The 57,096-nt window shown below is 40.2% G+C and carries 61 protein-coding genes and 3 pseudogenes; 38 read left to right on the forward strand and 26 right to left on the reverse strand.

All coding sequences use genetic code 11. The features are described from left to right. Window positions 1–580: 580 nt before the first annotated feature. From SULKU_RS12875 to SULKU_RS12890, 4 genes are all read right to left on the reverse strand, one after another. Window positions 581–1,165, reverse strand: coding sequence for a hypothetical protein (locus SULKU_RS12875; RefSeq protein ID WP_013449819.1), 585 nt, complete (start codon window positions 1,163–1,165; stop codon window positions 581–583). Between the two features lie 181 nt (window positions 1,166–1,346). Further along, window positions 1,347–1,877, reverse strand: coding sequence for a hypothetical protein (locus SULKU_RS12880; RefSeq protein WP_013449820.1), 531 nt, complete (start codon window positions 1,875–1,877; stop codon window positions 1,347–1,349). 11 nt (window positions 1,878–1,888) lie between these two features. Continuing rightward, window positions 1,889–2,653 (reverse strand): complement resistance protein TraT, encoded by a 765-nt coding sequence (locus tag SULKU_RS12885; RefSeq protein ID WP_013449821.1) that lies wholly within the window; start codon window positions 2,651–2,653, stop codon window positions 1,889–1,891. Between the two features lie 291 nt (window positions 2,654–2,944). Then, window positions 2,945–3,250 carry a hypothetical protein gene (locus SULKU_RS12890; RefSeq protein ID WP_013449822.1) on the reverse strand — a complete coding sequence of 102 codons (306 nt, stop codon included), beginning with the start codon at window positions 3,248–3,250 and terminating at the stop codon, window positions 2,945–2,947. A gap of 135 nt (window positions 3,251–3,385) precedes the next feature. Between SULKU_RS12890 and SULKU_RS12895 the strand changes: the two genes are divergently transcribed. After that, window positions 3,386–3,631, forward strand: a complete 246-nt coding sequence (locus SULKU_RS12895; protein WP_013449823.1) for a helix-turn-helix domain-containing protein — start codon at window positions 3,386–3,388, stop codon at window positions 3,629–3,631. Window positions 3,632–3,667: 36 nt separating this feature from the next. Here SULKU_RS12895 and SULKU_RS14915 read toward each other — a convergent pair whose 3' ends face one another. From SULKU_RS14915 to SULKU_RS12910, 5 genes are read right to left on the reverse strand one after another with little or no spacing between them, the layout of a single operon-like run. After that, a complete protein-coding gene (locus SULKU_RS14915; protein WP_151174355.1) occupies window positions 3,668–3,847 on the reverse strand; it encodes a hypothetical protein in 180 nt (59 codons plus the stop codon). A gap of 15 nt (window positions 3,848–3,862) precedes the next feature. Further along, window positions 3,863–4,264 carry a hypothetical protein gene (locus SULKU_RS12900; RefSeq protein WP_151174356.1) on the reverse strand — a complete coding sequence of 134 codons (402 nt, stop codon included), beginning with the start codon at window positions 4,262–4,264 and terminating at the stop codon, window positions 3,863–3,865. Window positions 4,265–4,297: 33 nt separating this feature from the next. Continuing rightward, complete coding sequence (locus SULKU_RS14835; RefSeq protein ID WP_013449825.1) at window positions 4,298–4,546, reverse strand: WGR domain-containing protein; 249 nt, start codon at window positions 4,544–4,546, stop codon at window positions 4,298–4,300. Further along, window positions 4,531–4,830 (reverse strand): hypothetical protein, encoded by a 300-nt coding sequence (locus SULKU_RS12905; RefSeq protein ID WP_013449826.1) that lies wholly within the window; start codon window positions 4,828–4,830, stop codon window positions 4,531–4,533. The genes SULKU_RS14835 and SULKU_RS12905 overlap by 16 nt, the downstream gene beginning before the upstream one ends. Then, window positions 4,817–5,122, reverse strand: coding sequence for a hypothetical protein (locus tag SULKU_RS12910; protein ID WP_013449827.1), 306 nt, complete (start codon window positions 5,120–5,122; stop codon window positions 4,817–4,819). The genes SULKU_RS12905 and SULKU_RS12910 overlap by 14 nt, the downstream gene beginning before the upstream one ends. A gap of 716 nt (window positions 5,123–5,838) precedes the next feature. Between SULKU_RS12910 and SULKU_RS12915 the strand changes: the two genes are divergently transcribed. Further along, window positions 5,839–7,428 (forward strand): type II toxin-antitoxin system HipA family toxin, encoded by a 1,590-nt coding sequence (locus SULKU_RS12915; protein WP_013449828.1) that lies wholly within the window; start codon window positions 5,839–5,841, stop codon window positions 7,426–7,428. 594 nt (window positions 7,429–8,022) lie between these two features. Here the strand turns inward: SULKU_RS12915 and SULKU_RS12920 are convergent. Beyond that, on the reverse strand, window positions 8,023–8,784 hold the full coding sequence (locus tag SULKU_RS12920; protein ID WP_013449830.1) for a response regulator transcription factor: 762 nt from the start codon (window positions 8,782–8,784) through the stop codon (window positions 8,023–8,025). Then, window positions 8,781–10,055 (reverse strand): sensor histidine kinase, encoded by a 1,275-nt coding sequence (locus SULKU_RS12925; RefSeq protein ID WP_041667211.1) that lies wholly within the window; start codon window positions 10,053–10,055, stop codon window positions 8,781–8,783. The genes SULKU_RS12920 and SULKU_RS12925 overlap by 4 nt, the downstream gene beginning before the upstream one ends. 156 nt (window positions 10,056–10,211) lie before the next feature. On the opposite strand from SULKU_RS12925, the gene SULKU_RS12930 reads away from it, so the two are divergent. The 5 genes from SULKU_RS12930 (at window position 10,212) to SULKU_RS12950 (ending at window position 14,997) form a co-directional block, all read left to right on the forward strand. Beyond that, window positions 10,212–10,541, forward strand: coding sequence for a c-type cytochrome (locus SULKU_RS12930; RefSeq protein WP_013449832.1), 330 nt, complete (start codon window positions 10,212–10,214; stop codon window positions 10,539–10,541). A 9-nt stretch (window positions 10,542–10,550) separates the two neighbouring features. Beyond that, window positions 10,551–11,129, forward strand: a complete 579-nt coding sequence (locus SULKU_RS12935) for a twin-arginine translocation signal domain-containing protein (protein WP_013449833.1) — start codon at window positions 10,551–10,553, stop codon at window positions 11,127–11,129. 12 nt (window positions 11,130–11,141) lie between these two features. Then, a complete protein-coding gene (locus SULKU_RS12940) occupies window positions 11,142–12,689 on the forward strand; it encodes an FAD-binding oxidoreductase (protein ID WP_013449834.1) in 1,548 nt (515 codons plus the stop codon). Window positions 12,690–12,727: 38 nt separating this feature from the next. Continuing rightward, window positions 12,728–14,152 (forward strand): OprD family outer membrane porin, encoded by a 1,425-nt coding sequence (locus tag SULKU_RS12945; RefSeq protein WP_281047865.1) that lies wholly within the window; start codon window positions 12,728–12,730, stop codon window positions 14,150–14,152. 92 nt (window positions 14,153–14,244) lie between these two features. After that, the gene (locus SULKU_RS12950) at window positions 14,245–14,997 is read left to right on the forward strand and encodes a winged helix-turn-helix domain-containing protein (RefSeq protein ID WP_013449836.1); all 753 of its coding nucleotides are present in this window, start codon (window positions 14,245–14,247) and stop codon (window positions 14,995–14,997) included. Window positions 14,998–15,002: 5 nt separating this feature from the next. Here SULKU_RS12950 and SULKU_RS12955 read toward each other — a convergent pair whose 3' ends face one another. The 5 genes from SULKU_RS12955 to SULKU_RS12975 form a co-directional block, all read right to left on the reverse strand. After that, a complete protein-coding gene (locus SULKU_RS12955; protein ID WP_013449837.1) occupies window positions 15,003–15,533 on the reverse strand; it encodes an NAD(P)H-dependent oxidoreductase in 531 nt (176 codons plus the stop codon). A gap of 51 nt (window positions 15,534–15,584) precedes the next feature. Next, complete coding sequence (locus SULKU_RS12960) at window positions 15,585–16,385, reverse strand: nuclear transport factor 2 family protein (RefSeq protein ID WP_013449838.1); 801 nt, start codon at window positions 16,383–16,385, stop codon at window positions 15,585–15,587. Between the two features lie 25 nt (window positions 16,386–16,410). Further along, complete coding sequence (locus tag SULKU_RS12965) at window positions 16,411–17,247, reverse strand: YitT family protein (protein ID WP_013449839.1); 837 nt, start codon at window positions 17,245–17,247, stop codon at window positions 16,411–16,413. A 57-nt stretch (window positions 17,248–17,304) separates the two neighbouring features. Further along, window positions 17,305–18,750, reverse strand: coding sequence for an aldehyde dehydrogenase family protein (locus tag SULKU_RS12970; protein ID WP_013449840.1), 1,446 nt, complete (start codon window positions 18,748–18,750; stop codon window positions 17,305–17,307). A 90-nt stretch (window positions 18,751–18,840) separates the two neighbouring features. Next, window positions 18,841–19,182: a hypothetical protein gene (locus tag SULKU_RS12975; protein ID WP_013449841.1), complete on the reverse strand. Its 342-nt coding sequence runs from the start codon at window positions 19,180–19,182 to the stop codon at window positions 18,841–18,843. A 638-nt stretch (window positions 19,183–19,820) separates the two neighbouring features. On the opposite strand from SULKU_RS12975, the gene SULKU_RS12980 reads away from it, so the two are divergent. Both SULKU_RS12980 and SULKU_RS12985 read left to right on the forward strand, forming a co-directional pair. Then, window positions 19,821–20,036: a hypothetical protein gene (locus SULKU_RS12980; protein WP_013449842.1), complete on the forward strand. Its 216-nt coding sequence runs from the start codon at window positions 19,821–19,823 to the stop codon at window positions 20,034–20,036. Further along, a complete protein-coding gene (locus tag SULKU_RS12985) occupies window positions 20,037–20,315 on the forward strand; it encodes a DUF4282 domain-containing protein (RefSeq protein ID WP_013449843.1) in 279 nt (92 codons plus the stop codon). It begins immediately after the preceding gene. A gap of 108 nt (window positions 20,316–20,423) precedes the next feature. Here SULKU_RS12985 and SULKU_RS15210 read toward each other — a convergent pair whose 3' ends face one another. Both SULKU_RS15210 and SULKU_RS15215 read right to left on the reverse strand, forming a co-directional pair. Then, a complete protein-coding gene (locus SULKU_RS15210; protein WP_245535184.1) occupies window positions 20,424–20,690 on the reverse strand; it encodes a hypothetical protein in 267 nt (88 codons plus the stop codon). Window positions 20,691–20,790: 100 nt separating this feature from the next. Beyond that, the gene (locus SULKU_RS15215; RefSeq protein ID WP_245535185.1) at window positions 20,791–21,051 is read right to left on the reverse strand and encodes a radical SAM protein; all 261 of its coding nucleotides are present in this window, start codon (window positions 21,049–21,051) and stop codon (window positions 20,791–20,793) included. A gap of 1,037 nt (window positions 21,052–22,088) precedes the next feature. Here SULKU_RS15215 and SULKU_RS12995 point away from each other — a divergent pair. From SULKU_RS12995 to SULKU_RS14630, 3 genes are all read left to right on the forward strand, one after another. Continuing rightward, on the forward strand, window positions 22,089–24,323 hold the full coding sequence (locus tag SULKU_RS12995; RefSeq protein ID WP_013449844.1) for a replication initiation protein: 2,235 nt from the start codon (window positions 22,089–22,091) through the stop codon (window positions 24,321–24,323). Between the two features lie 150 nt (window positions 24,324–24,473). Further along, window positions 24,474–25,352, forward strand: coding sequence for a ParA family protein (locus SULKU_RS13000; RefSeq protein ID WP_013449845.1), 879 nt, complete (start codon window positions 24,474–24,476; stop codon window positions 25,350–25,352). Window position 25,353: 1 nt separating this feature from the next. Continuing rightward, on the forward strand, window positions 25,354–26,316 hold the full coding sequence (locus SULKU_RS14630; protein WP_013449846.1) for a ParB/RepB/Spo0J family partition protein: 963 nt from the start codon (window positions 25,354–25,356) through the stop codon (window positions 26,314–26,316). Window positions 26,317–26,340: 24 nt separating this feature from the next. Here the strand turns inward: SULKU_RS14630 and SULKU_RS15220 are convergent, their stop codons facing one another. Beyond that, window positions 26,341–27,045 carry a DinB/UmuC family translesion DNA polymerase gene (locus SULKU_RS15220; protein WP_049767019.1) on the reverse strand — a complete coding sequence of 235 codons (705 nt, stop codon included), beginning with the start codon at window positions 27,043–27,045 and terminating at the stop codon, window positions 26,341–26,343. A gap of 105 nt (window positions 27,046–27,150) precedes the next feature. Beyond that, window positions 27,151–27,509, reverse strand: a pseudogene (locus tag SULKU_RS15225) (Y-family DNA polymerase). Window positions 27,510–27,612: 103 nt separating this feature from the next. Here SULKU_RS15225 and SULKU_RS13015 point away from each other — a divergent pair. The 4 genes from SULKU_RS13015 (at window position 27,613) to SULKU_RS13030 (ending at window position 28,972) form a co-directional block, all read left to right on the forward strand. Further along, window positions 27,613–27,996, forward strand: coding sequence for a hypothetical protein (locus SULKU_RS13015; RefSeq protein ID WP_013449847.1), 384 nt, complete (start codon window positions 27,613–27,615; stop codon window positions 27,994–27,996). A gap of 103 nt (window positions 27,997–28,099) precedes the next feature. Further along, window positions 28,100–28,309: a hypothetical protein gene (locus SULKU_RS13020; protein ID WP_013449849.1), complete on the forward strand. Its 210-nt coding sequence runs from the start codon at window positions 28,100–28,102 to the stop codon at window positions 28,307–28,309. Between the two features lie 196 nt (window positions 28,310–28,505). Next, a complete protein-coding gene (locus tag SULKU_RS13025) occupies window positions 28,506–28,727 on the forward strand; it encodes a hypothetical protein (protein ID WP_013449850.1) in 222 nt (73 codons plus the stop codon). Between the two features lie 14 nt (window positions 28,728–28,741). Further along, complete coding sequence (locus SULKU_RS13030) at window positions 28,742–28,972, forward strand: hypothetical protein (RefSeq protein ID WP_013449851.1); 231 nt, start codon at window positions 28,742–28,744, stop codon at window positions 28,970–28,972. Between the two features lie 17 nt (window positions 28,973–28,989). Here the strand turns inward: SULKU_RS13030 and SULKU_RS15230 are convergent. After that, window positions 28,990–29,256, reverse strand: a pseudogene (locus SULKU_RS15230) (DUF3293 domain-containing protein); the annotation flags it as partial. Window positions 29,257–29,268: 12 nt separating this feature from the next. After that, window positions 29,269–29,394, reverse strand: coding sequence for a hypothetical protein (locus SULKU_RS15350; protein WP_281047864.1), 126 nt, complete (start codon window positions 29,392–29,394; stop codon window positions 29,269–29,271). Window positions 29,395–29,576: 182 nt separating this feature from the next. Here SULKU_RS15350 and SULKU_RS13035 point away from each other — a divergent pair. After that, window positions 29,577–30,322: pseudogene (locus SULKU_RS13035) on the forward strand (exodeoxyribonuclease III). A gap of 15 nt (window positions 30,323–30,337) precedes the next feature. On the opposite strand, the gene SULKU_RS13040 reads toward SULKU_RS13035, so the two are convergent. Then, window positions 30,338–30,943 carry a hypothetical protein gene (locus SULKU_RS13040; RefSeq protein WP_013449852.1) on the reverse strand — a complete coding sequence of 202 codons (606 nt, stop codon included), beginning with the start codon at window positions 30,941–30,943 and terminating at the stop codon, window positions 30,338–30,340. Window positions 30,944–31,207: 264 nt separating this feature from the next. On the opposite strand from SULKU_RS13040, the gene SULKU_RS13045 reads away from it, so the two are divergent. The 12 genes from SULKU_RS13045 (at window position 31,208) to SULKU_RS13100 (ending at window position 45,281) form a co-directional block, all read left to right on the forward strand. Then, window positions 31,208–31,897 (forward strand): NERD domain-containing protein, encoded by a 690-nt coding sequence (locus SULKU_RS13045; RefSeq protein ID WP_245535186.1) that lies wholly within the window; start codon window positions 31,208–31,210, stop codon window positions 31,895–31,897. Next, a complete protein-coding gene (locus SULKU_RS13050; protein ID WP_013449854.1) occupies window positions 31,894–34,914 on the forward strand; it encodes a sacsin N-terminal ATP-binding-like domain-containing protein in 3,021 nt (1,006 codons plus the stop codon). Before SULKU_RS13045 ends, SULKU_RS13050 begins: the two co-directional genes overlap by 4 nt. A 24-nt stretch (window positions 34,915–34,938) precedes the next feature. After that, window positions 34,939–36,822 carry a Qat anti-phage system ATPase QatA gene (qatA, locus tag SULKU_RS13055; protein WP_013449855.1) on the forward strand — a complete coding sequence of 628 codons (1,884 nt, stop codon included), beginning with the start codon at window positions 34,939–34,941 and terminating at the stop codon, window positions 36,820–36,822. Beyond that, window positions 36,822–37,649 carry a Qat anti-phage system associated protein QatB gene (gene qatB / locus SULKU_RS13060; protein ID WP_013449856.1) on the forward strand — a complete coding sequence of 276 codons (828 nt, stop codon included), beginning with the start codon at window positions 36,822–36,824 and terminating at the stop codon, window positions 37,647–37,649. Before qatA ends, qatB begins: the two co-directional genes overlap by 1 nt. Continuing rightward, the gene (gene qatC / locus SULKU_RS13065; RefSeq protein ID WP_013449857.1) at window positions 37,646–38,995 is read left to right on the forward strand and encodes a Qat anti-phage system QueC-like protein QatC; all 1,350 of its coding nucleotides are present in this window, start codon (window positions 37,646–37,648) and stop codon (window positions 38,993–38,995) included. The genes qatB and qatC overlap by 4 nt, the downstream gene beginning before the upstream one ends. 4 nt (window positions 38,996–38,999) lie before the next feature. Further along, complete coding sequence (gene qatD, locus SULKU_RS13070; RefSeq protein ID WP_013449858.1) at window positions 39,000–39,743, forward strand: Qat anti-phage system TatD family nuclease QatD; 744 nt, start codon at window positions 39,000–39,002, stop codon at window positions 39,741–39,743. A 268-nt stretch (window positions 39,744–40,011) separates the two neighbouring features. Next, window positions 40,012–40,458, forward strand: a complete 447-nt coding sequence (locus tag SULKU_RS13075; protein ID WP_013449859.1) for a c-type cytochrome — start codon at window positions 40,012–40,014, stop codon at window positions 40,456–40,458. Between the two features lie 8 nt (window positions 40,459–40,466). Next, window positions 40,467–41,849 carry a cbb3-type cytochrome c oxidase subunit I gene (locus SULKU_RS13080; protein ID WP_013449860.1) on the forward strand — a complete coding sequence of 461 codons (1,383 nt, stop codon included), beginning with the start codon at window positions 40,467–40,469 and terminating at the stop codon, window positions 41,847–41,849. Next, the gene (locus tag SULKU_RS13085; protein WP_013449861.1) at window positions 41,849–43,615 is read left to right on the forward strand and encodes a nitric oxide reductase activation protein NorD; all 1,767 of its coding nucleotides are present in this window, start codon (window positions 41,849–41,851) and stop codon (window positions 43,613–43,615) included. Before SULKU_RS13080 ends, SULKU_RS13085 begins: the two co-directional genes overlap by 1 nt. A 13-nt stretch (window positions 43,616–43,628) precedes the next feature. Beyond that, window positions 43,629–44,420, forward strand: coding sequence for a CbbQ/NirQ/NorQ/GpvN family protein (locus tag SULKU_RS13090; protein WP_013449862.1), 792 nt, complete (start codon window positions 43,629–43,631; stop codon window positions 44,418–44,420). Then, window positions 44,413–45,012, forward strand: coding sequence for a cytochrome c oxidase subunit 3 (locus SULKU_RS13095; RefSeq protein ID WP_013449863.1), 600 nt, complete (start codon window positions 44,413–44,415; stop codon window positions 45,010–45,012). The genes SULKU_RS13090 and SULKU_RS13095 overlap by 8 nt, the downstream gene beginning before the upstream one ends. An 8-nt stretch (window positions 45,013–45,020) precedes the next feature. Further along, window positions 45,021–45,281: a cytochrome C oxidase subunit IV family protein gene (locus SULKU_RS13100; protein ID WP_013449864.1), complete on the forward strand. Its 261-nt coding sequence runs from the start codon at window positions 45,021–45,023 to the stop codon at window positions 45,279–45,281. 6 nt (window positions 45,282–45,287) lie between these two features. Here the strand turns inward: SULKU_RS13100 and SULKU_RS13105 are convergent, their stop codons facing one another. Further along, a complete protein-coding gene (locus tag SULKU_RS13105; protein ID WP_013449865.1) occupies window positions 45,288–45,701 on the reverse strand; it encodes an RrF2 family transcriptional regulator in 414 nt (137 codons plus the stop codon). 250 nt (window positions 45,702–45,951) lie between these two features. On the opposite strand from SULKU_RS13105, the gene SULKU_RS13110 reads away from it, so the two are divergent. The 4 genes from SULKU_RS13110 to SULKU_RS13125 are packed head-to-tail and all read left to right on the forward strand — an operon-like array spanning window position 45,952 to window position 49,986. Beyond that, window positions 45,952–47,229 carry a TolC family protein gene (locus SULKU_RS13110; protein WP_013449866.1) on the forward strand — a complete coding sequence of 426 codons (1,278 nt, stop codon included), beginning with the start codon at window positions 45,952–45,954 and terminating at the stop codon, window positions 47,227–47,229. Next, window positions 47,213–48,157: an efflux RND transporter periplasmic adaptor subunit gene (locus tag SULKU_RS14645; RefSeq protein WP_013449867.1), complete on the forward strand. Its 945-nt coding sequence runs from the start codon at window positions 47,213–47,215 to the stop codon at window positions 48,155–48,157. Before SULKU_RS13110 ends, SULKU_RS14645 begins: the two co-directional genes overlap by 17 nt. Continuing rightward, window positions 48,154–49,290, forward strand: coding sequence for an ABC transporter permease (locus SULKU_RS13120; protein ID WP_013449868.1), 1,137 nt, complete (start codon window positions 48,154–48,156; stop codon window positions 49,288–49,290). The genes SULKU_RS14645 and SULKU_RS13120 overlap by 4 nt, the downstream gene beginning before the upstream one ends. After that, window positions 49,291–49,986, forward strand: a complete 696-nt coding sequence (locus tag SULKU_RS13125) for an ABC transporter ATP-binding protein (RefSeq protein WP_013449869.1) — start codon at window positions 49,291–49,293, stop codon at window positions 49,984–49,986. Window positions 49,987–50,006: 20 nt separating this feature from the next. On the opposite strand, the gene SULKU_RS13130 is transcribed toward SULKU_RS13125, so the two are convergent. Together SULKU_RS13130 and SULKU_RS13135 are read right to left on the reverse strand one after the other, a co-directional pair. Beyond that, the gene (locus SULKU_RS13130) at window positions 50,007–50,693 is read right to left on the reverse strand and encodes a superoxide dismutase (RefSeq protein WP_013449870.1); all 687 of its coding nucleotides are present in this window, start codon (window positions 50,691–50,693) and stop codon (window positions 50,007–50,009) included. A gap of 96 nt (window positions 50,694–50,789) precedes the next feature. Next, window positions 50,790–51,998, reverse strand: coding sequence for an NnrS family protein (locus SULKU_RS13135; RefSeq protein WP_013449871.1), 1,209 nt, complete (start codon window positions 51,996–51,998; stop codon window positions 50,790–50,792). A 148-nt stretch (window positions 51,999–52,146) separates the two neighbouring features. Here SULKU_RS13135 and SULKU_RS13140 point away from each other — a divergent pair, with 148 nt between their 5' ends. The 5 genes from SULKU_RS13140 (at window position 52,147) to SULKU_RS13155 (ending at window position 56,840) form a co-directional block, all read left to right on the forward strand. Then, entirely contained in the window at window positions 52,147–53,391 is a 1,245-nt protein-coding gene (locus tag SULKU_RS13140) for a hypothetical protein (protein WP_013449872.1), read from the forward strand. A 139-nt stretch (window positions 53,392–53,530) separates the two neighbouring features. Then, entirely contained in the window at window positions 53,531–55,645 is a 2,115-nt protein-coding gene (locus tag SULKU_RS13145; protein ID WP_013449873.1) for a ribonucleoside triphosphate reductase, read from the forward strand. Beyond that, the gene (nrdD, locus tag SULKU_RS15355; RefSeq protein ID WP_013449874.1) at window positions 55,642–55,818 is read left to right on the forward strand and encodes an anaerobic ribonucleoside-triphosphate reductase; all 177 of its coding nucleotides are present in this window, start codon (window positions 55,642–55,644) and stop codon (window positions 55,816–55,818) included. Before SULKU_RS13145 ends, nrdD begins: the two co-directional genes overlap by 4 nt. Beyond that, window positions 55,784–56,467, forward strand: coding sequence for an anaerobic ribonucleoside-triphosphate reductase activating protein (locus tag SULKU_RS13150; protein WP_013449875.1), 684 nt, complete (start codon window positions 55,784–55,786; stop codon window positions 56,465–56,467). Before nrdD ends, SULKU_RS13150 begins: the two co-directional genes overlap by 35 nt. 70 nt (window positions 56,468–56,537) lie before the next feature. Next, window positions 56,538–56,840, forward strand: a complete 303-nt coding sequence (locus SULKU_RS13155; RefSeq protein ID WP_013449876.1) for a c-type cytochrome — start codon at window positions 56,538–56,540, stop codon at window positions 56,838–56,840. The last annotated feature ends 256 nt before the right edge of the window (window positions 56,841–57,096 follow it).

The following is a 57,096-nucleotide window of genomic DNA, read 5'->3' on the forward strand; positions in this document are numbered from 1 at the left end:
TAATTGTCGTCAATTTTTAATCATACAGAAAAGATTTCACTTTATGTAATTTGATTAACATAAGATATATTATATTAACCAAATTATGATGAAATTGCTGATAAAAAGAAAGTTTTACCAAAACACAAAAACAGTATTTAAAACGCTCAAAACACTTTTCCTATGCCGTCCCCATGAGAAAAACTATTTTGAGCCAAATAAGACCATTTATGCAACGATTACGGCTATATAAAGATCAACTTTTCACACTCAACATAAGCTTCGTTCACCTTGAGTCTATCGAAGAGTAAAAACATTATAGTCTAACTCTCAAAATGGCCCAATTTTTTGGAAGTAGGTCACCAAGAAGTTACCAATTGGTCAATCACGTATATACCTCCTTGGCTCGACTTGCTTGCGCGCGCGTGATGTAATGATAATAACCATAGTCTAATAATCTAATATTAAATACCCTCTGTATGACATAAATATAATATACTAATGTCATATATATATTATATATAAGGGATTCGAAGAAAAACAGCAATAAATAAGAGCATCAGGCGGTCACAAAATCCGGCTCACGGCCATTAGCTCTAACCTACTCTGAATATTGAGCAATTCCAAAAATCACCTGTTCAAAACATTCACGATTCGAGATCGATTCAAGTAAATTATAGGTGCTATCCGAAACAATTTTCTTAACCTCAGAAGCCGAAAACGGAACCGCAGAAAAACGTCTCACATTATCACCATTTGCGATCGCAAGTATGTTATAAAACCGATCTTTAATCTCAACAACCTTAGTTGTTCTAACTCTTGAAATATCCAAAGTCTGTTGTCTAATCCGAACAATCCCATAATAATCATCGAGCAAAGAAGTAACCAAAAAAAGGCCATTTTTAATCACGGTTTTGCTTGGATTGTTCGTCAAAAAAAAGTCATCTTTTATCCCAACATTATCGTGATAATCATCAAGACAATTGACCAAAAAATTGTAATCAAAATTGAACACTTTACCCTTTCCAGAGTAAACAACCGGAGGAATAAAATCCTCTCTTTTATTTTCCAAAACGATTTTATTCAGACGTTTAACCATATACTCAATCCATTGGCCAACCTCTTGTCTTGATGAAAATGCTGAACCGATGTCAAGTGGCCCATAATATGTGAAGATTCTTGTCATATTTTTTCCCTAGTATTTTAATTTAGAACTTTTGTTCATACACGTAATATGTAGACTTATATTGATATTTGCTTTTTGTAACACAGAAAGAATAAATTGATCAAAGAAGTGAGGAGAAGATAAAAAAAAGGCGAAAAATATTTACCCAGCGACCTATGGTCGCCAGAATTAAGATAGTGGATTAGTGTGCTTCTTGATACATATCGTTTGTTTTAAAATATTCGACAACCAATTTTGCATCATACGATTGAATATTTTTAGGACGATCATTATCGTCGTACATTTTAATTCGCAAGATACCGCCGGCGGGGTATTGCAAACTCCCTTTTGCGATTTTGCACGGATTTTTTAAATACGCCAAAGATTCTACAAAAGAATTTGTAGCACATTTGTTCACATATTCTTCTGCTGTTCCAACACCTCCGGGGCCATCGTTGGCAATTTCAACCGGATCAAGAATAGAAAAATATTTCATCCCCGACTCAAGCGTTTTTTCTGCGGCAATCTGTAACGGGTAGTTGATCGCGTTGTTGAGCAATTTAGCATGATTGATAAGACCAAACTCTTTACCTTCACCTGCACCGATGATTGTTCCGACATGATTTTTTGGGTCAACGACCGCATGTGTTTTAAGATACTTCGGACCGCATCCGCTCATAAGCAGTGATGCTGCGATCAAAGTTAATGTACTCAGTAAACGTGTTTTATTCATAGGGCGTCCTTTTAAAATAAGCCGGCAATCGATTTGCCTAATGCTGTTTGTAATACAGGTTGAGCTTCTTCAAACTGTAAATTGACTTTATTTGCTGAACTTACAATGCGCGTTCGGTACGTTTTCCAATTGGTCTTTGTCCCTTGTACGACTTGAGACACGTTTGTCGATGTCCCCTGTTTGATATCAGAGTTTTGAGTCTGAACAACAGTCTCCCCATCCTGCGCGCGCTCGCGAATCTGCAAATCCGTTACCATGCAGTAGTAAACATCTTCCACCATAGCATCAGCTATAAACCCGGCCGCAGCACCGGCTAATCCTACGGCCGCAGCATTTTTACCGCTTCCGCCTCCCATAACATATCCCGCTGCTGCACCGGCAGCAGCACCTTGTATAGCACCATTCCCGAATCCGGCATTGAAAGCGCTTCGAATTTCATTAAGATTTGATTTCCCGATCTGAAGGACGTTTGCCTGAAGCATATAGCCTGCTTTGTTTGGATCGGTAACGATCGTATAACCGCGTGATTTTAATGCTGTCTCTACGCCGGAGCGCACCTCTATGTCTTTGTCGGATGTATTTTTTACATCAATAAAAATGGTTTTGTTTTCAGACGATGACGGCTCTAGAAAAACCGTTTCGGTCATTTTTGTTTGAACGTCAAGATTGCGCTTAGTAATAGCCGTATGCGCTGCTTGACAACCTGTAAATTGGATAGACGCCAAGCTTAGAGCGCTGACCATAAAGATCGTCTTTGCAATGGAATTTAATTGCATATACAAACTCCATCCTTTCTAAAATATTAGGAGTTTCCTCCAATCGGCTCATCGAAATGAGCCGTTGCAGAAAATTTTCAAGCTCACTGTACTGATCTCTACTTTCATTTTTCCGAATTATATTCAGCTATAAAACTTGGAAATTCCGAAGGCAGATACGATCTAAAATCCAGCACTTTCTTTTTAAAATCTCCACCGGAATAATAAAGATTAACGACACTGTCACAATCAGATTTACCGACATGTACCGTCCTGCTTATTCCGGAAAGATAACTGCTGATAAGTTTAAAGTTATTTCGCAATTACCTTAAATGTCATTACGCCATCATCGGATTTAACGATTGAGAAATAATTATAGAACATGCCTATATAGTACACGTGAGTTGATACAAGCTTGTATTTTGGGGTCCAAACGTCACTAGATGCATATTCATTTCCGAAACTAAAAAATAGTATATTGTGATAGGTGTCCATAGAAGGAAAATTTAATGTGTCCGAAAAATCACTAAGTTCTAATTTTCCTGGATTAGTTAAAACTGCAACTAGCCCTACGACAGCAAAAATAACTTTCATCCGTTTTGATATTTCAATTTTCATATCATTTATCCTTTAAATTTAAAAATTGATAGCGAAGATTGTAGCTTCGCGTCACTTTATACTCACTTAATAGTGATTGTTTGTGAGCGATTGATTTCATTAGAATCAACCATCTAATAGTGAGTGGCGGTTGATATGTCCAAAGAGGAACATCCTGATGTCAAAGCGTACTACGACGCACTGACCGAACATATCAAACAACTCCGTAAAGATCGAGGAATCAGTCAGTTAAAACTCGCCAATATCCTCGGTCATAACTCCACGTCGTTTATCGCTCGTATTGAGCTTCGTCAGAACAAAGCCAACTATAATCTTGCCCATTTGGTCGTATTGGCCAAAGAGTGGGGGATCGATGTAAAAGAACTTCTTCCCTCTTCATAGTCACTTCAATCATTACTTCTTTTTCATCACTCGGCACTAAAACCTCTCCAACCACCGTTTCACCCTTGGATCATTCGGATACAACGTAATGTATATCAGCAGACTTCCCAGTATCAATCCGCCCAGTGCTTCTATCTGTTCTTTCAACGTATGTGCGTTAAAAAGCAATACGAGTGCTGGAAGAAAGAACCCTACTGTAATAACGAGCCATTTCAAATGTCTGTTTACCCGTTAGTCATTATTGATGACGTAAACCGGTTTGGTCTCAGAAGCCCATGCCAGTACAACAAACACAATAATCACCGCTCCTATGGCAATCGGGATATAAAAAATGAGCTGCATTAAAGAACCCGCTATCGCATAGAGTCTGGGTGCTTTTATAAAGTTATTGATCATTACCCATAGTAAAATAAAGATACCAATTCCCATGACAATGGCCCCATTAAGTCCATCGTTACCGTTTTGAATCCAGTTGTAGCCGAAGAAAATCAGAGCGTATGAAAATACCATCGCGAGCGAATGATTCATTGTGAAAAACTCATAGCGTACATGAGTGCGGGTATAGCTATTGAACCACAGGATAAATCGGTACAGTGTAGCTGCCGCGATCAGAAGCGTGATTAAAGTAAGCATTAACATTTTTTTCTCCTATCAGCTCTATAGAGCTTATTGTTGTGTCGGTTTGGGGCAATAGCCCCGTCTGCATTTGGATGCGATCAGTACTTCTACTGAGTGCTGCGCATCGGCTTGGTTGGAATAAATTTCCCGGATCTCTCCGGTGGGTTTAACTTTTTTGGTTGAGCCGTAGGTCCGGATAACCATACTCTCTCCAAACAGGTTGGGGAGAAGCTGTATCGTGTAGTATCGTTCCCGTTCATTGAGAGTTCTATAGAGAATTGTTACTCTTCCAAACATTTATTCTTTTCCTCTTCATCTTCATCAATCTGTTTGCGTGTCTCATTTATCTTGATATGGAGCTTCACCATCATGTATATCAGGGCAAAGAAATAAAATGGCAGTATTGTGAGAACATAGTATTTGATCTCATAGTGCATCAGTGCAACTCTAATCTCTGTAGCCATCAGCAGTACTGACCATAGGATCAATATTTTGAACGCTTTCATGGTGTATAAAAGCTTCAGTGCGAACCCTATGAGCGTGATTGCTGTCACGATTAAGGCGATGTCATGCATTTGCATTGTTATTTCCCCCTTGTGTCTGTGTATCACTCTCTTTAATCCCACGCATACATGCGTTAAATTGATCAAAGAGAATCCATAACGTGTAATAGGACGCGATCAGCATAAAAATGATCCCTCCCAACAAAAGCCATTTGAGCTCAGTAAGCCAAACGCCTACTCCAACAATCATCGAATAAACGCTGATCCATATCATTATCCAGCGGTTCCATCCGATGATTCGGAGTGTTAATAATCCCAAGATGTAAAAGAATGCACTGAGTTGTAATAATTCATTTAGGTTCGGGTTCATTGTTTTTTTCCTCTTCCTCTTTAAGTGCTTTTTGCATAGCGGCACGCAGTCCGAATCCGAGCATCAGTTCAAACATCAAGGCAAATGCATAGGAGACGAATAATGGCGTTGATGTATTCCATCACAGCCATTTCTCCTTATCACTTTGTATATCATCACCAAAAAATAGCGATGATACACGTATAAGAAAATTCCTGTGAGATTACAGAAATTCAGACATTAAAAGGTCCTCCTCTGATTGGGCCTTTTTTTAAATTACACGTAACAAATGTAAAAATCTGATCAGGATTTTTAGAAAAAAGAATGGAAAAGGAAAAGCGACTTCACCTTTTCATTCAGGAAAAAATTGAGAACGTTCTCGGTCGCGACTGGGGAAATTTTACCTGAGGTTGAAATCCTATGCAATAGGAAAATTGAAAAAAAAGTCGAAAATTGAAAAAAAGATTGACTTCTAATATTAAAGTGTATTCATAGTTTTACAACAATGTGTCAGCCTTGTCATGCCTTTGCCAATCAAATGCTATACGAATGGGACAAGGGACTCGAATTATTTAGGTTTGATCCAATTAACAGATCCAAAATTAGTGCATGATGGAGAGAGACTACCCCTTCTTAAGCTTCTCAAGACATACTATAAGTTTATTCTTATATTAATAGCTGTAAACTTAAATTAATTTTGCAAAGTGTCTTAAAAACCTTAAACGGATGGAGTTATATTGAGAGCTGATATTACTGAGGTTTTACAAATCATTTTAACACTCAAAGAAGCTGAATCCTTAAAGGATATAGAACGTAAAAGTGGTATTTTTGGGATTAAGGATAAAAAGCTTTTACGTGTTCTCAATGAACTTATAACTGCTAACCGTGTTCGAACTGTCGGGCAATCCGCTTCAACCGTTTATTGGCAAAAAGATGTGCGTGAAGCGTATGCCAAAGATTATCGGATGATCTTTGTCCATAAAGGCGATCAAATCGCTGGTTACCTTTTTCAAAACGCTCAGGAGTTTGTCTTCTGCTATGCTGATCGATACTTGACCCAGAATAAAGTAGAAATCCCCGGGTTACCTTTAGACATCATCCCCTACCCTTCTTCAGAACTTCATGCGGCGTTTGATGAGAATCTCCCAGAAGGTATAAATCGAGATATGCTGGAACAATCGTTACACTCATCGGATGAGCTTGATATGTTGGTTAGATTAACACATAATATCGGCGATATTTATTTTACCATCACCGGTGAATCGCACGTTGAATCGCAAAAGAGCCGCCCCTCGTTTTTAAGCAATCTTGAGACGATATTAGGCCCTGCTCTCCCCTTCCCTGCTGTGCTTGAAAACTATACTCTCGATATCAATGAAGAAGAGCTGTTTCCCGAAGGTGAAGACCTCTCTCATTTTACCTATGACGAGCTTCCCGGGATCAGCGGTTTTCAATACAAACGACTTGTCGATCTAGATAGCGAACACCATCGAATACATCAAGATAAATCTGAAGGTATACGTGATTTTATTCTCAAACCCTACAGTCGATACAAAGCTGATCCTTCATCGCAATATTACCTTCCTCATTTAGCATTGAACGAACATCTCTTTATGAGTTTTGCAAAAAATGAATTAGGATTTCGTGTCCCTCAATCGTATCTCATCAAACGAACCAATGATAAAGAATTTCATTATCTCATCAAGCGATTTGACCGGTTAGGAACGTACCGTTTTGCGAAAGCAAACTTCTCAACCTATTTAGGTTTACGTGCTGAAAATAAATACAGTACCACCAGCGAAAAAATGTTTACCCGCATCAAAAAAGAACTCATCAGTGAAACAGAACGTCTTGAACTTTTGAAACATTATTTTTACTCCATGATCATCTCTCATGAAGATATGCACACAAAAAATTTATCACTTATTATCAGCGAATCAATCAAACTTTTTGCACCACTTTATGACATTGCAACGACACGTATTTATTCCAATACAAAGCACTACGATTCTCACTTAACCATTGATGGACAACGCAGCAATATTACACCGCGACATTTTGAAAAGTTAGTCGATATTTTAGAAGTGAATAAAAAAAGTTTTCGCACGGAAGCGCAAAAAATTTGCGAAACATTTCGTGATCGATTGCCCGAGTATATCAATGCCGTTGAGTCTCTCGGATCGCTCCCTTTTTTCACCATGAAACAAAAATCAAAACCGGGACAAGCTCCAACATGGGTGCCAAATAAAGAGTATGAATTTAGTGATGTCCTAAGAAAATATCATAAAGAAAGAATCGACGAGCTGAGCAAAATGGGATGGCTATAATGAACTCTTTCTTCTGATCATTTTATACCCATCGTACCTACAAGAAAATGCAATATCTGATATGGATGCCGTAGCATTTATTATTCCGAAAGAAAAGGGTTTTAGTCGAGCAAAAATACGAATGATATACTCCGTCCATAAAAGAAAATATTGTGATTTTTTGAACAAATTCTTTCTACAGGTCAAGAGGTAAATTCTCAACGTACCCTTTTTTCCTTTTTAGACGCACTAATTTATCGATTGCACTTTGTGCTATTTCCCTGTGTCAAAAGCAACAAAGTTTGAGAATAGGATTTTTTAAATGGCAACGTCAAGAGTTAAAAAGTAGATTTTCTCTAATAATGATTCGAAACCGACTGAGCGGTTGTTTTTAATACTCGGAAAATGCCCAGTAACGGAACGATAGCTCTTTAGAATCTTGCGCTGAGGGAATGATAGTGTTTCAGATGACATGGCCGCCTCACTTTGAAAAATTATACAATATTTGTATAAAATCAAAATAATTCTGCGTATTATTAAACTATAGTAAATATTGCTAAGACTTTATTTTTCAAAAAAATCGTGTTTCATCTACTACTTGAACGAGCGAAGCATTTAATTTTTTGAGAATTTTCCTAAAATTTGGTATCCGATTTTGGAATGGCAGGTGATAAAGTCTTTGGGGAGTTTTTGTCGTATTCGAAACATCAGTGAGCGTAAGGCACCTTCGCCGACAAACTCTCCATCCCAGACGAAATCCTCAATTTGCTCCACAGGAACAACTCTTCCGATATTTTTAATCAAAAGTTTGAGGAGCTTATTCTCTTTGTCATTGAGTTCAAATGTCTCTCCGTTGAACATCAGAAGGAAATTTTCATTATCGTAGATATAGCCGTGAGAAAGTTTTATAAAACGTTGTTTTTTCTGTTCATCAATATCGATTTTACTTTGCAAAGACATATTTTCAGATTTTATCTCAATGATTTTAGAGGTCAATTTTTGATTTTCTTCAAATGTTTTTAACGCGATCTCTATCGCTGTTTTTAACTCGATCTCTTTGAAGGGTTTTAGAATGTACCCATAGGGCTTAATATTGATAGCGCGGTCGATCGTTTTGTTTTTATCGTTAGCTGTTAGAAAGATGATGGGAACGGAGCGTAATTTTGATATTTGTTCAGCGACGTCAATGCCGTCTTCGCGGTTTTGAAGTGTGATGTCCATTAGCACCAAATCGGGTAATTTGGTCGATGCGAGATGAAGTGCCTTTTCCCCGTTTGGGGCGATGCCGCTGATTTCATAACCGAAGTTGGTGAGGATTTCTTTTATATTCAAAGCGATGATACTTTCATCTTCGACGATTAATATCTTTGTTTTCATTGATTCTCTTTCTCTTTGGGTACAAAGGTAACGGTGCACTTAAACCCGTTTGTAGAGTCGGTTATTATCTCTCCATTGAGCTGAAATTCGGTAATGGTATTGATCAATTCGCATCCCAGTGACGTAGATGTTTTGATCGCATCAGGATTAATGCCGATACCGTTATCGTTGACACCGAATTCGATTGCTCCGTTCGGTCCATTTCGTATAAATATATCGATTTGTCCGTCATCCTTATCCACAAAAGCATGTTTGATAGAGTTCAAGAAAAGTTCATGGACGATCAAGGCGATAAGGATCGCATAATCCATGCTCAAATAGATATCTTCGGCGTTGAGACGAACCGATATATTTTTATTATGGGCATACAGATCAATCATGGCTGAGGAGAGGCGTTCGAGATGGGATTTCATATTGATGGTAGCTAAATCGCTATTTTGATAGAGCATTTCATGAACCAGGGCAATGGCGTAGATACGGCTTTGACTTTTAGATAGAGCATCTTTTATTTGATCGTTGGTTTCTCGGCGATTTTGCATCTGTAGCAACGAGGAGATCACCTCTAAATTGTTTTTGACGCGGTGATGAATCTCTTTGATGAGTACCTCTTTATCTTGCAACGAGCTTTTTAATGCTTCATTTTGTTCGGTGATGAGTTTCCGTCTCCCTTTTTGTTCGGTTATATCCCGTCCGAAAGAACAAATAAACTCTTTTGAGGCATCGCAGAAATAGCTTGCCGTTACCGAAACGGGGAACGTACTTCCGTCTTTTCGTATTTGTTGACTTTCAAAACAAATGTACTGTTTTTCTCGTATTTGAAGTAAAAAATCTTGGGTATTTTTAGTGTAGTCGGGATCGATGTCGCTGAGTTTCATCGTGAGCAATTCATCTTTGGTGTAGCCGAGCATCTTACATGCGGCATCGTTGACGTAAAAAAAACGGGTATCGAACGTAAACCAATAGATCGCATCGGCACTCTTGTCGAGAGCAAAATGAAAGCGTTGAAGATTCTCTTTTTCTTCTGCGAGTTTTTTGAGAGCATCTTCGGCAATTCGTGCGTTACGTCTGAGAAGGGTATATAAAAAAATCGCACTCAGGATAAAAAATACCGTTCCGATGAAAAAGGGGAGGCCGAATTCGTTCGTATTCGGGTTGATTAATCGGATCGAAACCCTATCTACGATAGCAACTCCGATAACACCGACAATTGCGAACCCAAATGCTTGAAGCTTTGCTCTATTTTCATTTGAAATTTCTATCCATCGTAACAACAGTGTTCCTTTAAAATCGGATCGATTCTGAGACTGAAATTCCAGCATTCTATCTTACGAATAGTCGAAATTTTCTAAAGCGTAGAAAAGTTATGCGAATTTTATGCGAGTTTTTTATTTTATATTTCTTCGGTTCAAACTAATCAAGGAGTTTAAATGAAAAAGCTGGCTGTTGGTCTAATTTTTGTCACCACGTCCATGTTCGCTGTGGAGTTGGGTCAAAATTTTGCATTTAAAAATGGAGAGCATGCCTTTCAAAAAGTGTGTTTTCACTGTCATTCACTCAAAACGGCCCCACATAGTATTTATACCAAAATGGATGATGCTGAAGGGGTAAAACTACGGGCTGAAGGAATTTTTCAAACTGTTCGACATGGTAGCAATGCTATGCCTGCTTTTAGAAAATCGGAAATTGATGATGCGGTATTGAGAGACTTGGCAACGAAATTGGCCAACGGTACCATCACAGATCCGTCACTGAAATAAGGATCACTCATGGTTCGTAGAGATTTTTTAAAAAACAGTGCACTCGTAGCAGCGACAGCAGCACTCTATTCTCCGCTCTCAGCTGCAAGTTCGGATGATAGTACCGAGAAAAAGATCATTGCGATCGTTTCTGAATCCGCTCATGAGACAGGGTATATAAGTGCATTGGAAAAAGGGGATAAAGCGGATGAAGTGATTATCCTCGGTTCAGATCGTTTGAGCACAATGCACACGTTGGCATCGGCTATCGAAAACAACAAAGGATCATTGTTCTGCGGTTTGTTGGCCCCAAGCGATCATGCATTGTTAAACCAAGTTGCCATGTCAAAGGGTATTGCATTTGTCTCTGAAACGGCGCACACACCGTCCAATACGGGCATTAGTCATACCGAGAATACGTTTGCGATGTTGTCCGTTAAAAAAGCATTTGATCAGTTTGCTTCTCTCAATACTGATAAATACGGTGCCGCACTTTCATCGTACCACACTATCGGCGCACATAACACGGTTGCAACGGCAAAACAAACTGACTTTGTATCCGAACATACGGCGAAAAATGCGTTTGTGTCTTTCGTATTAAAAGCATAAAAGGAGTATTAAATGGCTAAAAAATTAACTGCATTGCCTAAAAATGTTTCTGTTGAAACAATGAATAAAGCGATTAAAGAGTTTGTAAAAATTTTGGGCGAAGAGAACGTTCTCATCGGCGATGAGGAGATGGTTCCTTATAAAAAAATCATGATGGCGGTTCCGATCGAAGAGCACATGCCTTCCTTGGCTCTTCAAGCATCTACAAAAGAACAAGTTATCGCAATTGTTAAAGTGTGTAACAAATACGTCATCCCTATCTGGACATTCTCAACCGGTAAAAACATGGGTTACGGTACAGCAGCACCGGCTCAACGCGGTACGGTAATTCTTGATCTTCATAAAATGAATAAAATCATCGAAGTGAATCCTGACCTTTGTTATGCGGTACTTGAACCGGGGGTTACCTATCAGCAACTCTTTGATTACATCCATGAAAAAGGGTACAAACTCTGGCTCTCTTGCCCAGCACCGAGCGCGATCGCAAGTCCGGTCGGTAATACGATGGACCGTGGTGTAGGATATACCCCATACGGTGAGCATTTCATGATGCAATGCGGTATGGAGATCGTTCTTGCAGACGGGTCATGCTTTAAAACCGGTATGGGGGGAATCAAAAACTCTACCAGTTCAACTGTATTCAAATGGGGATACGGACCGTCATTGGATGGTATCTTTACTCAAAGTAACTACGGTATCTGTGTACAAATGGGTATGTGGCTTATGCCGGAGCCTCCGGCGTTCAAACCTTTCTGTATCACATTGGACACCGTTGAAGATGTTGAAAAAATCGTTGAGGTTCTTCGACCGCTTCGTATCGCAAACATTATTCCGAATGCCTTCACGATCGCCAGTACCCTTTACGAAGCGGCGGGTGTCGTCAACCGTGCCGATTATGTCGATGGAAACCGCTCAATTACTGAGGCTGAAATCGAAAAAATCAAAAAAGATACCGGGATGGGATCATGGAACGTTTATGCGGGTCTCTATGGAACACCAGAGGGGAACGAAATGAACTGGAATATCATCCAGTCGGTTGTCAATGCCAATTTTAAAGGGCATAAATTCTTGACTTCCAAAGAGATGGGTGACGATCCGGTATTTAAATACCGCGCCGATTTGATGAGAGGGTATATGACCCTTCAAGAATTCGGTCTCTACAACTGGAGAGGCGGCGGAGGAAGTATGTGGTTCGCACCGGTTTCTCCGGCTGAGGGGAAACATACTCTAAACCAGTCGGCATTGGCTAAAAAGATTATGAATAAATACGGGTTTGACTATGTTGCCGAGTTTATCGTCGGATGGCGCGATATGCACCATATTATCGACTTGCTTTATAACCGAAACGATCCGGAAGAGATGAAACGTGCACACGATTGTTATGCCGAATTAGTACATGAATTTGCAGCGCAAGGTTACGGTGTCTACCGTACGAGCAGCGGATTTATGGATCTTGTTGCTGAAACGTATGGCCCGGAAATTCGCGGCGTATTCCAAAAAATCAAGCGTGCACTGGATCCAAAAGGTATTTTGGCTCCCGGTAAGTCTGGGATTTATTAATGACTGCCCGATTGAATATGGTTGGAGCTTCGCTCCTCATGAGTTCTTCTTTATTTGCTGCTGATACACTATCAGCAGCAATAAGTGAAGGTAAATTTTCGGGTGGTATGCGAGCGTTGTATTCGTCTTCCGATTTTGCTTCTAACGGTGCATTTGAGGATCGTTATGCCGTTGCTGCAGGTTTTAGACTTTCGTATGAGACAGCTCCGTTGTACGGCATTCAAGCAAAAGCATCATTGTACTCTGTAAGCAGTATGGGATTGAATTCCGATAATCCGAACAAAGTAGATTCGGTTTATTTCGAAAATGCGCAACACGGCGGATCTAACACGCAGAGTGTGTACGGGACATCCGCCGATAGTTATGCGGTTTTAGGTGAAGCGTATCTGAAAGCGGCATTCGGCAAAACATTTGTGCAGGTCGGCCGTATGGAGATTGATGCCCCGTTTGCATCATCACACGATATTTATGTCGTACCGAACACCTTTGAAGCGGCTCAGATTGTGAATGTAAATATTCCCAATACCACATTGGTTCTAGCGCATGCTACGAAAATGAGCGGGCCGGATATGGTTCAAAGCAACAGCTTCGCAGGATCATCATCCGGGATTAAAGCCTCTGATTTTGTCAGTATATCCAAAGGGACAGCATTTAATAAATTATCCGATGGAGATGGCAGATTAGACACTGAGGATGATAATGCGGGTGCAACGGTTGTCGGAGGAATCTATACCGGAGTTCCGGGATTCGTGTTACAAGGATGGTTTACACGGGTATGGGATATCATGGATATGCCGCATCTACAGATCGATTACAGTACCAAAATCGGGGATGTAGGGCTATTTGCGGGTGCATGGTGGGCGTCACAAAAAGCCATCGGAGGGACCAAAGATACGCTGGATCATCCGGTTACTCAGGTTCTTATCGATCACAACCTCAAGAATATCACGGCTTACCACTCAGAGGGTAAATTAGGCGCTTCGTATAAAGGGGCTACGGTTACTTTGGCGTACGCCAATACCAAAGGGATTGATGATAATGCCGCTCGCGGTGGATTTGTTGCCCCGGTCGGCGGAAATCCGTCATGGGTTCGTGCCCGTTATCAGTCACCCCATTTTGGTTACACGGATACATCGTCGTTTACCGGGGGGACAAATTCCTATCTCGTCGGTGTGGAATATGATTTTGCCTCTGTCGGTGTAAACGACTTAAAAGGTGAAGTGAAATATCTCAATTTTAGCCGTGATAATAAATATTCGGCTGATCGAGGATTGTTAGGATATAAACCTAATGCATTCGAAGATACGACGGCTTACGAAGCATCCTTGGATTACAAAACACTTTTTGGAATAAAAGGTCTTGATGGCGGAGTAACTTTCTTATCCGTAGATAATGATGATGCTTCCGGGCAAAAATCTACCGATCACAATGATCTGCGGGTTGCAGTTAACTTGGCATTTTAATTTTTGTTTCTCTTATGAGTAAAGATGAGATTTCTCATCTTTGCTTGACCTCCCCCCTTCAATAAAATTTCCCATTTTAAGGTAACATAGTCATGAATAGTTCTAGCATGTTAAAAGTGCTCATTATCGGTGAAGATGAAAAGCTTAACGCTTCACTAAAAAATTACGGGTATGGCGTATTTTCGATTCCAAACAATGTTCTGGAATTACAAAATGCACTTGCTGTGTTTCATCCGGATGTAGTTCTTATTACAATCGAGGCCAAGCGATCGGATGAGAGTTTGAGATTGGGAGAATTCTTACATCAACTCGGATCGATCCCTTTTATGTATCTTAGTTCGCATGTGAAAGATTCTTTGCTTTTTAAAGCACTAAAAACACATCCGCACGGTTATCATGTCAAACCATATGATATTGAAAGTCTCTATACGTCGATCGAGTGTGCCTTTTATTGTTTTAAAAAAGGGCAAAAATATCAGACGACCATCCATCAGCTTCGCAGCGAATATGAGTATATGAAAAAACGGGCATTCAATTTAAAATCGAATACATCAAAAATAAAAATTTGTGATTGTTACCAGTATAAACTTGAAAATTATTCTCTTTTATATCACAATCTTGAAATCAAAATGACGAAAAAAGAGCGTTCCCTTATAATGCTTCTTGTCGCCGAGTTAGGCACTATTGTCGATTTTGAGCGGATTCTCAGTTTTGTATGGGGCGATGCTACAATGACGTATAATGATGTCCGGACACTGGTATGGAGATTTAATAAAAAAATACCGCAACCGATCATCCAAAATGCATCGGGAATCGGTTACTATATTGAATCAGCAAGGGCTTAATGCCCTTAGCTGTTTTGCAAAATAAAATTTTTGTAATCAGTGGCACCTTGTGCAAGTGCTTCGGGAGTGATCCCAAGTGCACCTCCAACGGCAAAAATACCTTTAAATTCCATCCCTGTGTAAAGGATACTTGCTTTGAGCGGTAGAAAGTATTCTTCGAGAGTAAAACGGTTATATCCTTCCGCACTGTATTCAGCGACCGGCGATCCTGCGCTGACAACGATGTGAGCCTCTTTGCCAACCAATTTCGTCCCCTCGTGCCCATACGCAAATCCGTATGCAAAGACTTTATCCAGCCACTCTTTTAAAATGGCAGGAGAACTGAACCAATAGAGAGGAAATTGAAAAATGATTCGTTCATGAGCCAAAAGCAGCTCCTGCTCTTGGGCTACATCTATATTTTCAACGGTTGTATAGGTTGTATACAGATCGTGTACCGTGATCTCATTTTCATCTTTGATTGTTTCGATCAGGGCTTTATTGACGACCGATTCTTGCATATTTGGGTGTGCGAGCACTATCAGTGTTTTTTTCATGAGTTTTTCCTTTGGTGTAAAATTAATTCAATTTGGATGTGCTGATCATCATTAAATGCGATCAGATTTTGGAGCTAATTGTCCAATGACATCCCAATGTTCAACTATTTTGCCGTTATTAACTCTAAAAATATCACTAAAAGATACTTCAGACCCGGCAAAAGTCCCCTCAGCGGCAATAAATACAAAATTTCCTTCTCCCAAAATCAGGTAAGGTTTATTATATTTCATCGTCCATCCATTCTTTGCCATTGCATTCAACGCCTCTTGAAGTCCGCTTAAATTGTCTGCAACATGCGGATTATGCTGGGTATAGTGATTGGCATCAATATATTTTGTGATTTTTTCTTTTTCCCCTTTCATAAGAATTGTTTCTACGAACTCTTGGACCAAAGCTTTATTTGTTTGTGTTTTATCTCGATCGGTAATTTCGGTAGTGCCGTCGATCATACTGTGTCCGCTTGGGTTCAACGGTTGCTTTGTTTCAAAATTATCCCAATGCTCAACAATCTCTCCATTGTCAAATCTGAAAACATTAAAACCTATTTTGTCGCCATAATCGGATTGCAATACAACATAATTTCCGTCTACAATGGTGCGTACGAGCGAGATTTTTTTAGATTGCTTGATCGATTGTAGTAACCCTTCTCTGCCAGGCTGTAAGGAAAGGTCGTGTTGAATGAAGTTATCTTTGCTTACCCAAGTAAGAATAGCTTTCGGATCGCTGTTTTCGAAACTTTTCAGGACTTCAATAGCTTTTTGGTCATTGCGAGCAAGTGCATCATTGCTTGCAAAAAGTGTTGCTGTAAAACTCGCAAATAAGAGTGCTGAAACTATTTTACTTTTTTTCATAAGTTTTTCCTTTTGTGTGTAAAATTTAATGCAATTCGGATGCTTCCATCACGACGAGAAATCCCTCTTTATCATGCTCTTTGACAATTTCCCGTACAACGCGTATCTGGGTATTATCGATAATCAGGATAAGGAGCTGTTCGGCTTCGCTAACCCCTTCGAAAACGACTTCATTTTTTCCTAAAGCGGCAATAATATGCTGACGTAAAAGCTTTGCCTTTTTGGAAAAGATATGAACCGCTTTTTTGGAAGGTCTTCCCGAAATGATGGTATTTAATGCCTTTCCCGTCGCATAGACGACGATCAAACTCAAGAGGGCACTTTCTACTTTAGCAAAAGCGATCCCGGCCGCAATAACAATCATAAAATCCAAGGTGATAATGACGTTATTTTGTTTCCAATCCATTCTATCGGCTATGTATCTCGCAATGATGGAGGGGCCTCCTGCCGAGGCATTACCTGCAATAATAAATCCAAGACCGATTCCGATAGCGATACCGCCGAAGATACTTGATAAAATCGGATCATTTGTCCACGCGGTGACATGGAAATATTCGCGCAGTATATCGACTACCGACGATGAGACGACGATCGAGAAAACTGTACGAATTGCAAACTCTTTGCTGATGTATCGCATACTCATCAGCACGAGAGGGATATTGATCAAAAACATCAATACCCCTGCCGGAATCCCCGTAAAGTAGTTTATGAGGATCGATATACCGGGAGTTCCTCCGGCGACGATATGGTTCGGTATCAAAAACAACACGACCCCAAGTGCCAGTGAAGAAGCCCCGATAAAGATAAAGAGATATTTTTTGAGTACATCGTTGATCGGAATATCCGCGAGTTTGTGTATCATGGTGAAGCCTATGCGATTGAATAGTGATTGTGGAAAATACCCCGAAAGGGGTATCGATTAAAACGGATAGTGTCTGTTACCTGCCGCTTCGACGGTAACCCATTTGAGCTCGGTCATCTCTTCGATCGCGAAGTGACCTCCCTCGCGTCCCATACCGCTCTCTTTGACTCCGCCGAACGGAATATGGGCTTCATCCTGGATGGTCGGTCCATTGATGTGGACCATCCCCGATTCGATCTCTTCGGAGAGTCTCAGTGCGGCACTTAAATTGTCCGTAATGATGGATGAGCTTAAGCCGTAGTTGCTGTTATTGGCGAGTTCAATGACATGATCCAGATCCCGTGCTTTGATAATCGCAGCGGCAGGACCGAATGCCTCTTCATGGAAAATGACCATCTCTTCAGTGACGTTGGAAACGACGGTCGGTTTGTAAAAGCATCCCTCATGTTCACGTCCCGAGAGAAGTGTGGCCCCTTTGGCTACCGCATCATCGATTAATCCGTCAATAAATCGGCATTGTGCCTCTTCGATCAACGGTCCGATAATGGTGGATGGATCTTCAGGATTACCGACTTTGAGGGTTTTAACTTTGGCGGCAAATTTTTCGCAGAACTCATCGTAAATATTCTCTTCGACGATAATGCGTGAGCCCGCCATACAGATTTGTCCTTGGTGGAGGAAGATACTAAATGTCGCCGTGTCGACCGCATAATCGACATCGGCATCGCCCAATACGATGGTCGGGGATTTGCCGCCGAGCTCAACGGTACATTTTTTCAAATGCATAGCCGCTGATGCCGCTACCAATTTACCGACACGCGTTGATCCGGTAAGGGTAATCATTGCGATACGGGGGTCAGTTTGAAACGTTTCGCCTAAATCACCGCTAGAACATGGGATGATATTGAGTACACCGTCCGGCAAGCCCGCTTCTTTAAAGATTTCGCCGAAAATAAGACCGCAGATCGGGGTATGGCTGGAGGGTTTCAACACAAAAGCATTACCTGCAGCAATAGCCATGGCAAATTTTTTGGTACTCAAAATCATAGGGGCATTAAACGGAGATATCCCCGCAATGACTCCCAGAGGTCGGCGAGTGCTGTAAGAGAGTACTCCAGGATCGTTAGAGGTAAACGTCTGGCCGAATACCCGTCTGGCTTCACCGGCAGCTACCCGTAATATGTCAGCGACAAGACCGATTTCAAACATTGCTTTGGCGTACACCGAACCGCTTTCTCTCATCAAAATAGTGCGTATCTCATCGGTTCGGCTCTCAAAAATATCGGCCGCTTTTAAGAGTACCGCCTCTTTTTCTCTTGGGGTTGTTTTCGCCCAGAGTTTTGATGCTGCGTAGGCAGTACTGATTGCTTCTTCGATGTCTTCGGCACTTGCTAAATGGACTTTGGCAAATACTTCTCCCGTTGCAGGGTTGACGTCATCGATCACTTTACCGGGGTGTGAGGGTTTGTTTTGCCCGTTGATAAACGGCATATATTCTTTCATGATGGATGCTCCTATGTGGAATTAATTTTGTCCATCATAAAGAAAAAAACTCGCTAAAAACTCGCAACCTTTAAATTCATAGATACTCAATCATGCATCGTGATGATAATGATCCAAAACTCTCTGGTATTCCTGATGGATTTCATAAGGTGTCAGGGAAGTGTTAAACATTTTGAGGATTTGACGGATGAAATCAATCGGATATTCAACGCTTAAGCCTACGTTTTGTGCGTATATTTTTTCCAATGTTTCATACATCCCTGCGTGTACGTCAGGATAGTCTTTTTGAAGCCGTTTGAGATTTTCCTCAGCTTTCATCAATGAGCTGTCATTAAATTCGCCACGTTCATGGATATTTTTGCGAACTTCTACATACTCAATAAGACTTTTTTGGTTGAGAACATAATCCGTAAATATTTCTATGAGAGACATAGTTCCTCCAATCAATATTTTTTGTTGATTGTATAGATTAATGTTCGCAAAAAAATCGCAGTTTTTTTTGTTTTAAAATAAAGTTATTGTGATGAATCAGGATTTAAGATATTGGATGTATAAATTTTATAACTCTGCGTATTATTAAATTATGTTGATATATTCTAAATCTTTTTTATCAATATGTATGCTTATACTTTTGATTGAAAATTGCTTAACTATATATAGTGTAAAATAAACTATCAAAATGGGTTAGCCAAGTAAATTTTTTAATTATCAAACTTTATTGTAAATTACACCCTGCTTGGGAATGTCTTTATAATCTCACCGGTTGGTTTCATAAAACGCTTCGATCCGTATCGACGCAGTACTATCCAATCTCCGAAAAGATTTTGGGTTAAATCAATACGGTAATAGCGTACTATTGCCTTGACGCTCCGCTTCATGATCATGCTGCCCTCGTTTGATTCAGATTTAATGGGGAAACATTAAATGCGATTAGTTACTCAAAATAAATACAATTTGATATTCATATTGCATTTCACAATTTATCTCCCAATAGTACGCTTTATTTTCTAAAGGATAAATAATGCGATTCGCAATTATTTTGCTATCATACTTTCATTAAAAGATACAAATTGTTACTTTCTGAATTCAAAGTCCTTCTCAAGTCTGTCAACCTGAAAAAAAAAGAGTTCGCCGAGATGGTGAAGATGAGTTATGGAACCGTCAATTCATGGGGAGTGGAGGGTCGGGCCGAAGTGCCCGATTGGGTGGAACAGTTTATTGCCAATTACATCAAAGCACAAAAACTCGATCAGATTGAAAAAATCATTCAGGATAAAAGGATATAAATGGAGTTCTTAACGTTTGACTCTTTTATCTCCATACCGGTACTGATAGCCTTCTATTACCTTGGAGCTCTATTGATTCCTGCCCTGCTCTGGACAGAACGCTCATGGGTGATCAAGGTCACCGATATTTTAGTACAGCACTTTCCGATTGCGACATCACGGCTGATAATTGGTTTTATGCTACTGTTTATGTTTTTTGAGCTTATGTGGCGGATGATGTTTGAGATGCTTATCGGGTATTTCAAGATGATTGAGTATTTGCACCTTATCGCTTCGTGAATATTGTTCAAAACATGCTTCAAATTTAATGTTTCACTTAATAAAGAATTTAACAAAAAATTAAATAGCTTATATACCGTTTTAGTAAATTTCTTTCCCTCTTTTTCTCTAAAAGCCTCTCATCCATTTTGGGACCATAGCCCCCTCCCCTACTCTCATAGCAGTATCGAGTTCACTGATGAGTCGTGAAGTTTCTTTGGGGAGTGTTCCGGCTAAATGAAGCGCATTGGAAGCGTGGTTGAATCCGAAGATGATCTTTTGCGGCGAATTAATCTCTGAGAGAAGATGTCTCTGTTCTTGAAGAAAATGGAGGTCACTTAATGAAGTTAAGGCATTATATGACCTACGAAATCGCTCTATACTCCCTTCTTCCAATCCGAGCTGTATAGGGTGGAGAGATAACTCATTGGGGCAGCATTGATGAGTTTGATGGTATCTCGGATATGTTCATGCGTATGTTCTAGCCCCCCAAATCCTAGTATAACAGTGGAAGATATTTTATCCCTACTTCGTAAGCTTTAGTGAGAGCTTCAATCATTGCAGATGAATTAACCCCTTTATCGATCTTTTGGAGAAGTTCATCATTACCTGTCTCAATCCCAAAATACGCCAGACTCAGCAACCCTGCTCTAAGTTCTTTGAGTTCATCGATACTTTTTCCCAAAAAGTTCTGCGCGGTCGCATACAACGAAACTCGACTAAGACGCGGAAACGCCTCTTTTAGTAAACGTAACAACTTTGCGATGCTCAGTGGAAAATGCTAGTGCGTCATCATCGGCTAAAAATACCTTATTGGCATTGGGATAGGCGTGAGATAAAATCTCAATCTCTTTTTAACCTCTTCGATTGGACGAATCGTAAAGCGTTTGCTTTTATACATACTACAATAGGTGCATCTGTTGTGGGAACATCCAAGTGTTGATTGAAGGATGATGTTCTCGGCTTCGGCTGGGGGACGGTATAGAGGAAATGAATAGTGAATCATGACAAGATTGTTACGTTTTATTGCTAGATTGTGGCTTTTACGGTCTATTTAATCTTCATATTTGCCTGAAATGATCCTGATTTGTGAAATTTGCAATACTGCCGTGGTAAATGCCCTCTAAATTCAATTTATCAGTTTTTTTAGTTGATAACCGTAACAATTTAGCGAATATATTATTGACAAAGTTGTTACGGTTAATGAATAACGTAACAAACATGCGCTATTTTTCGGAATAACCACAGCATATAGACTAATTTTATAATTTCGTACCTTTTGATGGCTGTTACATGGGGGTTTAATGGATGGTTATTGACACAAATGTTACATTAAAGAATTAACGTAACAACTTTGCGTACATTTTATCCGCAAAGTTGTTACACTTAGCAATGGTCTGACACCATTGTCATTTTTACTGACATCGTTGTTACGTTTAAGCGACATTTACTTTCGTTTTAACGGCATGACACTATTCTAATTGCGCATAAGTGTTACGGTTAATTGGCAAAATTGTTACTCAAAAACCGCGTAAAAGTCCTACAGAGACAATATTTCTGGGATTTCACCTAACTAATTAAATTTGTAACAATTTTTAAACTTTTAAAAAATAAAAAACTTTTAAATCCATTTTATTAACGAATTTGTTACCAAACAAGCTTTGTTGTATCACATCGAAAACATTATTGTTTCAAATACACCGCAGTATTGTTACGTTTAAATAAAAAACTTGTTTCTTTTATGGAACATAGTTTGCTTAATGAATAAAAAATCTTTGTTGAGGACTGCTTTTAATGGCTGATGAGAAAGTGATCATATTTCGTAAAAATGAGAAAGATGAGTATTTCCGTAAATCTACCGAATTTGCAAGTGCCGATGTCGTATTACGTGATGATGCAAAAAACTCTGGCTCCGTTGAAAGATTAAGTGCCACAATCCTTAAGGGTGTTCAAGATCAATTATTTGACATGGCTCGTCAAAAACAAATTGAATTAGCCTCAAAGCAACTTACCGCTTCTTTAATTAAGGAGTATAAAGAAATTTATATCGAAAACTACATCAAAGACGTCCGCAAAAAAGATAAATCTAAACCACTTGATCGCCTTAGTGATGAAGCCGAAAAAAGTTATGAGCTAAAAAAGAAGAGCATAGATCGTTTAGCAGAGAAAGAAGCATGGAGAGTAACGATCAAAGAATCTGTTGCAGACAATGAACTTATGTTCAAATTCGATGCTAAAAGTATATTTGATTATGCAAAAGTCCATGGTGGTGGACATAAAGATCGACTCTATCAAGATGTTAAGAAGATTCAACAACGTTTTAACAATTGGTCAGAAAAAAAATTTGATACAAAATCTGGGAAAATAGTAGATAAAGAAGTTACCGGTGTTTTATTCCCCTACTCCGAATATACACATGGTGATAATGCAGCGATTGAAATTAAACTCGAAAAAGAGATGCTTTCAATGGTTCTTTTTTTAAATAAAAATTTTTTGAAATATCATCTTGATTCCTATCTTAAAGTTGAAACACCTAATGCGACACGCCTATATGAATTGCTGGTTGATTATATTTCAGGCAATATCTTTGTATCAGGTAGAGATTTAACGTTCGAATACCTGCAAAAGAAATTTAACACCAACTACAAGCTTTTTCGTCTCTTTTTGCAACGCCTTATGACCCCATCACTTGATAAAATTAACAACGAATTAGGAACAACTATTTCATGGGAAGTCGATAAGAAGAAAGGTCGCTCTATTGATACGATCAAATTCATTATCAGTACGCACGATAAAAAAATTCTACAAGGTATTAGAGATGAAGATATAGACGATTTCATACTCTATTCATTCGAATACTACTGCGCCTTACTCTCTCTTGGCGGTCAGAGAGCGCAGGGTGGATTAAAAGCATTATATGAAAAAGTCAGAGGGATGATTAATGATGGAAGTTTTAATTATCTCAATAAAACAAAAGAAGAGATGATTAAAGAGCATCTTCAAAATCTCGAAGATGCTGAAGAGCTTGAGGGGCTCATAGAAAGAGATGAAACACTTGCTGAAAAATATTTCTATGATCGTAAATATATGAATATTATGGAGCGTGATGAAATATCGTTCGTCGGATCAAATGCAATTGAATCACTTGAGTTCATTCGTAGTAGCTATTTGATACCGAGAGGATTTTTAGGCCCTACACTCTCATTTTTTACATCTCATGAAGAAGAAAAAGATCTTATCGCCTCGATATTACCGATCACCTTTAAATTAACCGAAAAAAGATCTATCGTTATTGCTGAAAATAATTTTGACTCAATGAAAACAACGATAGAACCTTATCTGACATCAACCGAACGCTTTTTGTTTGACTCTCCTGAGCATAAAGAGAGATTTTGTAAAGTATTTGGGATTGAGTATTTTGATGATCTATCCCCTGCCCTAGAAGCTAATGTTGTATCTGAAGTCCATGTAGACGATAGTTTGATCTCACAACCAGTGGAAATAAATTTGTTTGAGAAGCTCGAAAATATTATGAATATGATTGGGAATCGATCGATTACTAAAAATAAAGAGAAATGGTCGAGTGCAGTAGATGATTTGGTTGAAGAATACGGGGAATCTGCCGTTGGGAATGTAATAAAATTCTTAACGAGCGGTAATAATAGTGCCCTATTCTGGCTCAAAAATATTACTACTCCTACAAAATTTATTAAACATTTTGAGCAAATTGAGCAAGTGTGTAATGTAGAACATGTGAGTCTATTGCAAAAAATAAAAGCTGATCCAGAAATTAAAGTTTTGATGAGTATGATGCAAAATCGTGGCGAGTCTGAAGAAGCTATTACTCATGAAGTCAATTCATTTGTATCTAGAAAGATTGAATCAGGTGTTTATGAAGCTCAAGCGAAAGAAGCCTCATGGCAAACTGAAAAACGAATTAAACGTGAATCAAATATTGAATTGATGGCAGAAATTCAAAAAGCAGGGTTTAATAATATATTTGATTATTTAGAAAGCATAGATAGATAGTATTTATCCATCCGGATGGATAATTTAAAAGGAAGTATAAATTCATTCACCTGTAAAAATATTTCCACTATACTTAATTGTATGGTATACTTTTTAAAGAAATAAAAAATCATCTATCCATCCGGATGGATAATTTAAAGAGGGCACTAAATGGGTTCAGTCATTTCAATTGTAAATCAAAAAGGTGGTGTTGGAAAAACAACAACCGCACAGGCATTGGCACGAGAGTTTGCCAAAACTAATAAAGTACTGCTCATTGATTTTGATGGACAAGCAACGCTGACTGAGCTTATGGATCTTAATAAGCATTTTGACAATGAATTTATTAATGAGTATATGTCTACAGAAAGCATTGTAAAAATTTTTGAACGTGCTTCTATTAAGCCGTTGGATATTACCGGTATCCTCAAAGATGAGAGTGGTAATTCAATAGTTACGATTAATGAACTTCATTTCATCCCCTCCCCCGGTAATTCAATCGTTGCAGCTGCTGAGAGTGTGAGCGGTGGCAAAGATATGCTTTTAAATAAGTATCTTCAAAAAGTTAAAGATGAATATGATTATGTCATTATTGACGCTTTGCCATCTGTATCAACGCTTTTTAGAAATGTTTTGCTCGCATCGGATGCATTGATCGTCGCCATACAAACCAAAACAAATGCCATTGCCGGAGCCAATGGATTCTTACAAGTTCTTAATGATGTACTTGAAGATTATGATAAAACCTACAATCATCTTTTTATCTTGCCGACAATGTATAATAAACAGCGTCGCGATGATAAAGAAACTTTGGCAGAGATTATGGGTAGTTACATGACTTCGTTAAAAACATACACATCGATCGGAAAAATTCCAACGACTCTTCTTGAAGAGATTCCTGATCGTACTGTATTTTCAAATGCTCAAGCTGTTCGCTATTTCTTGCAAGATTATATTGAGGGCTTTGATACAGGGAAGAGAGATATCCTTCTTTTACTGGAAAATATTGCAAAAGTTATCACCAATAAACTGGAAGTAGGGGGCAAATAAGATGGCAAAACTACCTGCACGAAAAAATATATCGGCTGAAACGGCTACAAAAAGAATAGAAGAAGCTCAAGCGTTACGCCAAAGTATCTCTGAGAGTATCGAAAATAAAACAAGTAACACGATTGAAGTGGCTATTTCATCGATTGCATCTTCAAAATTCCACGATCGCCGATGGCATGACAAAATGGCGATTGTTGAACTCTCAAAGTCGATTGAAGCCGTTGGGCTCATCTATCCGGTTGTTTTGCGCAGGGCAGGGGAGGAGTTTGAGCGGATAATCGGGTATCGCCGTATTGAAGCTTATAAGATACTTGGCAGAGAGACCATTCCGGCAATAATTTTGGAAAATGTCGATGATGATATGGCAATCTTGCTTATGGCTACTGAGAATATGCAAAGAGAGGATATCAGTGTTTATGATGAAACACTCGCTTTGATTGATTATCTCAAAGTCGCAATTAACGAGACTCAAGAGGGTGTTGAGAAACTTCTCGTACGATTTAAAAATCACAATGCCGGATCGGTACAATTGAGCGACGATGAGAAAGAAAAACGTCTCCAAATGAATGAGGTCCTTAAAAAGACCGGTAAGATTGATATTAGTGGTTTGTTAAACCGTCTTACAATGCTCTCTATGCATCCGCTAATAAAAGAAGCGCTTAGTGCCAGTAGGCTCTCTTTCTCAAACGCACAGGTACTTCAAAAGCTCTCTAAGAACGAAGTAGCACTCAAAGCCGTGATGAGCAGAGTTATTGATGAGAATATGAGTAAGCGTGAAGCGATGAAGCTGATTGCAGAGTATAAAGAAGAAAAAGTTGGTAAAACGGGAGAAAGTGACGTAATTTCCAAATTAAAATTACTCAGTAAAACAAACACAAAACAAGTTGCGAAACTCTCGAAAGCTGATCAAGAAAAGCTAATGGAATATTTTACAAAAATCGATGAGATTCTAAAAAATAAATAGAGTAAAAGGGAGAGTAAATTATTACTATAACTCCCCTCCCCCTCTCACAATATCCATCCCATATTTCTCCCTCACTTTTGTCAATGCATCGGTGAGTTTACGCATCTTGGTATCTTCCTCATATTCAAGCATATCAAGCGTTTTGGGATCGTGATGGATAAATTTGCCCGCACTCATCCCGATGTACTTAACCGCTAGGGCAGGGTAGAGATCAAGCTCTTTGAATTTATCCTGCGCAAACTCTTGAATGAATTTTTCATTGAAGAGTCTATAGATCGTATATTGCTTTTTAGAACTTCCCCAGTTCTCATAGCCGAGTGAGAAATGAAACGTAGTCGGGTTAACCCCCAATTTCATGATCGTATGGCTCCAATGACGTACCAGGATGGCAATTCGGCGAAAGAGTTCGTCGCGCTCTTTTATCGGATGATCCATATTGCGTGATATACCGATCCCCTTGCGGCTGCGTGATGCCTGTACTCCCTCATGATCATTGTCCGTAAGTTTGGCATAGAGATCTCTTCCCGCTCGTCCCCATGATTCATAGAGATGAGGAGAGTCCCATGCTTGACCGATTGTCTTGATACCATACTTTTGCATATTTTTTGAAAAGGCTCGTCCAACTCCGGGGAACTCATCGATGGCGATATCCTTCACAAACTCTTGAATCTCCTCTTGTCTCACCACCCGTGTCCCATAAGGTTTTGCGGTACCGGTTGCAAGCTTCACAATCTATTTGGCGCTGCTGGCCCCTATAGAGACGGGGAGTTTGAATTTCATCGTGATACCGCTTTGAAGCTGCTTGATAAACGCTTCAGTATCTTCATCGTCTATCTATCCTCGAAGATCTACAAACATCTCATCGATGCTGTATTGTTCCATCACCGGTATTACCGTATTCAGATATTCCATCAGTTCATGCGAGAGGGTATGATAGAGCAGATGATTAGTATATCGGGACAGTGCTGCAATGCCTCGTATATTGTCATACCCGTTTTGATACCAAAGGCTCGTGCTTTGTAGCTGGCAGTGGTGACAATTCCCCGTATCTTTTCACCCTCTCTAAAATAGGTGCTTTGATCATGCTCGGCATGAAACAGCGATGGGACAAACGCACCGGAGTTTAGGGTAACGAGCTTTTTGGCTCTATAGGGTTTGCGATCAAAGATAAACGGATCACCCCGTCCCCCCACGCAATTTTCTTCCCCACCAGTGATGGATCGCGCAGTCGTTCGCAGGAACAAAAGAAAGTATCGAGATCTAAATGGATAATCATAAGCGTAAGGGTATTTCAATTTGTCAGATAATGTCCAATTTATTGCAAAACGTCATACACTGGTGATTATGAAAAAGTACCTTGAAACAAACGAATTGGCAGCACTCTTTTTCTTGCACTATTTTAACTACACCCGCTATGCCTTTAAAAAGGACAAAAGCGAGGAGGATATCGCCTCCATCCATGCGCACAGAGAACTGATGCGCCTCTTTGGAAGAGCGCATAATAGCAAGGTGAGGGTAGGGGGGCAAAATCTGATCGATACGATCGCAGAGCATATATCGGATTCGAACAACCCCTTTGTTCTAAGGGTATCAATGGTGATGAAAGAGAGCATTGCCTTTATCTACGATCATGTTCTTCTCGAAGAAGGGGAACACACTTTGCTGGAGAAATACGTATGATAAAACGTCTATTGAAAAAACTGTTTCGTACTCGCAACAAATCCTATAAAGAGTACCACATCACCAACATTGCGTTTGGATGCGTAGAGTAGGGGAGGGTGTCATGGCAGCACTCCATGAATTTAACGAGGAAGTGATTGAGGCGCTGTGTGAGTTGGGAGGACTCAGCGAAGCAGAAGCACAATCCTTCGCCGCCTCAAAACGTTCCGAGATCGAATACGCCCATAAATACCGTCTCAGTCCAAGCATTATCGCGGGCTCTATTTTAGGGATAAACGATTGCTGCATCCCAAGCCAATGCCCAAAGAGCTGAGCTTTATCCGATTCCTCTTACAAAGACAGAGCGCACAATCAATCACTGAAGCCTCACCTGTATATTTCCAGAAGCGTTTTTAAGGGTGTTTAGAGCGATGAACGCCTAATAAACAACTCTGAGTGCCCAAAAAGGGTTGCGAGCGTTTGAGGTGTGTTATCATTGCACTCAAAGATATCCATAAGAGAGGAACATTATGCAACAACCTTTTATGGCCTATGAAAACGATACCGACGGATTCACAACCGGCAATCTGAAGATTACGAACGGTTTTGATACAATAAGGGTTGAAGGAACTTTGGAAATCACCAAAGACAGAGCAGGGCTTGAAGCGGCGCTCAAACTCAAACGGGCGGTGGACGCGGCGATCGATGCGCTTAAACGTGACCGCAATCTCCCTGAATCGATTCGAGACTGAAGTGAGACGACTTTATGGAAGAGATCGAACCATTTCCCCTTCATCCCCGCATTAAAACCGAAGGGGCCAAAGGACGTACCTATGGCGAATGCATCGTCGATGAGATCCGAAGCATTCGGATGATCGATGGGGAGTTTAGAGCTACTCTTCACATCAAAGAAAAACCCAAACGTCTAAATCGCCAAGAGGCGCTGATCTACTACACGAAAAAACTCCGTACTCATTGGGAAAACACCTCTAAATAAAGCACTTTACAACCTACTCAGGACAATGGTCTCTCGGTAATCGCTTTGCTATCTGCGCATTCATAATACCCAACATCCTTAGCAGAGCGATAAAAGATGGCGTATTGGTCAAACGCTCTGGCTAATTCAATTGCCTCTTCAAATCCGATCCCATAAATGCAGTAGCTCTCTTCACTGTGTTCGTCCAAATACCGCAGCGCTTCATCGAATCCATAACCCCTCTCCAAAAGGGTTTCAAAGAGCTGTTCGTTACGCAGAGTGTTTTCTTCAAGGTTCAGGGGCTGATTGTTGGGATTTCATGCCGTGAGAATGGCAAAGGGTTCATCAAAAGGTGCAAAAGAGGGTAGGGTATCGATCATAAAATCGATCTCCTCAGAGTTTAGGCTGATTTTAAAATGGGTTTGATCGTAAATGTCTTTCATACCCTGAGTATAGCATCAAGACCGCTTGAGCTTAGCTTAACGATAAAGTCTCGCTTTGATAGTAAGATTTTTATCGATGATGTTACGGGGGAGAAATGGAGAGATTAGTTACAATACGACCATTATAGCTATTGATGAATGATACAAATCTCTACAACAGAGGCAAAATAATGGACCAAACACTGACCCTCATCTCCTGGAACGTCAATGGTATATGTACCGTAGCTGAGAAAGAGGCGTTTGATTGGCTTGAAATCCATCACCGATATCCTTTGCCTCTAAGAGATCAAATCCCTGAAAACCTCTTTGGTGATAGATACCACCATATAAGCGTCAACAGTGCCGCCAAAAAAGGGTATTCGGGAACCTTGATCGCTTCAGTGATAGAATCGACTAAAACCTATACTTGACCTGATATTGATATCATGGATGAGGGGAGGATTGTAGAACATCATTACGGTGATATCGTCCTCTTTAACGTTTACTTCCCCAACGGTCAAAAAGATGAAGAGCGGCTCACGTATAAACTTGGTTTTTACGATAATTTTCTAAATTATTGCCAAAAACTCCGCAGTGAGGGGAAAAGATCATTATTTGCGGAGACGTCAACACCGCTCACCGCGAGATCGATCTTAAAAACCAAAAATCAAATGAAAAGACTTCCGGATTTCTCCATATTGAGCGTGAATGGATTGATAAACTCATTGAGTGCGGATACATCGATACCTTCCGTCATATGCATGGGGATAAATAAGATCAGTACAGCTGGTGGTCGTACCGCTTTAGTGCCCGAGCCAAAAACGTCGGATGGCGGATCGATTATTTCTTTATCTCCGAGGATCTAATCGATGTGCTTGAAGATGCTTTTATCCTTCAGGAGATTGAAGGATTAGATCATTGTCCGGTGGGGATACGGTTGAGGATATGAAAAGTGTAAAACAACCTATGGAAGGGTTAGTGCTTTATTTTGATGAATAAAATATTTTTTTTGCAAAAATTTAATCAAATTAGATTTTGCTTGATTAGAACTGTTACAATCACTAAGCTTAATTGTTTGTTTTTGAAAATTTTGCGATGAGTAGATTTCAAATATATCTTGATTTAATTCAAGAATAGTGATTTTGCAATCATTATTTAGCATAGATGCTATTTTTTTTGCTTCTTGGTCATTTTTTTGTGCACTTTGAAGATAACGTTCATAATTAATTTGTCGCACCTCTTGAAATAAAACTCTTTTTGCCAAGTGATCAAGAAAGAGATATGTTGATATTAAAACAATGACAAGCCCAAAAAATTGCATGAATCGTTTGGTTATAATAGATTTGATAATTTGTGAAAACAATAGCAGCATTCCAGGAATTAAGAATGACATTCCTACAATTAAATAGCTGGAAGAATCTTTTAACCAATTTTCAACATCTGAGTAATATACCCAAATATACATCCATTCAGGTTTTAGAAATACTAAACTCCATGTAAACGCTATAGAGATTATTAATAAGGATAAATTGATTTTTGCACATTTTAGAAATTCTTCAATTTTTTTCATTGATTTTTTTCAATAATAGGTAATTAACGTATTACGTCTCAAAAACTTGATCTACTCTAGATATTTATCATTGACGAATATTTAAAAGATTAATATCTCTTCGCTTAAAATAACTATTATTGTTTATGAAAAAGTGTACAATAGCTAAAAATGATTTTGGATTGATAGATGCTCGATACTTCTACACTGTTAAGCTCAATGTTTTCCGGCGCATGGCCATTTTTTCTTATTGCCTTTATCGTTCTATTTTTGAAAAGTCCATTCATGAAAGGAAAAATAGGTGAGGGGCTTGTCAATTTTACCAATTTAGCAGTACTGGATGAGACGATTTATATTCCGGTTAAAAATGTCACGTTGCAGCTATCAGATGGCTCAACTACCCAGATCGATCATATCCTAGTTTCCAAATACGGCCTATTTGTCATCGAGACCAAAAACATGAAAGGTTGGATATTCGGTGATGAACACCAAAAAGAGTGGATACAGCAGATATACAATGACAAATACCGTTTTCAAAATCCTCTCCGTCAGAACTATCGCCATCTTAAAGCACTCGAAGAGATACTTGAAGTTCCACCAACAGCTTTGACATCGGTGATTGCATTCGTTGGAGAATGCACATTTAAAACTACAATGCCGGAGAATGTCTTTCGAGGAATTTCTTATACTAAATACATCAAGTCTTTTGATCAAGAGCGATTGAATCCCTTACAAATTCGCCAAATCCTTAGTAAACTACAACGTAAACGATTAGTGCAAAGCTTTACAACCGATCGTGCACATGTGCAAAACCTCAAAGAACGGATGGAACAATCGGTAGTATCTAGTCCCAATGCAATGACATGCAGCCGTTGCGGTAGTACAATGGTATTGAGACAGAATAAGAAAAACGGTGAAGAATTTTATGGTTGCAGCAATTATCCAAAATGCAAACATACGGCACCGTTTGCATGAGTATCGCTGAGCTTACCCAAAAGCGGCTCAGCCACGTTGAATCATGTAAATTAAACGGTGATAACTCTCACCGAATCATTGCCAATCTTTATTCAGACAGTACTCACTTCCTCTACGAACTTTTACAAAACGCTCAGGATGCCGAAGCGACGTCGGTATCATTTGAACTGTATTCCGATAGACTGGAAACATCCCACAACGGCAGAGCCTTTAGCTTCACCGATGTTGAATCGATTACAACGATCGGAAGTTCAACGAAATCGAATGAGCCCAATAAGATAGGAAAATTTGGAGCCGGTTTTAAATCGGTATTCTCTATAACCGATACCCCCCATATTTACAGCGGAACTTATAATTTCAAGATAAGTGACTATATCATCCCCGAAACGATCGATCCGTTGGAAAACCAAAGCGATGAACGAACAAGCGTTATCCTTCCGTTTGATAGAGCAGAGATCGATGCAAAAACACTTTATGATTCCATTGCTAAACGTCTTCGTTCCATCGGCAAAGAAGAACTCCTTTTTCTTAGCAACCTATGTCGTATCGGTTGGAAGATCGGTGATGAAGCAGGATACGTAAAAAAAGCAACCGATGAAGCATCTGAAACGCGCTCCCTAATCACACTAGAGACGCATAACAAGACAGAGCGTTTTGAGCTCTACCGTAGAGGCTTCACGATTGAAAACAAACTATTAGAGTGTAAAATCGCATTTGCTTTAAACGCAGACGGTCGATACGTCTCTATCGGCACCAATCCGCTCTATGTCTTTTTCCCGACCGTTGTACCTACCAATTTGCAGTTTTTGGTTCATGCCCCCTATAAGACGACTCCAAACCGTGAAACGATGAATTTCTCCGATCCTCAGAACCAAACTATCACCGACAACATCATTGAACTCTATAAGAGCGTTTTGAAGGACATGGCGGAACGAAAGGTATTAGATGTCGAAACGATGGGGCTTTTCCCTCTTTCTTCCCAAAGTGGGGAACTTTCTCAAAAGTTGTTTGAAGCATCTGTTTTTCTTTTTAAAACACATCCGTTGATTCCGACACAAGAGGGTGGATACGCATTGCCCTCATCATTGTTTTCCTTGAACGCTGAACTCGATCTTGAATTTTTCTATGAATCACAGATACATACACTGTTTGAGAAAACGACATGGATTAATGAAGCGTTCTATAAACCGATTCATCTCGTCCTCAAACGTTTTTTAAATAGCTATTTGGGAGTCATGGAATACAAACTCAATGATATCCTCCACAACATTACGGAAGAATATTTAGTGCAACAAAGCAATGGATGGATGGGTACACTGTATGATCAGTTTGATAAAGCAAGACACCATGTAAATTTGTATCTTTCGACGCGGCTTTTAGCACGTCTAGAAGATGGACGGCAAATCCCGTTTAAATCTCAAAAAGAAGAAGTGCAGGTTTATATTCATCCGGGGATCTCCACCGGATTCCAGTGTCTACACCCTGATGCTACTGCATCGACTGGTGCTAAAAGCTTTTTGAATTCTATAGGGGTTAAGACTCCTGATATTATTGATGAGATTAAAGAATTCATTCTTCCGGTATTAATCACACTTTCAAAAGATTCGGATTCAACAGAAAAATATTTACAAGGGATGAAAACTCTCTTACAGCTCTATCATGAATCAGAACCATCAAACCAAACCCGAATAGTAGAACTCATCAAAACTTCGGCATGTATCTTATCCGTCCATAAAGGTGAGTCAAAAGCAGCGCGTTCGCAAGATATCTACCTCCCGACGGAACCACTAAAGCGATGGTTTATAGGGGATACTTCGATAACCATGATGGATGGTGCATTGTGGGCTGTGCTAAGCAGCAGTGATTTAGGTACTTCATTGCCTTTTCAAACACGTCCGGTGATTCAAACAATTGCTCCTCATATTGATGCAATTCAAAAAGAGCGATTGCGTCATACACCATCTATCGCCGATAGGGGAGGGGATGACTTCAGTTGGGAAGGGCTTGAATATCTATTGTCCACCTCGATCGATAAAGAGCTCAGTCTAATCATTTGGAACTTTTTGATTTCGTATCTCGAAGAGAAGAAAAACATTCTGCGCGGATATTACCGATGGCAAAGTCCGTCCAATAATCATGAGAAAGAATTTGATTCGAAAATCTGTGTTCTATTGAAGCAGACTACATGGTTGTATGATCATGATGGAGATACATATAAGCCAACCGAACTCAAACCTGATGCTTTGATGGAAGAGTATGGGTACGATTCTCTCAGTATTGATGTAAAAGAATCATTGGCACTTCTGTCATTTAAAACCGATGCAATCGAAGAACTCGAAAAACAGGGATATAAAATTATAACTCCTGATGAAGCTGAAGCATTTGAGACATTCAAAAAGTTGCAGCAACAGGCGATCGAAGAGGAAGAGCCGGTTATGTGGAACCCCGCATCACCTAATATTGCTGCTTGGGTCAGTGATACGGACCCGGATATGAAAACGGATATCGAAACATATGAACCAAAACAAAAGAAACCAAAAGATCTTCGCAACCAAACTTCGCAGAGCTTTTTCGATGATTACGACGAAGAAGAACTTTATATACCTGTCATACCAAAATCAATCCGCAAAGCGATCGGGGAGTGGAGTGAACGGTACGTTTATCGCTATTTGCAAGATTTTTGTGAGCAGAACGCAGATAAAGGGTATCATGTCCGTTGGATGAATGAGGAAAAGAATCTTGGATGGGGGTATGACTTTGTTTTGATGAAAGGGGAGAAGGAACTTCGTTACATTGAAGTTAAAGGGCGCGCATCCAATACTGGTGAAATCGAAATATCCAAGACGCAATGGGAGTTTGCCAAATTCCTCTATGACAAAAATGAGGGGGATAAATATTCGATCTTCATCGTTCAAAATGCCGGTAAGTCTTATGCAAAATTGATTCCGATAAATAATCCAGTGAAGATGTGGCTGGATGGGAATTTGAGTATGTTGAAGATTGAGTTATCATACTAATAATATAAAATCGGAGAAAATAACATGGTGCTTCATGATAATGAAACAGCAATAGATTTTTTGTATTATGAGTCTATCGCACAAACTATTAAAGAATTACTTGATGATGCAGATGATAAACCAATGACTATTGGAATTCATGGTGATTGGGGTGCAGGGAAGTCTAGTATTTTAGCCATGATAGAAGCAGCTTATTTGAAAGATGAAAAAGTTCTCTGTTTAAAGTTTAATGGATGGCTGTTTCAGGGTTTTGAAGATGCAAAGCTTGTTTTACTTGAAAAAGTTATCTCTGAAGTAACTGCAGCTCGTTCTACTAAAGGTAAAGTTAAAGAAAAAGCCAAATCTCTTTTTAAACGTATTAATTGGATGAAAGCGGCTAAAACGACTGGGCAAATAGCTTTTACATATCTATCAGGAATACCTTCGCCCGAACTATTGACACAAATAAGCCAATCAGCTAAAAATATAATGGAACATCCGACGGAAGAGCTTTCGTTAGAAACTCTCAAAAAACTGGCCGAACCGTTTAAAGGCATAATTAACGAGGAAATTGAAAATTCAAACATACCACATGAAATGCACGCTTTTCGTCAAGAATTTGAAGAATTACTAGAAGAAGCGAATATTGATCAATTGGTTGTTTTAATTGATGATCTTGACAGGTGTCTGCCAAAGACGACCATTGAAACACTAGAAGCATTGAGACTCTTTTTGTTTGTACCAAAAACTGCATTTATTATAGCCGCAGATGAAGCTATGATTGAATATGCAGTTAAAGAACATTTTCCTAATCTACCAAATACAGTTGGCGCGACATCTTATGCGCGTAACTATCTTGAAAAACTCATTCAAATACCTTTCCGTATACCAGCTTTAGGTGCTACAGAAACACTTACATATGTCACATTATTATTAGCGATGCGTTTACTTGATGAGAAAAGTCAAGGATTCAGTGTACTTAAAGAACTATCAAAAGAAGCTATTCAAAAGCCTTGGATAGGTAATACGCTAACAGTTGAAGCAATCAATAACGCTATTACTGATCCTACAGAGCAACAGCAAGCCCGAGAAGCATTAATGTTGGCCAAACAAATTAGTCCAATGATAAGTGATGGAACTAATGGAAATCCTAGACAAATCAAGCGTTTTATTAATAGTTTGATGTTACGTAAACAAATTGCCCAAGCAAGAGGTTTTGGTCAAGAGATTACTTTGAATGTTTTATCAAAAATAATGTTGGCTGAAAATTTTAACACTGAATTCTATCGTCAACTCAATATTTGGGTTTCTAATTCCTCTAATGGTAAAGTGAAGGAACTCACGGAACTGGAAAAATTGGGAAATGATGGTATAGAAAAAAGTTCACTAGATCCTAATATAGGGGCAGAGTGGATTACTCAATGGTCAGATTTATATCCAAAGTTATCAGATATAGATTTGCGTCCGTATCTATTTGTAACAAGAGATAGAAAAACGCGTTTTGGAGTAACTTTTCAATCTGATGACATGCATGAACTTGCAGATAAGCTATTGGGAAGCGAGATGGTAGTCGCAGGAGAGAAAGAAACTATTAAAGGTTTGACCACATCAGAAGCAGAAAAACTATATCAATACTTAGAAAATGCTGTTACTAATAATGGTAATTGCAAAGATAGACCTGATGGTATTATTGGCATAAACTTATTGATAAAAATGCATAAAGGTCTACAAACTAAATATTGTACATTACTGGAAACTTTTTCAATTGAAAATTTGGGTGGTTGGATTGTCCAACCTATTGATATGTTTACTGAACCGGTAGCTAGACAACAATATAAAAGATTGCTAACGAAATGGAAAGATCAAGAAGAGAATAAGACGCTAAGCACTTTTGCAGAGCAGACTTTTAAATTAATTAAAGGTAACTAATGGGCACATCTAGTCAATTTGGAGGTACAACTGTTGGACTTGTTCCAAGTTGGGTAGATGATCCTACTCCGGCTCCTGCTGATTCAGAAAAAGGGAAAGAAACCGTACAAAACCCCCTTGAGAATACAACAGAAACACCTGACAAAATAAGAACTTTGCCTTTTCAGGGTGCAAAAGCTAATTACAGTAGATATCTGAGATCTGGCGATCAAAGATCAATGAACAATGCACTCAAGTCCTATGGAAAAGCTACTGGCGGCACAGGTGGAGCCACTAGAAGAATGGGCACATCTCGTACAACTGCGGGAGGCTTAGCGCATTTTATTGGTGCACTGGGAACAGGTGGTGCACAACAAGCAATACGAGAGTTTAACTTGTCTAATTATGCAGGACAGTCTGCCAGTGATGTGTTATTTGCTTTATCTGAAGTTATATGTCCACCGGGTGGAACTATTGATGAAGGTATTGCGAGAGATGCAATGCATGAGTCAATTGGTGAATTGATAAATTCAGGTATTACAGACCTCGATTCCATGAATGAAGCTCAAAGACAAGAATTGCTCATTAACTACTTTACTCATTCCATTCAAGGACGTATTGTTAATGATATTGGACATGGAACTGTAAAAATACCTTCAAGCAATGAAGAAGTCGAAAGACTTGAAAAGTCATTAGCTCAATTCACAAAAGGACTAGTACGAGTCGCCGTTGAAAGACATTTTAAAGAAAAATCTGTTTTCAACCAGAATGAAATGGCTCATATAATAGACAATATTTATCAAGAATCATTTGCATTATTGACTGGCTTGGCGGAGGTGCTTAAATGAGTCGACACAGCTTAATAGCTCACTATGGGAAAAAAGAGGCTGTAACAGTCCAAAATACAAGCATTACGGATAATTTCATAATTCATCCTGAAAGTCATCTGCAAGAGTTTGGATTTAATTCCACATTACATGATTTGGCCGAGCTCGGTTTAACCGTGAAAGAAGTGGCTATAGATTTATTTCTTATAGCCATGAGTGTGTATGCAGCGGACACAAGAATTTCCCGGAAATATCATGCTCAAGACGAATGGACTAGGGAAATTGATATATATCTCCCCGTAAGTAATAGCGATTTATGGCATCGGAACACACAACTATTATCAAATCTTCTTCAGTTCTTAACTGGTGACCGATGGACATTTCATTTTCGATCACGGCCTGCAGAGTATAGAATATTAGCCCATACAGCAAGGCCAGACCTGTTTACAGAAATCGACCATATTTCACTTTTATCTGGTGGGTTAGATAGCTTTATTGGTGCGATAGATACTCTTGATTCTGGTCAAAAACCATTGTTTATATCACATCACAATGATGCTGTGACCAGTTCAGTCCAAAATTATTGTTTAAATGCTTTGAAAGAACATTTTGGTGATGACAGTTTTTATAGTATCAAATCGCATGTTGGATTTTCAAGCGAATTATTTAGTTCTGGATATGAAGATACAACAAGGAGCAGATCATTTTTGTTTTACACATTGGCTATACTGGCTGCTAGTGCATTACCTAGAGATAGAAAAGTTATTGTGCCAGAAAATGGGCTCATTGCTTTGAATGTTCCATTGGATACCCTAAGACTTGGTGCTTTGAGTACACGCACTGCACACCCATATTTTATTGCTAGACTTAATCAATTAGCAGCAAAACTGTCACTTGATGTCGATATAGAAAATCCATATCGTCATCAAACAAAAGGACAGATGATTGACGAATGTAAAGACAAAAGTTTTTTAAGAGCACATATAGCTGAGACTATGTCATGTTCAGATCCAAAAAAAGCACGATGGCAAGGTCATTCGCCTCAACATTGCGGTTATTGCTTACCTTGTTTAATACGTAGAGCTTCTATCAAGCATGGATTTGGAAAAGATGAGACTTCCTATGGGTTAGCATTGACAGATAATGCGATCAATAGTCGTAATGTTGAGGGTATTCATATCCGGTCATTCCAAGTGGCTTGTCAAAGACTTCAGAATAAGCCTCATCTTGCAAAGATATTGATCCATAAACCAGGGCCATTAAGTGATGCACCTAATGAAATTCCAAAATATGAAAAACTTTATCAAGATGGGATGCAGGAAGTATATGGATTGGTAAAAGACATTGTAGTAAAGCCAATGGAATAGTGCAATGAAGACACAATATGTAGATTACCATTGCCATTTGGATTTATATCCAAACCATTTAGAATTATTGGCTGAATCTCAAAAAAATGGAATAGCTACATTAGCAGTGACGACAACACCTAAAGCTTGGAAAAAAAATGTTGATATGGCATCTGAATATGACCAAATTCGAGTTGCACTTGGGTTACATCCTCAGCTGATTTCGGAACGTGCAAATGAACTGAGTCTTTTTGAGGAATTACTTGATTCAACTCGATTTGTTGGAGAAATCGGTTTGGATGCTGGAAAAAAGTTTTATCATTCGTTTGAACAACAACAGCAAGTTTTCCAAGCTATACTGAGAATGTGCGCACAATATGAAAATAAAATAATTTCAATTCATAGTGCATACAGTAGTACAAAAGTATTAGATGCATTAGAGAAGAATTTTTTTCCCAATAATGGTAAAGTGGTTCTTCATTGGTTTACTGGTAGTAAAAAAGATTTTCAAAGAGCAATTGAAATGGGGTGTAATTTCTCAATTAATCAAGAAATGCTTAAAAATGAAAAGATTTTTTCAAATATCATCAATATCCCTATAACTCGTATCTTAACTGAAACAGATGGACCTTTTGTTAAGCATAATAGTACGTCGATTAAACCTTTAAATATTAAAGAATTTATTACACACTTAGCAAATTTACTGTCTTACGATAAAGAAGAATTACGTCTGCAAGTTCTTCAAAATTTAGGTAAGCTTGAAGAATAAGATATATTAAGAATGATGTCGGAAAACCTCATTTTTTAGTATTCGTATATCATATTATTCCGACAGTGTTTTTCGTATAGATTATTGCGGATCTTTTGGTTCTAAAAGCAGAGGAGGGGAGAGTGTGCGGAAAACACTTATTATTCATACATAGTCTATCGGCTTACTAAAAAAGTAAATCAATTATATACTATGTAAAGGTAGAATTAAAATAATCCTGCTACTATTTTATTACTACATATAGGTAGAATTAAATATAGGAGCTGAAATGTCTGAACGTATTACTAAAAATATGGCCAGAAATATTTACTTTGGCGGGGGACTTTTCGCGATTTTGGTTTTTACCGGACTAACTATAGATACCGTTAAACAAATTCCAAAGCTAAGCCATGATGACAAAATCACTGAGTCTGTTGCTCGGGGAAAAGTGGTATGGGAAGAGAACAATTGTGTCGGTTGCCATACGATCATGGGGGAGGGGGCGTATTATGCTCCGGAGCTTGGGAATGCATTTCCTCGTCTTGGTGCTAATGATGAAGCCGCGTTTAAAACGTATCTGGTAGGATGGATGGCGGCACAACCGCTCGATACACCCGATAGACGAAAAATGCCGCAGTTTCACCTGAGCCCGGAACAAGTGAACAATCTTGCAGACTTTTTGATTTGGACCTCTCGTGTCAACAATCAAGAGTGGCCGCCAAACATTAAAGGATAAGGAAGATTATGAAATATTCATCTCAAATGGTCGCAAAACCATATTTTATTTTTGCACTCATTCTTCTGGCAGGGGAGATTGTTTTTGGCCTTAGTATGGGGGTTCAGTATTTGTACGGGGATTTTTTATTCCCAGCGATCCCTTTTAATGTTCTTCGTATGGTTCATACGAACTTGTTGATTGTTCTTTTATTATTCGGGTTTATGGGAGCAACCTATTATCTGATTCCTGAAGAGAGCGAACGGGAACTTTGGAGCCCGATGTTGGCCAAAATCACCTTTTGGGTATTTGCGGCGGCGGGTGTAGCAACCATCTTGGGTTATTTATTGGTCCCTTATGCGACATTGGCGGAGTTAACCTATAACAATCTGTTGCCGACGATGGGGCGTGAGTTTTTGGAACAGCCGACGATTACAAAAATCGGGATTGTTCTGGTCGTACTATCGTATATTTTAAACGTGACAATGACGGTGATTAAAGGACGTAAAACGACCATATCGGTTATTTTGTTGACGGGTCTATTTGGGTTAGCGTTCTTCTTTTTGTTTGCGTTTTATGTACCTGAAAATCTAGTCATGGATAAATTCTTCTGGTGGTTTGTGGTCCATTTGTGGGTTGAAGCGACATGGGAACTTATCTTGGGTGCTCTTTTGGCGTTTGTTCTTATTAAAACGACCGGAGTTGACCGTGAACATATCGATAAATGGCTCTATTTGATTATTGCGATGACATTGATTTCCGGACTTGCGGGAACAGGGCATCACTTTTTCTTTATCGGTACCCCTGGGTATTGGTTATGGATCGGATCGATTGCGTCTGCGGCAGAGCCTATCCCCTTTTTCCTAATGATTTTGTTTGCTTACAATATGGCAAAAAACCGTCGTATCCAACATGACAATAAAATCGCGTTGACATGGGCAAAAGGGACAGCGGTTGTCGGATTTTTAGGAGCAGGTGTCTGGGGCTTTTTGCACACACTCGCACCGATCAACTACTACACACACGGTACACAGTTGACCGCAGCACACGGACATCTTGCCTTTTTCGGTGCGTATGTGATGATTTGTTTTACATTGATTTCGTATGCGATGCCGATTCTTCGCGGTCGTCTTCATGGAAACGGTCCTAAAGCTCAGAGTGTAGAACTTACCAGTTTTTGGATGATGGTGATCGGAATGATCGGTCTGACGTTGGCACTGACTGCTGCTGGTATTATGCAAATAGAGATGCAACGCCTACGTGATGTTGCGGATGCTTTGGATTTCATGAGTGCACAAGAAGCTATTAGCACGGTGTATGGGGTTCGTTTGGCTTTTGGTGTGATGGTTCTTTTAGGACTATTGACCTATTTTTACAGTTTCTTTGTCAAAGAAGAGAAAGTAAACGCGTAATGGATGAAAAAGTCGGTAAATTCTGGGATCATTATGTCACGAAAAAAGCCTCTCGTCTTTTTAAAGCTGAAGAGGTCACTTTTGCGGATATTGCCAAAGGGTTAAAACTCTTTTATCACCTCTTAGGGGGTGAAAAAGCCAAAGAGCTCCATATTACCGACAAACGCTCCATCCAAACGTCACGAACACTCACGGAGAGATTCTCAGGGACGGGTAAAACTTTTTTCCTTGCTTGGCAAGATGAAAAAGGGATTTATCTCCCTGCCTCTCTGGCTTATTTTCCTGCTAAAACACACAATAAGATGCACTATTACTGGTTGATCGCGATGCTTGCGAACATCACGGTTAATCGTCAAAACATATCCTCTGAAAACATTAGAGTGAGTGATCTCCTCATCAAAAAATATCCCGGATTTCGTGAATTTTATACGTATAGCCAGCGCTATTTACGTGAATATTATCCTGAATTATCTACGATTGAACCTTCCCTAGAAGCCTCATCAGTAGATAATTATCCCAATCCGTTATGGATTTATCCGCCCCTCGCTAGTTCCAACAAACTCCTCTCAAGCGATGATGAAGAAGAGGTACACAGACAAAGAGATGAGGAGAATAAAACCGAAATCTTGAAAATGAAGAAAAAGAGCGAACAAATCGACGATAAAAAAGAGACGGACGGACTACTCCTCTTTTTACCCGAGTCGATTATGAGCCTGATGGAGCAGGTGAGGGTTGATCGGCAGGAAAATGACAGCTTTGATGAGGATGCACTCTATAATGCCGAAGATTTAGAGGAGATCACACTGGGGCAAAAAGATGCCAATCTCTCCGCCCGCATCAAAATGGATTTAGACATCTCTGCCAACAGCGTAGAAGAATATCCTCTGGGCAAAGGACATTTTATTGATGAGTGGGACTATAAAAAAGAGCTCTATCTCAAAAACTATGTCTGTATAAAATCCATTATTTCGCTCCATACCGAACCCATAGAATTGCCAAAGCGACTCCAAAAAATGATGCGTCGTATTCAAAGCGAACTCGATTTGATGGAACTAAACCGTATTAAAAGAGACAATCTTCCTTACGGTGATGAGATCAATATCGAGTCGTGGATCGATTACAAAGGACATCAAAACCGTTCAAACCATCCACAGCGATTTTTCCAAACGTATGAGAGAAAGATGCGTGATATGTCGACACTGATATTGGCGGATGTTTCTCTCTCCACTGAAGCAGGGATAACTCAAGAGATACGGGTCATCGACATGATACAAGATGCGTTGATGGTGTTTTCCGAATCGCTTCACCGACTTCGAGATCGCTTTGCCATCTATACCTTTTCCTCGATCAAAAACACCAAGGTCAACTTTCACATTATTAAAAATTTCAAAGAGAACTACAGCGACACTATTAGAGGACGGATTCATGCTATTAAGCCCGGATATTACACCCGTATGGGGGCTGGGATACGAGAGAGTGCCAAGATTTTAGATAAACAGCAAAGCGCCAATAAGCTTCTGTTGATTTTAAGCGACGGAAAACCCAATGATGTTGATCGCTACGACGGACGCTACGGGATCGAAGATACAAAAAAAGCGATCGAAGAGGTAAAGAAAAAGGGTATTACGCCGTTTTGTATCACGATCGATATCGATGCAAAGGAGTATCTCCCTTATCTTTTTGGACGAAACTCCTATGCAGTAATCCGCGATGCCAAAAAACTCCCCAAAGTGTTACCCGAAATCTATATGAACTTGACCAAATAAAAGGAATATTGCTATGTCTAAAACGTACTATTTACCCCAAGGCAATGAGGTTGAGCTTTTCAAAGCGGCGGCTGGGATGAACCTCCCTGTGTTGATCAAAGGGCCGACAGGGTGCGGAAAAACTCGATTTGTGGAAGCGATGGGGGAGGAACTGGGGCGTGATGTGTATACGGTGGTGTGTCATGATGATCTTAGCGCTGCTGATTTGGTCGGTCGCCATTTGATCGATGAGAACGGGACGTATTGGCAAGATGGGCCATTGACTAAGGCCGTCCGTCATGGCGGAATCTGCTATCTCGATGAGATTATCGAAGCACGCAAAGATACGACGGTCGTTTTACACTCCCTTGCCGATTATCGCCGAGTTCTTCCCATCGATCGTACCGGCGAAGTGATCACGGCTCATCCTGATTTTATGCTCGTGGTTTCGTATAATCCGGGATATCAAAATGTGTTAAAAGGGATGAAACCCAGCACCAAACAACGTTTTATATCCCTCACCTTTAATTATCCAAAAGCGGAGATAGAAACCGAGGTGATCGTTAAAGAGAGTGGAGTAGATCAAAAGATCGCCCAAAAACTGGTGGCAATAGCGGGTGAGATCCGCCAATTAAGCGATAGTGATATCCAAGAAGCGGTATCGACGCGATTGCTTATTTATGCCGGGAAATTGATTGCCCACGGGTTTGATCCCTACCAAGCGTGCATCCACTCGATTGTCGAATCTCTCAGCGATGAAGAGGATGTGTTAGCGGTGCTCGAAAAACTGATCTCACTCCATTTTATCAAAAGCATACATGTCTGAGATTCTCGTAGATAAAAAAAACTATCCGCCTGGGGATTTTGCGATTTGGATCATCGTCTACGTTGAACTGCTTACTTTTGGTTTGTTGTTTGTAGGGTACGCCTATTCTCGTAGAGTCAACCTGCAAATGTTTAATGATTCTCAGCTTCTGCTGAATCAAACTATCGGTTTTATCAATACGCTGATTTTGATTACGAGCAGTTATTTGATCGTCAGGGGTGTTGAAACGATAAAAACGATGCAATTGCATCACCGCCATGAGGTAAGTATACGCGCTTCGAAATGGCTTTTAGGTGCAATGATGTTGGGTAGCATCTTTCTCGTTTTAAAACTATCCGAATTTTCCCATCTCTTTGCTCAGGGTATTACTCTCAGTACGAATACATTTTTCATGTTCTATCTGCTGCTTACGATGTTTCATTTCATGCACGTTACCTTGGGTGTAGTGATCCTCTATAATCTCTATCGTAAAACTAAAAATCAAGGTTACACCCCTATAGATTGCCGTGGGCTTGAAACGGGTGCGATTTATTGGCATTTAGTCGATTTGTTGTGGATTGTCCTCTTTCCTTTAATCTACATCATGCGTTAGGAGAGGGAATGAAGCTACACGCAGAAGATATTTTTGCTGTTTTGGTCGTTTTGTCGTTTTCGGCTTTTTTGGTGGGTTACTTGGATCTTTTCAGTGGTTTTTTTGCTATCTTTTTAGTGATTAGTACGTTTTTCAAAGGGCAGTTAATCAGTGATTATTTTATGGATTTAAGAGAGGTAGACTATAAATATCGTCTTATTCCAACCATATGGCTGGTACTGGTTCTCTCGCTGATCGGTGTTGTGTATATGCTTCCCGTATCAGCGTAAAACTCTCTAGAGTTTTGTCTCTTTATTGTCCAGCAGTGATGCTAGTGTCGTGGTAGTGAGCATCGTCTCAATCAGCTCTTTGGGCTGAACCCATTGCTCATGCAAAGCACATGGATTCGAAGCATCGCATTTCTCAAACCCCAAGATACACCGTTCATGCTCCAACGGCTCTCCAATCGCTTCGAGGATATCACGCAGACGAATTTGATCCGCATTTTTAGCCAAACTTATCCCCCCCTCACGACCGCGAGAGGCGTTGACTAGTCCCTTTTTGACCAAATCCGTCACCATTTTGGTGAGATATTTGTAGGGAAGAACGAGCTCTTGGTGGAGAACATTGACGGAGTGGGATGACTCATGATGGCGGTAGAGATACGATAATACCCGAATGGCGTATTCAGCGGTTTTGGAAAAATGCATCGACACTCCTTTTAGTGATATTATGCACTAAAACGAATTTATCCGTTTTAGTGGCAAGGACTAAAGTCCTTTGCAATCCCCTAAAGCTTCCCGCATCTTTCGGATGCAGGAGAAAAACGGAATGATTCGCCCTTTTTTAAAAGTGCGTAAGGTCAGATAGTTATTAGAATTGTAGCCAAAAAGTAGGTTAATTTTTGATTTACAATACAACTTCTACTTTGTGGTAGTATTTCATTAAAGAAGGAGATTAATGCGATTTACATTACTTACTATAGCGCTCATCAATATTCTAGTCACTAATCTCTGTGCAATCACTCTCGAAGAAGCTATTAGATCGGCGTTGAAGACTCATCCAGAGGTAGAAATTGCCCGTTTAAATCATGATATATCGGGTAAAGAGGTACAAAGTGCGCGCTCTAATCTCTATCCGCATATCGAATTGAATGCGGAGTATTATCCTACTAAAACCTTTGTAATGCCCTCAAATGGTGTTTTTTCAACACGGCATGACGACGCGGTTCATGCCGATATCAGTGCCACCTATACGGTGTATGATTTTGGACGTACGCAAGAGCGTCTTAAAGCATCTGCGTCAGCATCTTTAGGAGCAAAGGAACAAAGCCGATATCATCAGGAAGTCGTGATTGAACAAGTAGTCCAAAACTACTACACAGCAGCCTATTTGAATCGTCTCACACAAACAGCGGAAGCCACCTCTCGTTATTACGAAAAACTGTATCAAAAAGCACTTCATATGCGTCAAAACGGTCTAAAAACTCAAGCAGATGAATCACGTTTTAAAGCGTCGTGGCTGGAGGCTCAAGATCTTTTACACTCAAAGCGTACTGAATATCGTAAAAGCCTTTATGCACTTGAACATTTGATCGGTGAGAGGGTTGAGTCGATTGATGGAAACGAACTCGATCGTGCAGTGGAAGAGAAGAGGATTCCATCGATCGAGTCGATGCAAGAAGAACTTCTCCAAAAAAGTCCAGAATTAAAAAGATTAGAAGCTGCTCTGGCTCAAGCGAGATCAAACTACAATGCGTCTAAAACACTAGGGTATGGAACTTTATCAGCAGTTGCGGGTTACGGTGTCGATCGCTCACTCTCATCATACGATAGCAGCTACGTAGGGCTAAAAGGGAATTTACCGCTGTTTGATGGGGGATATCTCGATGCTCAAATGCAAAAAAGTGCTTTGAGTGTTCAGATAGCGCAACAAGAGTATGAAAATACTAAAAAACAATTGTTTGAGGAGCTCTTTAATGCTGCAAGCGACCATGAGCAAGCAATCCAGAGTATAGAAGCGAAAAGGGGACTTATTGACGCTTTAGAGCAAACTCTCCATTTAATGGAGGGTCGATATACCCAAGGATTAGCAACATATGTTGACGTTTTGGAAGCTCAAAATGCTTTAGATAATGCGAAAAATGGCTTATCATGGGCTAAACTCACTAAAATCGTCCGTTTTGCACGGATAGAGAGACTATTAAACAAAGGATGCATCGATGAAATTTGCCGATAAAAAAATCATAATAGGGTTGATCGTTCTCATACTCGGCGCCATCGTGTTGAAAAAAATGTTTTGGGTTTCTGAGGCACCAATACCTGCGGTAGAGAAAAACACTATTGAAACGAATAGTACAGTATTCGGGACTGGAACGCTTGAAGCCGAAGAGATTGTCATTCTTGCCCCAAAAACGACGGCAAAAATTCAAAATCTCTATGCGGATGAGGGGGACATGGTACATGCAGGTCAAGTTTTGGCGGTAATGGAGCCATCAGAGTTGACCGCTGCGCTTCATGAGGGGGAAGCCTCCATCGCGAAAAGTCGCTCTCAACTCTCTGCTGCAAAAGCCGCACTAAAAGATTTGAAAGCCAAAGCGCACCTTGCCGATCAGACATTAGAGCGATACAGAGAACTACTCAAAGGGGGCTTTGTAACGCAAGCCGAATATGATAGTGCTTATGCCTCGGCGCAAAGTGCTTCGGCTCAACTGGAAAGTGGACACGAAAATATAAAATTGCTCACACTGGATGTAGAAAAATCAGGGGCAGCAGCGGCAGCTCAACGGCTGAAAATCGATGATTTGTCGCTTCGCTCACCTTTCGATGCGAAAGTCATCTCCAAAAATGGGGAAGTAGGAAGCACCATCAGCGCCGGTTCCGCCGTATTTCGTTTGGTGAATCCTAAAACCTACTGGGTTAAACTTTATATCGATGAACGTCAAAGCAGAAAAGTAAAAGTTGCCCAAAGTGCAACCATAACACTACGCTCCTATCCTGATCAAACATTTGAAGCACATGTGGCTCGAATCGGAAGTGAAAGCGACCGTGTTACCGAAGAGCGGATTGTGTATCTCGCATTCAAACAACTTCCAGCAGAGCTTTATTTAGGTGAACAGGCTGAAGCGTATATTCACATCAGCGATTCTCTCGGAGAGAAGCGATGATCAACCTCGCACAGAGGGATATCGCCCATTCGTTGGGGAAATTCATTACGACCGCATTCGGAGTGGGGATGCTGATTGGGGTAGTATTGATCATGATTGGTGTTTATCGTGGGATGGCTCATGATGCGATGATCGTACCAAACGACATTGCCCCAGATGTATGGGTGGTGCAGAAAGACACATTGGGTCCTTTTGCTGAAAACTCACGGTTGCATGAAGATCTCAAATATTCGCTCAAAGCGCTCGCTGGGGTAAAAGAGGTTCATCCTTTAACGTTTCAAAGCATTCAAATCATCGGAAAAGAGAAGCCGATCCGCCTTTACGCGCTAGGATATGATGTCTTAAGTGGATTTACACCCTTTCACCTCTCAAAAGGGAGGAAAATACGGATACCGACACAAGAGATTATCGTCGATTCAAAATCGGGATTTGAACTCGGAGATCAGATTTCTCTGGGACGAGATGAATACACCGTGGTTGGCCTCACACACAAAGCGGTTTCTTCAGGAGGGGATCCGATGCTTTATATGGGTCTCAGAGAGGCTCAAGAGTTACAATTTCTTTTTAGCAACGACCAAATCCGAAACGATCGAAACCGAGGGGTTCAGAGCACTTCCCCCCAAACGGTTAATACCTTTGCACTGAAACTTCACACAGGGGTAGAGATTCAGCAGGTTATTCAAGAGATCAAACGATGGAAACATCAACAGGCTTTTACCCAAGAAGAGCAAGCCGAAATTTTGACAAAAAATTTGATCGAACGTTCCGCAAAGCAAATCGGAATGTTTACGGTGATTTTGCTCATTGTTTCATCGGTCATTATTTCGTTGATTATCTATACGATGACAATCAATAAGATCAAAGAGATTGCGATTTTGAAACTTATCGGTGCTTCCAACTTCACCATTACGAAGATGATAGGGCAGCAGTCGGTACTGTTAGGATTAATCGCCTTTATTGCAGGAAATATTTTTGCCCATGCCAGTGCCGATATTTTCCCCAAAACAATTATTCTCGTAGCGCAAGATGCAATGAAACTGTTTGTTGTGGTTATGATTGTCAGTATTTTGGCATCTATTTCAGGTATTCGAACTGCTTTGCGGGTTGATCCTTCCAGCGCGATAGGGGGCTAAATGAAGCACAGTGTCATTAAATGTGAAGGTATCGAAAAAACCTACGGGAGCGGAGACAGTGCTGTTTTAGCTATCAAAAAAGCTGATTTTGAAATCTACTCAGGAGAAACGGTAGCTTTGCTAGGACCCAGCGGATCAGGGAAAACGACGCTTATTACGATGATCGGTTGTATCACCGAACCCAGCGGGGGTAAGTTGACGCTAAGCGGTGAATGTGTTTACGATAGCGGGTGGACGATACCCGATACGAGAAAAATTCGACGCGAAAAGATAGGGTTTATTTTTCAATCACACAACCTGATTCCCTTTTTAAATGTCCGCGAAAACATCACTTTGGTTCCACAAATGAACGGTGTAGGAGTGAATGAAGCTAACACAAAAGCAGTTGAACTTCTCGAATATCTGGGGGTAGGGGATAAGCTCGAAAAAATGCCCTCAGAACTTTCAGGAGGGCAGAGTCAGAGGGTAGCAATTGCACGATCTTTAGCAAACAATCCTCAAATAATCCTCGCGGATGAACCTACCGCCGCACTTGATTCACAGCGAGCTTTGTCGGTGATGGAGTTGCTTCGTTCACTGGCGCATGAACATGATGTCGCGATTATCGTCGTTACCCATGATGAACGGATGCTCCCTCTTTTTGACCGAATTTTGCGGGTGGAAGATGGAGTGGTTTTGGAAATGGCAAATTCATAGAGAGAGTGAAATTGACAATTTTATGAGATCGATTCAAATCGTTTATTCACAACATCCCAGTTAATATTTTTCATAAATGTCTCAACATACTCTTTGGCATTCGCACCAAAATCCATTTGATAAGAGTGTTCGTACATGTCCAAAGCCAGTAGAATCTCAGAATCCCATAACCCGTGCATATGATCCCACGACCATACATTTTCGACACTTTTAAGGCGATGATTGTAAACGAGAAGTATCCATCCAGATCCTCCGCCCAAAGAGAGAGCAGCTTTTTTAAACTCGTTTTCCCAGTTTTGTGTTGTTGTAAATACCGCAGAAATTTTATTAGCCAGAGCAGGTGACATTTGCCCTGATGCTCCAAGATTGTCAAAATGATATTCATGTAAAATCATCGAATTGACAGCTACCATCTGCTCGCGCTTGAGTGAACCGAGTTCAAAAGGTGCACTGGAAGAGGGGAGTGAAGCGATCTTTTCTTCAATCATTTTGGCTCTTTTGACAGCTCCTCCATAATTGTTTTGATGATGCGAGAGGATGATTTTCTCTGAAAACCCATTTAGTTTTTTAGGATTAAAGGCGAGGGGTCTGGGAGTATAAATCTCTGATTGAAGTTGACGTTGCAGTACTTGTGGTGTAGTGTCGGCTCCCATAATCGACGTTGCGGTTACCAGTGTACTCAATGCGATAAAATCCCGACGTTCCATTTAAAATCCTTACGTATGATATGAACCTATTTGTATCCAAATAAAGCATAATTCATAATTAAGACTATTTTGTCTTTAATTATTTTTCTTGTTTAATCATCTTGTCTTTTTTCCAAAAATAAGTGTCTCTCCATATCGGATACTCCACGCTATAAAAAGGAGTATCCATCCTGTAGATGCGATATCAAAAAGCCATCCATGTGATGCTCCGAGTGCCGTATCGATAGAGAGGACTAAACGCGCGAGGACGATGATTTGTGTCCACCAAAAAAGGGCGATCGTGAGTTTGTCCGCATATGGCGGCTGTCCTGAATGACCTAATGTAACACGTGTTCCAAACCCGATCAGTACAGTGGTTAAAAAACCGAGTACGAGCAGATGTGCCCCTGCAAAGAGAAAATCAAGAGAGGTTAGTGCTTCAATAATTTGAAGTATCCCACCGATCAAGAGTCCTGCTGGAAGCCAAAAGAGAGCGAGATGTAAAATCCATACAATCGCGGGGGAATGAAACGGGTGGAGGTTCCAGCGTAAAAACTCACGTAAGAGATAAAGGGCAAGGAGGATGCTGATAACCGCTTCGCCAATTGCAAAAGCACTCATTGCCAATAATGTTTTAATAATCAAAAATCCAAAAACAGTTTCAACAAAATAGTTGGATTTAGCTTCTTGTGAATGACTGAAAAAAGGGATCATCCGTTGCGCGACAGAAAAAGTGAGAAAGACAAAAAAGAAGTTTACGATGATCGGAACGATGATCTCAAACCATCCTTGAAAATCCCAAATCAAACTGATACCGTAAGCGATAATCCAGAGGAGGTGCGATGCGAGTGCAATACCATGTGCGATCAATATCCAATAGGGGTCTTGTTTTAGAGGAGATTGTCCGATTTTATAGACCCAGTGAAGGGTAAAAATCGCCATCACATGGGCAAATAAGCCTGCACACATCGCCACTAAAACCATCCATGGTGACACAAGCGAACCGATAAAAAAGAGAATAGATGCAATTTGATAGAGCCATACGATTCGGATGTAAACTTCTTTGGGAATGGTCATAGCGGTACAAAAACGGGGAAAAGTCGTAAATAAAAACCCGTGAAAGAACTGAGCAAAGACGATAAATGCGAGAGAGTAAAGGTGAAACTCGCGCTCAGAGACGGCTAGGGGTATGACACCTTTATGGGAGAGGGTGAAAAGAACCATTGATGCGATAGCCCACAAAACACCAAAAACGAAAAAAGGCTGATGGGGCTGGGATAAGAAATAGTTTTGTTTTTTTTGGGCAGTAGTTGAAAAGGTGCTCATAAGGGAATCCTCTGAAAATATTCGGGAGTATAACGAGATACTAAAGGGAAGATATTGACGAAGGTCAAGAATATAATTTGACCTGAGTCAATTTTTTGACCTTCTGAAAGTGATACAGTTCTCTTATATTCAATATAAGGATGTGAGAATGAAACGTTTAGTATTATCTGCTATTTTAGCCCCTGTATTATTTGGTGTTGCACCTTTGAGTGCTGATGATGGTTTTAGCCTCTTTAGTAATACCAAATACAACGGAGAAGTACGTGCTCGTTATGAAAATGTTGATGATGAGAATAATGCAGTGCAACAAGCCAATGCTTACACGGTTAGAGCGATGCTTGGTCTTGAGACGACGCTGTTCGGAGTGAATGGATTGAGTATGAAAGTGGATGGAACCACCGTACAAACCCTCGGAGGTACCAAATATAATGACCTCTCCCCGACCAAGTTTACCAATTACGATGTTGTTGCTGATCCGGAACAAACCCGCTTTACACAAGGGTACATTCAGTATAAAATGGGGACGACAACACTCAAAGCAGGTCGTCAAATCACCAATCTCGATAATCAACGCTTTATCGGCTCGGTAGATTGGAGACAAATGCCTCAGAGTTTGGATGCCCTCTCGGTTACGAATACTTCCATTGCAGGATTGAATCTCTATGGAGCCTATGTCTACAGTTATGCAACGGTATTTAATGAACCGACACAAGAGAGCGAATCGGTTTTACTGAATGCAACCTATAAAGTCAATGATATGCTCAAAGTCACTGCTTATGATTATATGCTCTCTTTGGAAAAAGCTCAATTCGCAGCCGATACCTATGGAGTGGCTCTCAGTGGTGATGTATCCGCAGTTGGAGCTAAAATCGCTTATCGTGCAGAGTATGCCAAACAAACCGATTCGACCTTTGATACGACGATCACGAATATCGAAGGAAAAAACGATGCCGCTTACTACAATCTCGAAGCCACGGCAAGTATGATGGGCCTTTCACTGGGTGCCGGATATGAGTTTTTGAGCGGCACAACAGGTAGCGATGGAAAAACCAAATTTCAAACACCATTGGCAACGCTTCACAAATTCAACGGAACAGCCGATAAATTTCTCGCTACTCCGACAGGGGGGCTCGTCGATACCTCTGTGAGTCTCGGTTATGGTGCAGCGGGATTGGGTAATGCTCTTGTGAGCTACCATGATTATGAAACCGACGTAGCTATGAGCGGAAAAAGTGATTTGGGAAGCGAATGGGATCTTCAATACGCTAACGCTATTCCAGGCGTAAAAGGGCTAAACGGTCTCATCAAAGCCGCCTATTATGATGGCGGGGATGTGGCAACGTACACAAAAGACGTTACTAAGCTTTGGTTACAGCTCGGATATAAATTTTAAATCTCTTTTATAAAGGCCTTTTGGCCTTTATTTCCTCTCCTCTTTTTCCCTTAATTGACCCAAGTCAAAGACAATCATTTCATAATCAAATACAATAACCTCTATAAAATTACGGATCAATTTTTGAGGAGATTCAGCAATGGCGAGTATTCAGCGTGTGATCAAACGAGACGGTTCTTCAGAGCTGTATCACCCTTTTAAAATTGAAGATGCGATTCGAAAAGCGTACGAGAGTGTGCAAGTCAGTGTGAATGAAGATGTTATTACGGAAATACTGTTTCAGGTAATGTATCACTCTGTTTTCGAAGTGGAAAAGATCCAAGATTTGATCGAAGAAGAGCTGTATAAATCGGGTGCATTTAGTGTGATGAAATCGTTTATCACCTATCGTTTTTTACATAAAATGCAACGGGAACATATCCTAGGTTTTGGAGAAGATACCACCTACGTCAACTCGACTCAAAGTGTTGAAGAGTATATTCACAAATCCGATTGGCGTGTCAATGCCAATGCCAACACGGGCTATTCCAATGCGGGACTCGTCAATAATTTAGCGGGTAAGGTGATTGCAAATTTTTGGCTCGATAAAGTGTATGCTCCTCATGAGGGTGCAGCACATCGAAACGGCGATATTCATATCCATGATCTCGATTGTTTGACTGGATATTGTGCCGGATGGAGTTTGCGGGCGCTATTGAATGAAGGGTTCAACGGGGTACGGGGACGTGTCGAGAGTGCTCCGCCGCGTCATCTGCGAGAAGCACTGGGGCAAATGGCTAATTTTTTAGGGATTTTGCAGTCCGAATGGGCAGGGGCGCAGGCGTTTAGCTCATTTGATACCTATCTGGCTCCGTATGTTTTTATCGATGCGTTGCCGTATTCGGAAGTTAAAAAATCAATACGGGGGTTTGTTTATAATCTCAACGTCCCAGCACGCTGGGGGCAATCACCTTTTACCAATGTAACGATAGACTGGGTCGTGCCCGAAGATTTACGTGAGCAATTTCCAACCTACCGCGATCATCATCTGTTTGAAGAGATAAGCGAAACTGCCCATCATCAGAGAAAACTACATGAGCGTGGTAAGCGGCTCCTCAAAGAGCTGACCTATGGCGATTTTCAAGCCGAAATGAACATTATCAACCGTGCCTTTTATGAGGTGATGACCGAGGGGGATGAGGGGGGACAGCCGTTTACCTTTCCGATCCCTACGGTTAACATCACGGAGGATTTCGATTGGTATGGAGAAAACACCGATATTTTGTTCGAAAATACGGCGAAAATCGGTTCCAGCTATTTCCAGAATTTTATCGGGAGTCAGTATATCCGTAATGAAGTCGGTGATTTGATAGAAAACCCCCATGCCTATAAACCCGGAGCGGTGCGGAGTATGTGCTGTCGGCTGCAGCTCGATCTGCGCGAACTGCTCAAACGGGGGAATGGACTTTTCGGCAGTGCGGAGATGACGGGGAGTATCGGAGTGGTGACGATCAATATGGCACGTTTGGGATACCTCTATAAAAATGATTATGAGGGGTTGATTCGAGCGTTAGATACTTTGGTAGAGATCGCCTATTCGACATTGGAGAAAAAGCGGATGTTTGTTCAGGATATGTTTGAGCGCGGGCTTTATCCTTATACCGCCCGCTATCTCAAAGATTTTCGGAACCACTTTTCGACGATCGGTGTCAACGGGATGAATGAAATGATCCGTAATTTCAGCGGAGACAGCGACGATATTTCGACGATGGCAGGGATCGATATGGCCCAAAATATTCTCGATTATCTACGTGAGAGAATGCGCTTTTTCCAAGAAGAAAGCGGAAATCTCTACAACCTCGAAGCAACCCCGGCGGAGGGGACAACCTACCGATTCGCCAAAGAGGACAAAAAACGCTACCCCGATATTATCCAAGCAGGTGAGGGGGAAAATATCTACTATACAAATAGTTCTCAGCTTCCGGTCGCTTTTACAGATGATCCCTTTGAAGCACTAACGCTCCAAGACGAACTCCAGTGCCGTTATACTGGGGGAACTGTTTTGCATCTGTATATGAGTGAGCGGCTTAGTTCCGGTGAAGCGTGCCGACGTATGGTAAAGAATGTCATTACCAACTTTCGTCTACCCTACATCACAGTAACACCTACTTTTTCGGTTTGCCCCGTGCATGGATACCTGAGCGGCGAACATGAGTTTTGTCCAAAATGTGATGAGCAGATACTGAGTCAAACCCAACAAAAGGAAAACAAATGAATGCGCACCAAATTTTAGAAGAAAATATCTCTAAACGGACCCGTTGTATGGTCTACACCAGAGTAATGGGATATCACCGTCCGGTAGAGAGTTTTAATCTCGGTAAAAAAGGGGAGCACAAAGAGCGTCAGTGTTTCCATGAATCGCACAAACGTCATGCTGCCGCTGTATGATATAACCCCGTTTACCCTCCTCGATTTTCCCGATACACCTGCGGCTATATTTTGGTTTGCAGGGTGTAATTTACGATGTCTCTACTGCTATAACCCCGATATTGTTTTAGGTGAAGGACGTATCAGTGTAGAGCAGGCTCTATCGATACTCGTAAAACGGGTCGGCTTTTTAGAAGGGGTTGTTCTCAGTGGCGGTGAATGTACTCTCTATAGCGATTTGATCCCTTTTTGTCATTCCATAAAAAATATGGGATATAAGATTAAAATAGATACAAACGGGATGCGTCCCGATGTGATTCGACAGCTCTTAGAAGCAAATCTTCTTGATTATGTGGCGCTTGATTACAAAGCACCGGATTCAAAAATGAAAGATATCTGCGGAGGCGGTTCAGAAAAACGATTTTGGGAGTGTTTCGACACGCTTCAGTCCTTTAATATGAAGTTTGAAGTACGAACGACGTTCCATTCTGATCTCCTTAGCGAAGAGGAAATAATCATGATGAGCAATAAATTGAAAGCGATGGGGTATCAGAATCCCTTTTATGTACAGCTTTTTCGAGAGGGCGTCAAAACATTAGGGATGGTAGAAACCCCTATGCATTCGGCAGATATTGAACTTTTATCTCAATTCGTCACACTTCGTCAATAAATTGACTTAGGTCAAAGCTTTTGGTTTTGAAACAATCTATAATTTTCCATATCAACAGTAGGAGCTTTGTATGAAAAAAAGTTTAATGGTAGTAGCAACATTGATCGCTTTAGGTTTTGTGAGTGCTCATGCAGCAGAAGATGGTGCAGCACTTTATAAAAAATGTGTATCCTGTCATGGTGCCGCTGGAGAAAAAGCGGCACTCGGTAAAAGTAAAATCATTAAAGAAATGAGTGCCGCACAAATTACAACTGCACTGAAAGGGTACAAAGATGGCAGTTACGGCGGAGCACAAAAAGGTCTTATGAAAGGGCAAGTAGCATCCCTCAATGATGCTCAAATCACTGCACTCGCTACTCACATCGCAAAATAATCTTCTTCACCCCTCGGGGTGATCTTTCCAGACAGTGTTTCCTTTCTTTTGCTTGACCTCCTATAGAAGAAAATCACTGTTTGGACAAATCTACTTTTCAACTCTTTTTAGTTTATAAATTCATCATTCCTTGACTCAGGTCAATTTTTAAAACTACTTATTACATTAGAATTATCAGTGTAAATAAAAAGAAGGCGCCTCTGAAGAGTTTTTTGAAAAAGAATTTTTTAGAGGTGCCAACAAAAATAATCCATTA

The sequence above is a fragment of the Sulfuricurvum kujiense DSM 16994 genome (assembly GCF_000183725.1).
Lineage (GTDB): Bacteria > Campylobacterota > Campylobacteria > Campylobacterales > Sulfurimonadaceae > Sulfuricurvum > Sulfuricurvum kujiense.

Excerpts from the sequence above, each read along its gene's own strand:
- SULKU_RS12875 (WP_013449819.1), bottom strand. The coding sequence starts at position 1,165 with ATGACAAGAATCTTCACATATTATGGGCCACTTGACATCGGTTCAGCA.
- SULKU_RS12880 (WP_013449820.1), bottom strand. The coding sequence starts at position 1,877 with ATGAATAAAACACGTTTACTGAGTACATTAACTTTGATCGCAGCATCA.
- SULKU_RS12885 (WP_013449821.1), bottom strand. The coding sequence starts at position 2,653 with ATGCAATTAAATTCCATTGCAAAGACGATCTTTATGGTCAGCGCTCTA.
- SULKU_RS12890 (WP_013449822.1), bottom strand. The coding sequence starts at position 3,250 with ATGAAAATTGAAATATCAAAACGGATGAAAGTTATTTTTGCTGTCGTA.
- SULKU_RS12895 (WP_013449823.1), top strand. The coding sequence starts at position 3,386 with ATGTCCAAAGAGGAACATCCTGATGTCAAAGCGTACTACGACGCACTG.
- SULKU_RS12900 (WP_151174356.1), bottom strand. The coding sequence starts at position 4,264 with ATGCTTACTTTAATCACGCTTCTGATCGCGGCAGCTACACTGTACCGA.
- SULKU_RS14835 (WP_013449825.1), bottom strand. The coding sequence starts at position 4,546 with ATGTTTGGAAGAGTAACAATTCTCTATAGAACTCTCAATGAACGGGAA.
- SULKU_RS12905 (WP_013449826.1), bottom strand. The coding sequence starts at position 4,830 with ATGCAAATGCATGACATCGCCTTAATCGTGACAGCAATCACGCTCATA.
- SULKU_RS12910 (WP_013449827.1), bottom strand. The coding sequence starts at position 5,122 with ATGAACCCGAACCTAAATGAATTATTACAACTCAGTGCATTCTTTTAC.
- SULKU_RS12920 (WP_013449830.1), bottom strand. The coding sequence starts at position 8,784 with ATGAAAACAAAGATATTAATCGTCGAAGATGAAAGTATCATCGCTTTG.
- SULKU_RS12930 (WP_013449832.1), top strand. The coding sequence starts at position 10,212 with ATGAAAAAGCTGGCTGTTGGTCTAATTTTTGTCACCACGTCCATGTTC.
- SULKU_RS12935 (WP_013449833.1), top strand. The coding sequence starts at position 10,551 with ATGGTTCGTAGAGATTTTTTAAAAAACAGTGCACTCGTAGCAGCGACA.
- SULKU_RS12940 (WP_013449834.1), top strand. The coding sequence starts at position 11,142 with ATGGCTAAAAAATTAACTGCATTGCCTAAAAATGTTTCTGTTGAAACA.
- SULKU_RS12945 (WP_281047865.1), top strand. The coding sequence starts at position 12,728 with ATGAGTTCTTCTTTATTTGCTGCTGATACACTATCAGCAGCAATAAGT.
- SULKU_RS12950 (WP_013449836.1), top strand. The coding sequence starts at position 14,245 with ATGAATAGTTCTAGCATGTTAAAAGTGCTCATTATCGGTGAAGATGAA.
- SULKU_RS12955 (WP_013449837.1), bottom strand. The coding sequence starts at position 15,533 with ATGAAAAAAACACTGATAGTGCTCGCACACCCAAATATGCAAGAATCG.
- SULKU_RS12960 (WP_013449838.1), bottom strand. The coding sequence starts at position 16,385 with ATGAAAAAAAGTAAAATAGTTTCAGCACTCTTATTTGCGAGTTTTACA.
- SULKU_RS12965 (WP_013449839.1), bottom strand. The coding sequence starts at position 17,247 with ATGATACACAAACTCGCGGATATTCCGATCAACGATGTACTCAAAAAA.
- SULKU_RS12970 (WP_013449840.1), bottom strand. The coding sequence starts at position 18,750 with ATGAAAGAATATATGCCGTTTATCAACGGGCAAAACAAACCCTCACAC.
- SULKU_RS12975 (WP_013449841.1), bottom strand. The coding sequence starts at position 19,182 with ATGTCTCTCATAGAAATATTTACGGATTATGTTCTCAACCAAAAAAGT.
- SULKU_RS12985 (WP_013449843.1), top strand. The coding sequence starts at position 20,037 with ATGGAGTTCTTAACGTTTGACTCTTTTATCTCCATACCGGTACTGATA.
- SULKU_RS12995 (WP_013449844.1), top strand. The coding sequence starts at position 22,089 with ATGGCTGATGAGAAAGTGATCATATTTCGTAAAAATGAGAAAGATGAG.
- SULKU_RS13000 (WP_013449845.1), top strand. The coding sequence starts at position 24,474 with ATGGGTTCAGTCATTTCAATTGTAAATCAAAAAGGTGGTGTTGGAAAA.
- SULKU_RS14630 (WP_013449846.1), top strand. The coding sequence starts at position 25,354 with ATGGCAAAACTACCTGCACGAAAAAATATATCGGCTGAAACGGCTACA.
- SULKU_RS13020 (WP_013449849.1), top strand. The coding sequence starts at position 28,100 with ATGGCAGCACTCCATGAATTTAACGAGGAAGTGATTGAGGCGCTGTGT.
- SULKU_RS13025 (WP_013449850.1), top strand. The coding sequence starts at position 28,506 with ATGCAACAACCTTTTATGGCCTATGAAAACGATACCGACGGATTCACA.
- SULKU_RS13030 (WP_013449851.1), top strand. The coding sequence starts at position 28,742 with ATGGAAGAGATCGAACCATTTCCCCTTCATCCCCGCATTAAAACCGAA.
- SULKU_RS15350 (WP_281047864.1), bottom strand. The coding sequence starts at position 29,394 with ATGAAAGACATTTACGATCAAACCCATTTTAAAATCAGCCTAAACTCT.
- SULKU_RS13040 (WP_013449852.1), bottom strand. The coding sequence starts at position 30,943 with ATGAAAAAAATTGAAGAATTTCTAAAATGTGCAAAAATCAATTTATCC.
- SULKU_RS13045 (WP_245535186.1), top strand. The coding sequence starts at position 31,208 with ATGAAAGGAAAAATAGGTGAGGGGCTTGTCAATTTTACCAATTTAGCA.
- SULKU_RS13050 (WP_013449854.1), top strand. The coding sequence starts at position 31,894 with ATGAGTATCGCTGAGCTTACCCAAAAGCGGCTCAGCCACGTTGAATCA.
- qatA (WP_013449855.1), top strand. The coding sequence starts at position 34,939 with ATGGTGCTTCATGATAATGAAACAGCAATAGATTTTTTGTATTATGAG.
- qatB (WP_013449856.1), top strand. The coding sequence starts at position 36,822 with ATGGGCACATCTAGTCAATTTGGAGGTACAACTGTTGGACTTGTTCCA.
- qatC (WP_013449857.1), top strand. The coding sequence starts at position 37,646 with ATGAGTCGACACAGCTTAATAGCTCACTATGGGAAAAAAGAGGCTGTA.
- qatD (WP_013449858.1), top strand. The coding sequence starts at position 39,000 with ATGAAGACACAATATGTAGATTACCATTGCCATTTGGATTTATATCCA.
- SULKU_RS13075 (WP_013449859.1), top strand. The coding sequence starts at position 40,012 with ATGTCTGAACGTATTACTAAAAATATGGCCAGAAATATTTACTTTGGC.
- SULKU_RS13080 (WP_013449860.1), top strand. The coding sequence starts at position 40,467 with ATGAAATATTCATCTCAAATGGTCGCAAAACCATATTTTATTTTTGCA.
- SULKU_RS13085 (WP_013449861.1), top strand. The coding sequence starts at position 41,849 with ATGGATGAAAAAGTCGGTAAATTCTGGGATCATTATGTCACGAAAAAA.
- SULKU_RS13090 (WP_013449862.1), top strand. The coding sequence starts at position 43,629 with ATGTCTAAAACGTACTATTTACCCCAAGGCAATGAGGTTGAGCTTTTC.
- SULKU_RS13095 (WP_013449863.1), top strand. The coding sequence starts at position 44,413 with ATGTCTGAGATTCTCGTAGATAAAAAAAACTATCCGCCTGGGGATTTT.
- SULKU_RS13100 (WP_013449864.1), top strand. The coding sequence starts at position 45,021 with ATGAAGCTACACGCAGAAGATATTTTTGCTGTTTTGGTCGTTTTGTCG.
- SULKU_RS13105 (WP_013449865.1), bottom strand. The coding sequence starts at position 45,701 with ATGCATTTTTCCAAAACCGCTGAATACGCCATTCGGGTATTATCGTAT.
- SULKU_RS13110 (WP_013449866.1), top strand. The coding sequence starts at position 45,952 with ATGCGATTTACATTACTTACTATAGCGCTCATCAATATTCTAGTCACT.
- SULKU_RS14645 (WP_013449867.1), top strand. The coding sequence starts at position 47,213 with ATGAAATTTGCCGATAAAAAAATCATAATAGGGTTGATCGTTCTCATA.
- SULKU_RS13120 (WP_013449868.1), top strand. The coding sequence starts at position 48,154 with ATGATCAACCTCGCACAGAGGGATATCGCCCATTCGTTGGGGAAATTC.
- SULKU_RS13125 (WP_013449869.1), top strand. The coding sequence starts at position 49,291 with ATGAAGCACAGTGTCATTAAATGTGAAGGTATCGAAAAAACCTACGGG.
- SULKU_RS13130 (WP_013449870.1), bottom strand. The coding sequence starts at position 50,693 with ATGGAACGTCGGGATTTTATCGCATTGAGTACACTGGTAACCGCAACG.
- SULKU_RS13135 (WP_013449871.1), bottom strand. The coding sequence starts at position 51,998 with ATGAGCACCTTTTCAACTACTGCCCAAAAAAAACAAAACTATTTCTTA.
- SULKU_RS13140 (WP_013449872.1), top strand. The coding sequence starts at position 52,147 with ATGAAACGTTTAGTATTATCTGCTATTTTAGCCCCTGTATTATTTGGT.
- SULKU_RS13145 (WP_013449873.1), top strand. The coding sequence starts at position 53,531 with ATGGCGAGTATTCAGCGTGTGATCAAACGAGACGGTTCTTCAGAGCTG.
- nrdD (WP_013449874.1), top strand. The coding sequence starts at position 55,642 with ATGAATGCGCACCAAATTTTAGAAGAAAATATCTCTAAACGGACCCGT.
- SULKU_RS13150 (WP_013449875.1), top strand. The coding sequence starts at position 55,784 with ATGAATCGCACAAACGTCATGCTGCCGCTGTATGATATAACCCCGTTT.
- SULKU_RS13155 (WP_013449876.1), top strand. The coding sequence starts at position 56,538 with ATGAAAAAAAGTTTAATGGTAGTAGCAACATTGATCGCTTTAGGTTTT.